Annotated in this window: 55 protein-coding genes (1 of these 55 cut by a window edge); 31 read left to right on the plus strand and 24 right to left on the minus strand. The window is 68.4% G+C overall.

All coding sequences use genetic code 11. The annotated features are described in order from the left end of the window. From AXZ95_RS13350 to AXZ95_RS13365, 4 genes are all read left to right on the plus strand, one after another. Positions 1-1,419, plus strand: a 1,419-nt coding sequence (locus tag AXZ95_RS13350) for a DEAD/DEAH box helicase (protein ID WP_243737918.1), incomplete at its 5' end; no start/stop codon positions are given. A gap of 180 nt (positions 1,420-1,599) precedes the next feature. Beyond that, positions 1,600-1,890, plus strand: a complete 291-nt coding sequence (locus tag AXZ95_RS13355; protein ID WP_026307305.1) for a WXG100 family type VII secretion target — start codon at positions 1,600-1,602, stop codon at positions 1,888-1,890. After that, on the plus strand, positions 1,868-2,428 hold the full coding sequence (locus tag AXZ95_RS13360) for a hypothetical protein (RefSeq protein WP_231374490.1): 561 nt from the start codon (positions 1,868-1,870) through the stop codon (positions 2,426-2,428). The genes AXZ95_RS13355 and AXZ95_RS13360 overlap by 23 nt, the downstream gene beginning before the upstream one ends. Then, a complete protein-coding gene (locus AXZ95_RS13365) occupies positions 2,409-2,681 on the plus strand; it encodes an EsaB/YukD family protein (RefSeq protein ID WP_018192307.1) in 273 nt (90 codons plus the stop codon). Before AXZ95_RS13360 ends, AXZ95_RS13365 begins: the two co-directional genes overlap by 20 nt. Positions 2,682-2,727: 46 nt before the next feature. Here the strand turns inward: AXZ95_RS13365 and AXZ95_RS13370 are convergent, their stop codons facing one another. Then, positions 2,728-3,369 (minus strand): hypothetical protein, encoded by a 642-nt coding sequence (locus tag AXZ95_RS13370; RefSeq protein ID WP_231374489.1) that lies wholly within the window; start codon positions 3,367-3,369, stop codon positions 2,728-2,730. Positions 3,370-3,447: 78 nt separating this feature from the next. Then, positions 3,448-6,255, minus strand: a complete 2,808-nt coding sequence (gene esaA / locus AXZ95_RS13375) for a type VII secretion protein EsaA (protein WP_018192305.1) — start codon at positions 6,253-6,255, stop codon at positions 3,448-3,450. A 137-nt stretch (positions 6,256-6,392) separates the two neighbouring features. Here esaA and essB point away from each other — a divergent pair, with 137 nt between their 5' ends. The 10 genes from essB (at position 6,393) to AXZ95_RS13425 (ending at position 17,047) form a co-directional block, all read left to right on the plus strand. Next, a complete protein-coding gene (gene essB, locus AXZ95_RS13380; protein ID WP_026307304.1) occupies positions 6,393-7,526 on the plus strand; it encodes a type VII secretion protein EssB in 1,134 nt (377 codons plus the stop codon). Next, positions 7,523-11,998 (plus strand): type VII secretion protein EssC, encoded by a 4,476-nt coding sequence (gene essC, locus AXZ95_RS13385; RefSeq protein ID WP_018192303.1) that lies wholly within the window; start codon positions 7,523-7,525, stop codon positions 11,996-11,998. Before essB ends, essC begins: the two co-directional genes overlap by 4 nt. Before the next feature lie 2 nt (positions 11,999-12,000). After that, the gene (locus AXZ95_RS13390) at positions 12,001-12,459 is read left to right on the plus strand and encodes a DUF4176 domain-containing protein (RefSeq protein WP_231374488.1); all 459 of its coding nucleotides are present in this window, start codon (positions 12,001-12,003) and stop codon (positions 12,457-12,459) included. Beyond that, a complete protein-coding gene (locus AXZ95_RS13395; protein ID WP_018192301.1) occupies positions 12,456-12,725 on the plus strand; it encodes a hypothetical protein in 270 nt (89 codons plus the stop codon). Before AXZ95_RS13390 ends, AXZ95_RS13395 begins: the two co-directional genes overlap by 4 nt. After that, positions 12,722-13,075, plus strand: coding sequence for a hypothetical protein (locus AXZ95_RS13400; protein WP_051087323.1), 354 nt, complete (start codon positions 12,722-12,724; stop codon positions 13,073-13,075). Before AXZ95_RS13395 ends, AXZ95_RS13400 begins: the two co-directional genes overlap by 4 nt. Then, the gene (locus tag AXZ95_RS13405; RefSeq protein WP_018192299.1) at positions 13,066-14,304 is read left to right on the plus strand and encodes a hypothetical protein; all 1,239 of its coding nucleotides are present in this window, start codon (positions 13,066-13,068) and stop codon (positions 14,302-14,304) included. The genes AXZ95_RS13400 and AXZ95_RS13405 overlap by 10 nt, the downstream gene beginning before the upstream one ends. A gap of 4 nt (positions 14,305-14,308) precedes the next feature. Further along, entirely contained in the window at positions 14,309-15,151 is an 843-nt protein-coding gene (locus AXZ95_RS13410) for a hypothetical protein (protein WP_018192298.1), read from the plus strand. A 62-nt stretch (positions 15,152-15,213) separates the two neighbouring features. After that, positions 15,214-16,059, plus strand: a complete 846-nt coding sequence (locus tag AXZ95_RS13415; protein WP_043742509.1) for a hypothetical protein — start codon at positions 15,214-15,216, stop codon at positions 16,057-16,059. Positions 16,060-16,130: 71 nt separating this feature from the next. Next, complete coding sequence (locus AXZ95_RS13420) at positions 16,131-16,574, plus strand: hypothetical protein (protein WP_018192296.1); 444 nt, start codon at positions 16,131-16,133, stop codon at positions 16,572-16,574. Then, a complete protein-coding gene (locus AXZ95_RS13425) occupies positions 16,574-17,047 on the plus strand; it encodes a DUF5085 family protein (protein ID WP_018192295.1) in 474 nt (157 codons plus the stop codon). The genes AXZ95_RS13420 and AXZ95_RS13425 overlap by 1 nt, the downstream gene beginning before the upstream one ends. Positions 17,048-17,134: 87 nt before the next feature. On the opposite strand, the gene AXZ95_RS13430 is transcribed toward AXZ95_RS13425, so the two are convergent. From AXZ95_RS13430 to AXZ95_RS13440, 3 genes are all read right to left on the minus strand, one after another. Beyond that, positions 17,135-18,964 carry a thiamine pyrophosphate-requiring protein gene (locus AXZ95_RS13430; protein WP_018192294.1) on the minus strand — a complete coding sequence of 610 codons (1,830 nt, stop codon included), beginning with the start codon at positions 18,962-18,964 and terminating at the stop codon, positions 17,135-17,137. Positions 18,965-19,057: 93 nt separating this feature from the next. Then, positions 19,058-20,389 carry an FAD-dependent oxidoreductase gene (locus tag AXZ95_RS13435; protein ID WP_018192293.1) on the minus strand — a complete coding sequence of 444 codons (1,332 nt, stop codon included), beginning with the start codon at positions 20,387-20,389 and terminating at the stop codon, positions 19,058-19,060. Positions 20,390-20,433: 44 nt separating this feature from the next. Beyond that, positions 20,434-21,201, minus strand: coding sequence for a glucose 1-dehydrogenase (locus AXZ95_RS13440; RefSeq protein ID WP_026307302.1), 768 nt, complete (start codon positions 21,199-21,201; stop codon positions 20,434-20,436). A gap of 237 nt (positions 21,202-21,438) precedes the next feature. Between AXZ95_RS13440 and AXZ95_RS13445 the strand changes: the two genes are divergently transcribed. Continuing rightward, positions 21,439-22,812 (plus strand): NAD-dependent succinate-semialdehyde dehydrogenase, encoded by a 1,374-nt coding sequence (locus AXZ95_RS13445; RefSeq protein ID WP_018192291.1) that lies wholly within the window; start codon positions 21,439-21,441, stop codon positions 22,810-22,812. Positions 22,813-22,868: 56 nt separating this feature from the next. On the opposite strand, the gene AXZ95_RS13450 is transcribed toward AXZ95_RS13445, so the two are convergent. Then, entirely contained in the window at positions 22,869-24,134 is a 1,266-nt protein-coding gene (locus AXZ95_RS13450) for a hypothetical protein (RefSeq protein ID WP_018192290.1), read from the minus strand. 438 nt (positions 24,135-24,572) lie between these two features. Between AXZ95_RS13450 and AXZ95_RS13455 the strand changes: the two genes are divergently transcribed. From AXZ95_RS13455 to AXZ95_RS13470, 4 genes are all read left to right on the plus strand, one after another. Beyond that, positions 24,573-24,779, plus strand: coding sequence for a cold-shock protein (locus AXZ95_RS13455; protein ID WP_018192289.1), 207 nt, complete (start codon positions 24,573-24,575; stop codon positions 24,777-24,779). A 164-nt stretch (positions 24,780-24,943) separates the two neighbouring features. After that, positions 24,944-26,035: an acyl-CoA desaturase gene (locus AXZ95_RS13460; protein WP_018192288.1), complete on the plus strand. Its 1,092-nt coding sequence runs from the start codon at positions 24,944-24,946 to the stop codon at positions 26,033-26,035. A gap of 81 nt (positions 26,036-26,116) precedes the next feature. Beyond that, entirely contained in the window at positions 26,117-26,449 is a 333-nt protein-coding gene (locus AXZ95_RS13465) for a hypothetical protein (RefSeq protein ID WP_018192287.1), read from the plus strand. A 99-nt stretch (positions 26,450-26,548) separates the two neighbouring features. Beyond that, positions 26,549-27,328, plus strand: coding sequence for a TRIC cation channel family protein (locus tag AXZ95_RS13470; RefSeq protein WP_018192286.1), 780 nt, complete (start codon positions 26,549-26,551; stop codon positions 27,326-27,328). A gap of 28 nt (positions 27,329-27,356) precedes the next feature. Here AXZ95_RS13470 and AXZ95_RS13475 read toward each other — a convergent pair whose 3' ends face one another. After that, positions 27,357-28,232: an aminoglycoside phosphotransferase family protein gene (locus AXZ95_RS13475; protein ID WP_018192285.1), complete on the minus strand. Its 876-nt coding sequence runs from the start codon at positions 28,230-28,232 to the stop codon at positions 27,357-27,359. Positions 28,233-28,373: 141 nt separating this feature from the next. On the opposite strand from AXZ95_RS13475, the gene AXZ95_RS13480 reads away from it, so the two are divergent. Further along, positions 28,374-29,753: a pyridoxal-dependent decarboxylase gene (locus tag AXZ95_RS13480; RefSeq protein ID WP_026307301.1), complete on the plus strand. Its 1,380-nt coding sequence runs from the start codon at positions 28,374-28,376 to the stop codon at positions 29,751-29,753. Between the two features lie 72 nt (positions 29,754-29,825). Here the strand turns inward: AXZ95_RS13480 and AXZ95_RS13485 are convergent, their stop codons facing one another. The 3 genes from AXZ95_RS13485 to AXZ95_RS13490 all read right to left on the minus strand — a co-directional run bounded on the left by AXZ95_RS13485 (position 29,826) and on the right by AXZ95_RS13490 (position 30,825). Further along, complete coding sequence (locus tag AXZ95_RS13485) at positions 29,826-30,080, minus strand: DUF6458 family protein (RefSeq protein WP_018192283.1); 255 nt, start codon at positions 30,078-30,080, stop codon at positions 29,826-29,828. A 16-nt stretch (positions 30,081-30,096) separates the two neighbouring features. Next, positions 30,097-30,261 carry a hypothetical protein gene (locus AXZ95_RS19635; RefSeq protein WP_018192282.1) on the minus strand — a complete coding sequence of 55 codons (165 nt, stop codon included), beginning with the start codon at positions 30,259-30,261 and terminating at the stop codon, positions 30,097-30,099. Between the two features lie 69 nt (positions 30,262-30,330). Continuing rightward, positions 30,331-30,825, minus strand: a complete 495-nt coding sequence (locus AXZ95_RS13490; protein ID WP_018192281.1) for a MarR family transcriptional regulator — start codon at positions 30,823-30,825, stop codon at positions 30,331-30,333. 97 nt (positions 30,826-30,922) lie between these two features. On the opposite strand from AXZ95_RS13490, the gene AXZ95_RS13495 reads away from it, so the two are divergent. Continuing rightward, the gene (locus tag AXZ95_RS13495) at positions 30,923-32,263 is read left to right on the plus strand and encodes a serine/threonine-protein kinase (protein WP_026307300.1); all 1,341 of its coding nucleotides are present in this window, start codon (positions 30,923-30,925) and stop codon (positions 32,261-32,263) included. Between the two features lie 81 nt (positions 32,264-32,344). Next, positions 32,345-33,301 (plus strand): diacylglycerol kinase family protein, encoded by a 957-nt coding sequence (locus AXZ95_RS13500; protein ID WP_018192279.1) that lies wholly within the window; start codon positions 32,345-32,347, stop codon positions 33,299-33,301. Positions 33,302-33,360: 59 nt separating this feature from the next. Here AXZ95_RS13500 and gap read toward each other — a convergent pair whose 3' ends face one another. The 5 genes from gap to AXZ95_RS13525 form a co-directional block, all read right to left on the minus strand. Then, positions 33,361-34,356, minus strand: a complete 996-nt coding sequence (gap, locus tag AXZ95_RS13505) for a type I glyceraldehyde-3-phosphate dehydrogenase (protein WP_018192278.1) — start codon at positions 34,354-34,356, stop codon at positions 33,361-33,363. Between the two features lie 147 nt (positions 34,357-34,503). After that, on the minus strand, positions 34,504-35,448 hold the full coding sequence (locus AXZ95_RS13510) for a helix-turn-helix domain-containing protein (protein ID WP_018192277.1): 945 nt from the start codon (positions 35,446-35,448) through the stop codon (positions 34,504-34,506). Beyond that, entirely contained in the window at positions 35,445-35,876 is a 432-nt protein-coding gene (locus AXZ95_RS13515; protein WP_018192276.1) for a MarR family transcriptional regulator, read from the minus strand. The genes AXZ95_RS13510 and AXZ95_RS13515 overlap by 4 nt, the downstream gene beginning before the upstream one ends. A gap of 71 nt (positions 35,877-35,947) precedes the next feature. Continuing rightward, the gene (argG, locus tag AXZ95_RS13520) at positions 35,948-37,381 is read right to left on the minus strand and encodes an argininosuccinate synthase (RefSeq protein ID WP_018192275.1); all 1,434 of its coding nucleotides are present in this window, start codon (positions 37,379-37,381) and stop codon (positions 35,948-35,950) included. Between the two features lie 111 nt (positions 37,382-37,492). Next, a complete protein-coding gene (locus AXZ95_RS13525) occupies positions 37,493-37,987 on the minus strand; it encodes a MarR family transcriptional regulator (RefSeq protein WP_018192274.1) in 495 nt (164 codons plus the stop codon). Between the two features lie 59 nt (positions 37,988-38,046). Between AXZ95_RS13525 and AXZ95_RS13530 the strand changes: the two genes are divergently transcribed. Further along, a complete protein-coding gene (locus AXZ95_RS13530; protein ID WP_018192273.1) occupies positions 38,047-38,664 on the plus strand; it encodes an NAD(P)H-binding protein in 618 nt (205 codons plus the stop codon). A gap of 29 nt (positions 38,665-38,693) precedes the next feature. Here the strand turns inward: AXZ95_RS13530 and AXZ95_RS13535 are convergent, their stop codons facing one another. The 3 genes from AXZ95_RS13535 to AXZ95_RS13545 all read right to left on the minus strand — a co-directional run bounded on the left by AXZ95_RS13535 (position 38,694) and on the right by AXZ95_RS13545 (position 42,152). Next, positions 38,694-39,293: a M15 family metallopeptidase gene (locus AXZ95_RS13535; protein WP_018192272.1), complete on the minus strand. Its 600-nt coding sequence runs from the start codon at positions 39,291-39,293 to the stop codon at positions 38,694-38,696. A 94-nt stretch (positions 39,294-39,387) separates the two neighbouring features. Next, the gene (locus AXZ95_RS13540) at positions 39,388-41,103 is read right to left on the minus strand and encodes an amidase (RefSeq protein ID WP_018192271.1); all 1,716 of its coding nucleotides are present in this window, start codon (positions 41,101-41,103) and stop codon (positions 39,388-39,390) included. After that, positions 41,100-42,152 carry an agmatine deiminase family protein gene (locus AXZ95_RS13545; protein WP_018192270.1) on the minus strand — a complete coding sequence of 351 codons (1,053 nt, stop codon included), beginning with the start codon at positions 42,150-42,152 and terminating at the stop codon, positions 41,100-41,102. Before AXZ95_RS13545 ends, AXZ95_RS13540 begins: the two co-directional genes overlap by 4 nt. 78 nt (positions 42,153-42,230) lie before the next feature. On the opposite strand from AXZ95_RS13545, the gene AXZ95_RS13550 reads away from it, so the two are divergent. Further along, positions 42,231-42,869, plus strand: a complete 639-nt coding sequence (locus AXZ95_RS13550; RefSeq protein ID WP_018192269.1) for a TetR family transcriptional regulator C-terminal domain-containing protein — start codon at positions 42,231-42,233, stop codon at positions 42,867-42,869. 4 nt (positions 42,870-42,873) lie between these two features. Here AXZ95_RS13550 and AXZ95_RS13555 read toward each other — a convergent pair whose 3' ends face one another. From AXZ95_RS13555 to AXZ95_RS13580, 6 genes are all read right to left on the minus strand, one after another. Further along, the gene (locus AXZ95_RS13555) at positions 42,874-43,926 is read right to left on the minus strand and encodes an alpha/beta fold hydrolase (protein ID WP_018192268.1); all 1,053 of its coding nucleotides are present in this window, start codon (positions 43,924-43,926) and stop codon (positions 42,874-42,876) included. After that, positions 43,923-44,813 (minus strand): alpha/beta fold hydrolase, encoded by an 891-nt coding sequence (locus tag AXZ95_RS13560; protein ID WP_231374487.1) that lies wholly within the window; start codon positions 44,811-44,813, stop codon positions 43,923-43,925. The genes AXZ95_RS13555 and AXZ95_RS13560 overlap by 4 nt, the downstream gene beginning before the upstream one ends. Further along, positions 44,810-45,568, minus strand: a complete 759-nt coding sequence (locus tag AXZ95_RS13565) for a 3-hydroxybutyrate dehydrogenase (RefSeq protein WP_018192266.1) — start codon at positions 45,566-45,568, stop codon at positions 44,810-44,812. Before AXZ95_RS13565 ends, AXZ95_RS13560 begins: the two co-directional genes overlap by 4 nt. Before the next feature lie 120 nt (positions 45,569-45,688). Continuing rightward, positions 45,689-46,669 carry a Gfo/Idh/MocA family oxidoreductase gene (locus tag AXZ95_RS13570; RefSeq protein WP_018192265.1) on the minus strand — a complete coding sequence of 327 codons (981 nt, stop codon included), beginning with the start codon at positions 46,667-46,669 and terminating at the stop codon, positions 45,689-45,691. A gap of 319 nt (positions 46,670-46,988) precedes the next feature. Continuing rightward, on the minus strand, positions 46,989-48,056 hold the full coding sequence (locus tag AXZ95_RS13575; protein WP_018192264.1) for an oligopeptide/dipeptide ABC transporter ATP-binding protein: 1,068 nt from the start codon (positions 48,054-48,056) through the stop codon (positions 46,989-46,991). Next, positions 48,040-49,047, minus strand: a complete 1,008-nt coding sequence (locus tag AXZ95_RS13580) for an ABC transporter ATP-binding protein (RefSeq protein ID WP_018192263.1) — start codon at positions 49,045-49,047, stop codon at positions 48,040-48,042. Before AXZ95_RS13580 ends, AXZ95_RS13575 begins: the two co-directional genes overlap by 17 nt. Before the next feature lie 165 nt (positions 49,048-49,212). Here AXZ95_RS13580 and AXZ95_RS13585 point away from each other — a divergent pair, with 165 nt between their 5' ends. The 7 genes in view from AXZ95_RS13585 to AXZ95_RS13615 are tightly spaced (at most 52 nt apart) and all read left to right on the plus strand, a layout consistent with a single transcriptional unit that may run on beyond the window. Continuing rightward, a complete protein-coding gene (locus tag AXZ95_RS13585) occupies positions 49,213-50,421 on the plus strand; it encodes a membrane dipeptidase (protein ID WP_018192262.1) in 1,209 nt (402 codons plus the stop codon). Then, entirely contained in the window at positions 50,421-52,037 is a 1,617-nt protein-coding gene (locus AXZ95_RS13590; protein WP_018192261.1) for an ABC transporter substrate-binding protein, read from the plus strand. Before AXZ95_RS13585 ends, AXZ95_RS13590 begins: the two co-directional genes overlap by 1 nt. A gap of 21 nt (positions 52,038-52,058) precedes the next feature. Next, a complete protein-coding gene (locus AXZ95_RS13595; protein ID WP_018192260.1) occupies positions 52,059-53,021 on the plus strand; it encodes an ABC transporter permease in 963 nt (320 codons plus the stop codon). Next, positions 53,018-53,914 carry an ABC transporter permease gene (locus AXZ95_RS13600; RefSeq protein ID WP_018192259.1) on the plus strand — a complete coding sequence of 299 codons (897 nt, stop codon included), beginning with the start codon at positions 53,018-53,020 and terminating at the stop codon, positions 53,912-53,914. Before AXZ95_RS13595 ends, AXZ95_RS13600 begins: the two co-directional genes overlap by 4 nt. 14 nt (positions 53,915-53,928) lie before the next feature. After that, entirely contained in the window at positions 53,929-55,101 is a 1,173-nt protein-coding gene (locus AXZ95_RS13605; RefSeq protein WP_018192258.1) for a Xaa-Pro peptidase family protein, read from the plus strand. Positions 55,102-55,153: 52 nt separating this feature from the next. Continuing rightward, positions 55,154-56,062: an alpha/beta hydrolase gene (locus tag AXZ95_RS13610; RefSeq protein WP_018192257.1), complete on the plus strand. Its 909-nt coding sequence runs from the start codon at positions 55,154-55,156 to the stop codon at positions 56,060-56,062. Continuing rightward, a protein-coding gene (locus tag AXZ95_RS13615) for an Lrp/AsnC family transcriptional regulator (protein WP_231371233.1) crosses the window boundary here: on the plus strand, positions 55,993-56,975 show its 5' portion. Its footprint extends 130 nt past the window's final position; the window shows 983 of its 1,113 coding nt (coding positions 1-983); it begins with the start codon at positions 55,993-55,995; the stop codon falls past the right edge of the window. Before AXZ95_RS13610 ends, AXZ95_RS13615 begins: the two co-directional genes overlap by 70 nt.

Below are 56,975 nucleotides of genomic sequence, written 5' to 3' on the forward strand. Positions count from 1 at the left end.
CGTCCGCGTCGCGATTTCGGTGACCGTGCCGAGCGTCCGCGTCGCGAGTACGACGACCGTCCGCGTCGGGACTTCAGCGACCGCAACGAGCGTCCGCGTCGTCAGTTCGACGACCGCACCGAGCGCCCGCGCCGCGACTCGGACTTCTACCCGTCGCGCGACGAGAAGCCGGCCTTCACACCGACCGACGACGTCGTGCTCGAGCGTCTCGAGGCGGAGGCCATCCAGGCCGAGGACGTCGACGGCGTGACCTTCGCCGACCTGGGCCTCGGCGGCAACATCGTCCGCGCCCTCGCCGAGCTGGGAGCCGACAAGCCGTTCCCCATCCAGGCTGCGACCCTGCCCGACGTCCTCGCCGGCAAGGACGTGCTGGGCCGAGGCCGCACCGGCTCCGGCAAGACCATCGCCTTCGGCGCACCGCTCGCCGAGCGCCTCATGCAGCTGTGGGCCGACTCCGGCAAGGCCGGCGGCAAGCGTCAGCTCGGCCGCGCCCCGCGCGCCCTCATCCTGGCGCCTACGCGTGAGCTGGCGCTGCAGATCGACCGCACCGTGCAGCCCATCGCGCGCAGCGTCGGCCTCTTCACCACCCAGATCTACGGCGGCGTGCCGCAGGGTCGTCAGGTGGGCGCGCTCCAGCGCGGTGTCGACATCGTCATCGGCACACCGGGCCGCATCGAGGACCTTGTCGAGCAGGGCCGTCTGGACCTCAGCGAGGTGCAGATCACCGTCCTCGACGAGGCCGACCACATGTGCGACCTCGGCTTCCTCGAGCCGGTCCAGCGCATCCTGCGTCACACGGCCGAGGGCGGCCAGAAGCTGCTCTTCTCCGCAACGCTCGACTCGGGTGTGGCGCAGCTCGTGGACGAGTTCCTCGTGAACCCGGCCGTGCACGAGGTGGCGGGCGAGGACCAGGCGTCCTCGACCATCGATCACCGCGTGCTCGTGATCGAGCACCGCGACAAGGGCGCCATCATCGAGCAGCTCGCGGACCGCGACGGCAAGACCCTCGTCTTCGCCCGGACACGTGCGTTCGCCGAGATGCTGGCCGAGCAGCTGGAGGACGCCGGCATCCCCGCCGTCAGCCTCCACGGCGACCTGAACCAGTCCCGCCGCACCCGCAACCTCGCGCAGCTCACCAGCGGCCGCGTGAACGTGCTGGTGGCGACGGATGTGGCCGCCCGCGGCATCCACGTCGACGACATCGACCTGGTCATCCAGGCCGACGCTCCGGACGAGTACAAGACGTACCTGCACCGTTCGGGCCGCACCGGCCGCGCCGGCAAGCAGGGCACGGTCGTCACCCTCATCCCGAAGCACCGCCAGCGCCGCATGAACGACCTCCTCGGCCGCGCCGAGATCGAGGCCGACTTCGTGCCTGCCGCCCCCGGCGACGACGTGCTCCTCACCCTCGCGCAGTAACCCGCGCGGGCCTTCCTCCGCCCACCGCTGGCTTCACGGATTCGTGGAGCCGGCGGTGGGCGGAGTCCGTTAACGACCCGGACGGCCATTGCGGACAGGCGCGGGCATCGATCCGGGCTACCTTCATCCCGCGTGTGATATGTTGCGTTGGAACGTGTATTTCAATGAAAGGTGGTCCTCGTGGCCGTTATCAGTGTCACCCCCGAAGAGCTCAAGACTCAGGCGCAGGTCTACTTGACCGCGAAGAGCGAGATCGAGGCTGCGGTTCAGAAGGTCAACAGCATGAACGGCACCATCGCCGAAGAGTGGAAGGGTGCTGCGTTCGAGGCGTACCTGAACCAGTACGACCAGCTCGCCAAGAGCGTGCAGCAGTTCGAGCTGCTCCTCGAGGACATCAACAAGCAGCTGGTCAAGTACGCGGACACCGTTGCCGAGCGCGATGCTCAGGATGCGCAGAGCTTCGGCTTCTGACGCCGGGGGCGCCCGTCGCGCCGGGCTGGCCGGGCTGGCCCTCGTGATGGGTCTCAGCCTGGCTTCCCCTGCGGGCGCGGCGGCCTGGGCCGACACGGGATCCGACCCCGGCGTCGGCCCGGGTGGCGACGGCAGCCTGCAGTTGCTTCCCGAGGTCATCACCAACGACGGCGTGAGTGCCGGGGGATCGATCGACTTCCCGGTGCGCGCTGAGCTCTTCCTGGCGCCGATGAACGAGCGCGCCGCCTCCCGAGAACTCACAGAGGCGTCCATCCCGCACGTGATCGAGTCGACGGACTTCGCCCCGCACGCGAACCCGCTCTTCCTGCGGGACTACTCGGGCGCTCGGGCGCAGCTGTTCGAGAGCTACGCCCCACACGACCTCCCCGCGACGACGATCGACGGTTCCTCTCAGAGCGCCGACCTCTGGTACACGCTGATGATCGTCGCGGCCCTTCCCCTGACCCTGCTGGTGGCGTTCATCGGCTGGAAGACCGCGTCGAGACGACGGAGGACTCATGGCCGATCGGCACATTGACGTCAGCATCGACTTCAATTCTCAACAGCTCGACCTCCGGGTGCCTGCCGCCGTCACGTTGGCGCGACTGACGCAGCTGATCAGCACCGTGCTCGACGAGCACGGCATCGTCATGCCGAGCGATTGGCATCTCGCGGTGAAGGACAAACCGCTGCGCCTCGGCCCCTACGACGTCGTCGGCGACTTCCCGATCGGCGACGGGGACGTTCTGGCGGTGGTCACGCGTTCGCCGGCGACCTCCCCGAACTCGTAGCGCGAATCCCGGTAGCGGAGCACGCGGACATCGTCAGGGCTCACCCTCAGCAGAAGATCCGCAGCGCCTCTGTGTAGCGCTCGGGATCGGCACGAGTTCCGACGGTCACGAGGATCGCGTGCGGGCCGATGCGCCGGGTGAACGCGCCCCGACAGGGAATCTGCACCACCGTGGTCAAGCCGCACTTCCAGGCTTCGATCAGCGCCTCGAGCGAGAGGCGTTCCGGCTGTGCCTCCAGCCCCGCCGACGACGGACGTACTCGCTGCTCGAACTGAGCCTGCATCCACTGCTCCGCTCCCTCCGTGAACGCGTCGTCGCCGATCTCCTCGCGCCACGAGGGGCCGACGAGTTCGCGCAACAGGCGCGCTCGATCGGGCGAGCCGTTCGGAGCCGCTTGCAGACGCTCGAAGATGTCGGGGCTGGGAGTGGTCCCCGCGTGCTGCAGCGCCTCCTCCCAGACGTGCGTCCAGGCAGCCTCCCATTCCGAGGTCGGTGCAGACCTCCTCACGGCGGGAGCCACGGCGATGGGTGTGTCGATGAGCGCGGGCGGGAGATCGTCACCGAGCGGATGAAGCTGCCACGCCTCGCGTAGCCACAGCAGTTCCAGCAGTGACTGCAGATCGTCATCGACCCTGATCATCATGTCGTGCGGCCACGGATTGCCAGGAATCGGCTCAATGGAGAACAACGGACTCCCCTCGACTCGTTGCTCCCATCCTGCCTTCGGGCACGAGAACCGACAATCGGTGGGAGTGCAGGCCGACGATCAGCCGCGCGCTCGCTTGCGGCGCCACGAATTCAGCACCGTCAGCAGGCCCCCGATCAACGAGCCCGCGAGGAAGACGGGGATCCACGTGTAATCGAATGCCGGGGCGGATGTCGCCGCCTTGGGGGTGCTGTTCGTGGTTGTGATGGGATTCGCGAACGAGTCGTAGATCTTCGCGGGATCGGCGCCGTTTGCGCGCGTGTTGGCGAGCACGGTCGAGAACCGCTCGCTGTAGTCGCTGCTCGTCGCCAGGGTGGAGCTACCGGTGGAGATGGTTCCGCTCATCGCATCGAGGACCGCCTGAGTCTCGGTCTGCGTTTTCTGAACGCTGGAGACGAGCTCATCGAAATCCGCGGAGTTGTCTGTGATGATCCGCGCGCTGGCCGCGACGTTCTTGGCGTTCGCACTCGTCGTGGCCACCAGTTGCGAGAGGGTCTCGTAGAGCGCCGGCCCCATGTTCTCGTCGAGATACAGCTCGGAGAGGCCCGGATCCTGGTCGTTCCAGGCGGTCGTCTTCAGCTGGATCACGGTGTTGGACTTCGCTTCCCACAGAGCCGGAGCAGCGTTGACGCTGGTGATCGCTGCGGCGAACCACTGCTCGAGCGCCTGCACAGATCCTGAGAAGTAGCCCTCGGGCACGCTGAGATCGTCCAGAACTGCATAGTTCGCGGAGATGGACGCCAGCTCCGTCGTGACTGCTTCGATCTGCTTGATGATCGCAGCGATGTTGTCCTGGCCGAGTGCCTGGAAGTTGTCCACGTCCACGTCGCTGAGGTACTTCTCGATGTCGACGGCGTCGATGGTGCCGTACCGCTTGGAGACGGATTCCTCGCTGTGAGCGGCAACGACTCCGGTGGCTCCCACCGCGCTCGTGAAGCTCTCGAGGGTGTCGTCAGGGGCACCGTAGAGGAACTGGAGGAGGTTCGCCGCGGTCCGGATGTTGCCCAGGTAGTCGGTGATGGCGACGAAATCGTCGCCCGCGATCCGGGTCCCGGCGGCATCGGCGGGGACGAGGACGTAGACATCCGTCCCGAGGCTGATGGGCGGCACGGGCTCTGCTGCCGTGGTGTCCTGCGCCGTGTACGACAGGGTGGCGCTGCCGACGACATCCTCCAGGTCGATCATGTAGGTCAGACTCGCGGTGAGCGGGGCAGTTCCCTCGCTGTTGTCGAGGGTCGCCGTGCCGGTGGCCTGATTGACCGTCACGCAGTTCGGCGTCGCGTCCGCGCAGGCGGGGGCGACGGTTCCGAGGCCGACCGTCATGCGGGAGGCCTCGAGCGGCTCGGGGAGGTCGACCATCACCGCGTAACGCGATCCGGCGGGAACCGTGACGGGCAGCGTCTTGGTGACCGACTGCTCCGCGGGCTCCGTCGACGTGGAGACCACATTCAGCTGCGGCGCGGCCGTACCGGTCGGATTCTCCCTCGCGTAATGCTGGATGAGGCCCAGCTGGCTGATGTACGGCTGGGGCTCGAACTCGTTGTGTGCGGCCTTGAGTGCGCTGAACAGCTCGGTGTACTGGGCGGGATCCGTCGGAATGAGTGCGACGAGCTGGTCGATCTTCTCCTTGTAGCGTTCCACGGTCGCTGCAGCGGCGCCACTTCCGCTGAACGTGTTGGACAGCTTCCGCGCGAGCGCACTTCTCGCCATCTCAGACGTCAAGGTCTCGGGGCTGACGTCGTAGTTGCTGTCTGTGATCGGCATCGTGATGCCGAAGTACTCGGAAAGGAGGCGGGTCTCCAAGCTCATGAGGTCGGCGCGGGACCTGGCGAGTGCGTCCTCCTGATGCTTGAGCGACTCTTTGACTACTTCTACGCGCCCGTTGACAGAGTTGGCCATCCCGTCGTACTCCTGCACCTTCGCCCTGAGCGACGCAAGCACGCCCGTGTTGTTACCCGACGCGTCCGTCGACGAGAAGCCGTCCAGTCCGCTCCAGCCGTCCGCGCCGGAGAGCAACCCGTCGATGTGGTCCGCGAACGCCTGGTCGTAGTAGCTCTTGTCGGATGCGCTCTGATCGCTGAGGGCGGTGTTGCCGTTCGCCACGTTCGTCGTCGCGATCTGTTCCTGCTGGCGGAAGTATGCGGAGAGCGACGGCTGCTGCCGACCCAGGGAGTCGCTGACGGACGTCAGCGTGTTCGTCGTGTTCGTGGTGAAGCCGTTCTGCGCCGACACCCACGCGCTGTTGAGTCCGCGCAGCACCGTCGCCATGTCGATGCTGCCGTCGTAGCTCTTCGCGGCCTTCTCGAGGTCGGGGCGCAGCGTGTTGGAGACACTGTCCAGGAGCGCAGTCTGGCTGGAGACGACCGACTCCATGTTGACCTGGGCCCCGGAGATGTTCGAGGCGACGCTCGCGAAGTACATCTGCACGATCCGGGAGTTGAAGTCGCGGATGATGGTGAACATCCGGCTTTCGAGCCGCTCCCGGGAGAGCTCGTCGTCGCCGACGACGCGGTAGTCGATGGTCGCCTTGACCGGATTCAGGTCCTGCAGGGTCAGCAGATCATGCGAGAAGGTCCTCGGAAGCACGACGACAGCGCTCACCGTCTCATCGGTGAATGCTCTCTCCGCGACGCTTCGTGAGACGACCTGCCAGTTGTTCTGATCGGCGTTCGAGACGAGGCTGACGAACTCTTTGCCGAACAGGTAAGTGGCGCCGTTGAAGGTCGCGGGTTCGTCCTCGTTCACCAGGGCGATCGTTTGCCTGTCCGCGGGGGCGGCCGCCGTGGCTGCGCTGAGCACGTTCGTCGACGCGGCGAGGAGGAGCGCCAAGGCCACGGTGCCGATGCTGATCAGAACCTTCTTGAGCATGTCGATCCCCCATGAATTCGGTCTCGAAGACGAGCAGGATGTGACCTTATCAGGTTATGACCTGTTATATGTCTGTACTGTTACTTCTGAGCGTACGGCAGATCAGGTGCACAAGCACCGCGACGAAGTGGGTAGGTATGAGGGTTTTCGATGGGCGCGAGACGTTGGAGTTCGAACGCACCGGAGAGACGGTCCGGGTACTGCTGGCCGGTGCGCAGATACGCATGGATTCCATCGACATCGTTCGTCACCATGTCACGCTCGCGGAGGACGTTCCCGAACAGTTCCAAGCCGTCTTGACCTATCGCGTTCCGGCGGCCGCGCGCACAATCCGCCAAGCGGCTTCGGGGGCTCGCACCCGGCTCGAGAAGCTGCAGACCGCTCAGAAGCTGGCCGCTTTGCGGCCACTGGCCGGCAAGTTCCGAATTCCCTTCCTCCACCCGGAGAACATCGTGATCACGGGGGCAGGCGTCTCCGTGACGCACAGCGGCCTCGTCGGGATCCTCGCGCCGATGGCCTTCGACGACGCGCTGTTCCTGAAGGGATACAAGGCGCTCGTGCTGAGCATCCTGCATCCGCGTCTGCCGTTCGAGAAGCTCATCGATGGCACGGCGACTCTGAAGGACGACTTCAGCAAGCGGATCGCCTCCTTCCCGACCGTGGACGACATCGCTGCGTTCGTTGACCGGGAAGTGGCGGAGGAGGCCTCGAGAGCGGCGCGCGAGACCGTGTCGGTTCGGAAGCTCCGCTACCGGCTCACGACGGTGCTCGCAGCAGTCGCCGTCGTGGCCGCCTCGGTGTCGGGATGGTGGGCGTACCAATCCGTCGTGGTGGCTCAGCCGCGGCAGGAAGCGATCATCACGGCCCAGTCCGACTTCCTGACCAGCGACTATGCGCAGACGCTGAAGGACCTTCAGGAGTACGGCCCGAGCGATCTGCCGAAGTCGGCGCGCTACGTCCTGGCCGTGAGCTCGATCAAGCTGACGAAACTGACGGCCGTTCAGAAGCAGACCGTGCTCAACAACATCTCCACGAAGACGGACGACAACACGCTCGACTACTGGATCCACCTCGCACGGGGAGACTTGGATACGGCGCTCAACCTCGCCCAGAACCTCGGTGACGACCAGCTGACCCTGCTCGCGTACACCGACCTCTACGAGGCGACCAAGCTCGACACGTCGATGGAGGGTGCGCGCAAGCAGAAGCTGCTCGACGAGTACGCCAAGAAGATCGAAGAGCTGACCGCACGGCTCGGAGCGAGCCGATGAGCGCGGGTCCCGGCACCGACTTCTTCGCGGTCTCGGCGACTGGACCCTCCGGCGGAGGGCTCCGCGACGACCGGTTGATCGCCGGATCCGTGTTGTTCTCCGTGTATGTGCTCGACGCGGAACTCGTGACGATCCCCCTCACCGAGGAGCGACCGTCCGCCGTCTTCGACGATCTCACCCTCGGGGTCGTCAACGATCGCCTGTTCATCAATGGCGCCGCCGTGCCCGCGGGCCTCACTGAGTGCAACGACCACGTGCTCCTCGTCGTGGATGCTCGTCGAGCGGAATCGACACACCTGGTGTTCGATCCCGACGACCATTTCCTCATCGGCGGCTCCGACAGCGCGAGCATCAGGACCCCGGGTGACGCCCTGGTCGCCATCCACGGCGATACCGTCATCGCTCGCACGGGCGGTGACTTCCTCTACGTGAACGAGCGGCGGGCGGACGAGCGTGAGATCATCCACGCGGCCGCCGTGGGCGACCGCGTCCTGACTGCGGACTACCTCGTCGAGAGGCGTGCGGCGCAGTGGAGGGTGACCACCTTCGCCGACGGCACGGAGCTGGACCGGAGCACGTTCCTCGAACAGGAGCAGCACGACGAGTTCCCGCCCGACTTCCCCGACTATCGTCGGAGCCCCAGGATCACCTTGGAGGTCCCGAGCGACAAAGTGCAGGTGCACAAGATCGCGCCGGCTCAGAAGCCCGACAAGAACAGCATCCTGAAGGCCCTTCTCCCGCCGCTGGGAATGGTCGCCGTCGGCGTGGCCACCACCGTGCTCTCCGGGCGCAATCCGCTGATGATGCTCGGCATGGCCATTCTGAGCCTGCTGACCGCCGCGTTCACCGTCTCCCAGTTCGTGGCAGATCGGCGTGAGCGCCGGAAGGAGGACGACGCACGCCGGGACGACTACGAGCGTTACCTCGTCAACGTCACGGCGTCGCTGACGCGTCTCTGCGAGCAGGAGAAGAGCGTCCGTGACTACAACGCGCCCGGTCCCGAGGCGCTGGTGCGCATGGTGACCGCCTACGGCCCGCGGATCTATGAACGGCTTCCCAACAACAAGGACTTCCTGGACGTCTCGCTGGGGACAGGAGACGCTCCGTCGTCCTTGACGGTCACCTCGGACGCCAACGAGAGAGATGACGACACGGACACTCGACGGGTGGCCGAGCTGGTCGACCGGTTCTCGACGCAGCAGAACGTCCCGATCACGCTGAGCCTCCGAACGCAGACGCTCGGGCTGGTCGGCACGGATGACGCCGTGCGTACCGCCGCGGCGAACCTTCTGCTCCAGCTCGCCGTCTTCCAGTCCTATCGCGACGTCAACTTCATCGCCCTGGTTCCGGGCAAGTCGTATCGCGAGAACTGGCACCCGTGGCGCTTTCTTCCGCACTTCACGATGCAGGGCCTCAATGTCCGCGGGCTCGTCCACAACGCGAAGACACGGGACATGATCCTGAACAGCTTCACGCAGATCCTCAGCAAGCGACGGCAGGCGCTGACACAGGCGGGCCGGGAGAAGCCGGTCTTCTCCCCGCATTACGTGCTGTCGATCCTCGACGACTCCTACCTCGCCGGGCATGGCATCAACGAGTTCCTCGCCGAGGACATGACGGAGCTGGGCGTCACGGTCATCTGGTGCCGGGAGGACCGCAAGCAGCTTCCCGAGACGGTGTCCGCGCTCGTCGAGTACCGCAACCGGAGCGCCGGCGTACTCGTGAACGACGACCGCGTCTACGTCGCCCGCGATTTCGTGCCGTATCCGACTCCGCCCGACCGCGACCTGGCGCTGCGCAGGCTCGCGAACCTCACTCACGTGGAGGTCGAGAAGAACGCCATCCCGAAGGCCGTCACCTTCTTGGAGATGTACGACGTCAAGCACGTAGACGACCTGGGCGTCGCCCAGCGGTGGGCCGGTGCGGACACCTCCAAGACGCTCGCCGTCCCGCTCGGTCTGCGCGGGAAGGACGACCTCGTTGAACTGAATCTCCACGAGCGCGCGCACGGACCGCATGGACTCGTGGCGGGTACGACCGGCTCCGGCAAGTCCGAGATCGTGCAGTCGTACATCCTGTCTCTCGCCGTGAACTTCGCACCGGAGGACGTCGGCTTCCTCCCCATCGACTTCAAGGGCGGCGGGATGGCCAACCTTTTCGCGCGGCTGCCCCACCTTCTCGGGTCGATCACCAACCTCGATGGCGCGGCCTCCGCTCGCGCGCTCGCCTCCATCCGCGCCGAGCTCCAGAAGCGTCAGCGCCTGTTCGCGCAGTACGACGTGAACCACATCAACGGCTACACCCGGCTCTACAAGCTCGGAAAGAACTCCGACGGCCGTGAGATCGGGGCGAAGTATCCGGCTCTGCCGATGCCGCATCTCTTCCTGATCTCCGATGAGTTCGCTGAGCTCAAGGCCAACCAGCCGGAGTTCATGGAAGAGTTGGTGTCGACGGCCCGTATCGGCCGATCCCTCGGCGTCCACCTGATTCTCGCGACTCAGAAGCCCAGCGGAGTTGTGAACGACCAGATCTGGTCGAACAGCCGCTTCAAGCTCGCGCTCAAGGTGGCCGACGTCTCCGACTCGCAGGAGATCATCAAGACCCCCGACGCGGCCGGCATCGTCGAGCCGGGACGCGCCTATCTCCAGGTCGGCAACAACGAGATCTACGAGCTGTTCCAGTCGGCCTGGTCGGGGGCCGACTACGACCCGGGCAAGACCGAGAAGAAGACGGTCGATGAGCGCATCTACCTGATCAACGACTTCGGGCAGTACGAGCTCTGGACCCGTGACCTGTCCGGCGACGAGGCGGCACAGGAGGCCCGGAAGGAGAAGGTGAGCGAGCTCGACGCGGTCGTCGAGCATCTGGCGGCGCTCGCCGCGGAGTCGGGGGCGGTCCTCCCGGAGAAGCCGTGGCTGCCGCCCCTGGGGAGCCGGATCCCGTCGCCTCCCGTCGACGCGGAGCCGGGCGTCCCGCTCGGTCTGCTCGACATCCCCAGCAAGCAGGCGCAGGAGGTGTACCGCTTCAGCCTCGCTGAGGCCGGCCACACGGCCGTCTTCGGCAGCCCGGGCTACGGCGCCTCGACGCTGCTCCAGACGCTCGTGATGAACCTGGCCCGGCAGAACACTCCCGAGCAGATGCAGTTCATGCTGCTGGACCTCGGAAACAACGGACTGCTCCCGTTGGCGCCCCTTCCGCATGTCGCAGACATCGTGACGTTGGAGGAAGACGAGAAGTTCCAGAAGGCCATGGAGCGCATCGCCGGCGTGCTGGCCGACCGGAAGAGCCTCCTCCGCAGCGTCGGCGTGGCAACCCTCGCTCAGTACACGGTCAAGACCGGCCAGTCGCTCCCGACCCTGCTGAACGTCCTCGACGGCTACGACGGCCTCGCACAGGACAAGCGGAAGGAGGCGATCGACGCCCAGCTCATCCAGGTCCTGCGAGAGGGTGCGGCACTCGGCGTGTACCTGGTGCTCACGGCGAACCGCGCGAACTCGATGCGCATGAATATGACCAGCAACATCCCGACCTCGATCGCCCTCTATCTGAACGATGAGGCGGACGTCGCGGCCCTCTTCGGCCGTGATCGGGTCATGCAGGCCGAGATCCTCGGCCGCGGCCAGCTCCAGCTCGAGTCTCCGACCGCGATCCAGATCTTCCTGCCCTGCGACGGAGCGGACGATGCGGCCGTTCTGGACACCCTGGAGAAGGAGGTCGCCGCCATCGGCGAAGCGTGGACGGGCGCGCGCCCGGAGCGGATCCCGATGGTGCCGCAGGAGCTGACGGTGGAGGCGTTCGGAAGCCGGGTATCCCGCGGGGCGTCCCAGAACAAGCTCTTCCTCGGGTTGAACAAGGGCAGTGCCCTGCCGGAGAGCTTCGACCTGTTTGTCGGTAAGGCGTTGGCCATTTTCCCTGCGACAGGGAAGCAAGCGGCGTCAACGTATCCGTTCGTGATCGAAGGTCTGCTGGATGCGATCGCCGGCGAACACCTTGTCGTCATCGACGCTCATGACACGCTCAGGCCGCTTCTCGGAGCTACCGAATGCCTCTACATCGGAAAGGCGGCGCTGAAGAGTCATGCCGAGGCGGTCAAAAAGGCGCTGACGGATCTGACCGAGTTCGGAACACAGACGCCGAGCTGCATCCTGATCAACGGCATGACCGATGTGTTGGAGAAGCTCATGCTGCCGACCGATCAGCTAGCCGAGCTTCTCGGCGCCAGCGGCGATCACGTCCAGGTGATCCTGTTCGACCACGTTTCCAAGGTGAACAGTAATTTCGGCTTGATCGCGACACTCAAAGAGAACGTGGACCAGCTCCTCTTCGGTGGCGACCTGGGAACGCAGCGGTTCGTCGACAACCTGCCCCTCGCGGCCCGGAGGCAGGCGGCCAGCAAGAACGTCCTCCATTCGCTAAAGGATGACGAACTCTCCGAGATCGTCATCCCCACCATCCAGCAGAACGAAGGATGACGATGACCCTCGAAATGACAGGCGACCTCCTGGGCTTGGGGTCCATCGTTCGGCTGGAGACCGAGAGCGCTTCCGGCTTGTTCGTCGTTCTTGCGAGAGGAGCGTTCCGACCGGATAACACGCGGAACGAGGTCATCGCGCGCTACCTGGTAGGTCCCCATCCCTATGGGGAGGCGCCGGATAGGGAGACGTTCCCTATTGTGGCCACTGAAATCCATACTGTTGTTCATCATGGCTACACTGATGTTGCTGATACGGAATTTCTCGCGGATCTTCTCGACCGGATGGAGAACGGGCGTCGCAAGACGACGCAGGCAAAGCAGTTCGCGGGTGCCCTCACGGACATCCCCGATGCCCTTTCCTCGGGGCAGGAGAGCGAGAAGGCGGCGCGGGTCCGCGTGGACCCGTTCTTTGAACTTCGGGGGTTGGTCCAGCAGCAAGACAGGAAGGGTGAGTCGTGAAGGTTGCATCAAACGTCGGTGCCGCACAGGACGCCGTCTCGGAGTTCGCGGAGCTTGACACGAGCGGGGGAGGCCAGCAGGTGACCCTGAGCGAGAGCAACGTTTCGAGCATGCAAGACGGATCAAGCGTCGCGAACAGACTTCTTGACTGCATCTCTGAACTCGCGTCCGGCGTGAAAGGTCAGGCGAGCAACGTAACCGCCCTTGCGGCCGAGATCCAGGATCGGGACAAGCAGGACGCGAGCGGCTGGTGCGAAGCGCGATGAAACATCTGAGTGCACAGCAGGTCGAGATCGAGCAGAGGATTCGGGCTCACGAGGACAACACGGCCGAACAGTTGGCGACGATTCGTGTACTTGAGGAGCAGTGGGACGACTACCGGCGAGTGATGCGGGAGAACACGGCCCTGTTCGAACAAGCCGGCATCGCCATGGGCGCGGATAACTACTTCGTGAAGAAGGGCCTAGTGGCGAGACGAGAGGTCGACAGTTACGTCGGCCAACTGGCGAATGAACAGGCCGAGCTCTTCGAGGAGACAGCGAGCAGCATCCGCTCGTCATCCGAAGAAGAGCTGGAACGCATGCGGCGAGAGAAAGCAGGCATGTCATGGGCTTGATTTACGACTCCGGCGACTCGGGAAACCTCAAAGCCGCACTGTCGGCGAACCTCACAGCCGCGTCCGCCGTGCTGACGAAGCTGAGTAGCGCGTCCGCCCGTCTGACCACCGCTCTGGGCACCGGGGAGCTGTCCGGGAAGGGCTATACGGCAGTCGATTCGTTGTTCGCGCAGATCATCGCGCCGTGCGTCAAAGAGGCGAAGGACGAGATCGACTCGATCTCTGGCGAGCTCGAAACCTACACGAGCGAAAACGCCAAGGTGAGCAAGTTCGGGGTGCTCAAAGAGGATGAGCTGAATACGCAACTCACGGCGACCAAGAAGCAGCGCGACGCGACCGAACACCAGATCGAAGTCCACGAACGTGCCGCGAACTCGTCGACAGCAGTGCCTGGGCTCAGTGAAGCGTTGCAGGCCAAGAACGCTCAATTGGAGTTGGTGCTGAACCAGCTCGAGAAGGACATCCACGAGCTGGAAGACAAGATCAAAGCGCTGCGCGACTTCGCTGCGGCAACCAAGGGTCTCTTCATGGGGCGGCTCGAGAACCTGGCAGCCGCCACAGGCGACGTCATCGCCCTGCTGAAGAGCCTGAGCGAGCCGGCCGTGATGCCCGGCGTGAAGCTTGACCTGCTCGGGGGTACGGGGGATGGATTAGGGGCCGCTGCGACGAGGGCGGACATCCTCGACTACCTCAAGGGCGGGAAGATCAAGGCGGACGACAAGGGCCGCCTGAAGGTCGGCGGGAAGTTCCTCTACAACCAGAGCGGACAGTTCCTTTATGGCGGGGGCAAGGGCTTCAACGAGGCCACCGGGCTCAAGATCGACCACTACAAGCAGCCTGTCAAAGCAGGCGCAATGGGGGCGCTCAAATCTCCGGTTGACGATTTTACTGGCTGGAAGGGTGCCTCGAAGCTTGCCAAATACGGCAAGGGCCTCGGCGCCGCGGGCAGCGTTCTCACGGTCGGCAGCAATATCGATAAATACTTCGGCGACGGCGAGGCCACCGGCCATGACTACGCAGATTTTGCAGTCGATACCACCGTCGATCTCGCTAGCGCGGCCGTATCGGCGGGCGCAGGCGCTGCAATCGGCTCACTGATTCTGCCACCTGCCGGCACGATCGTTGGCGCGATCGCCGGGTTTGTCATCGGCTTCGCCCTCGACAACAACTTGTTCGGTCCCTCAGCGACAGATCTGGCCAAAGAGGAAATCAAGAAAGCGTATCGCTGAGGTTATGACGAACACGAAGAAGCTAACCGCCGCCGAGGCGAACCGCGCATACTTCATAGCCCTAGCGAACAGTCGCGGATCCGTGAGTATGCTTTCCGCCCTAGCGCTGCCGACAATCCTGATCCTTTTCATCTCGAACGTCGGTCCTTTGAACCCCTCGTACCTCGGCGGCTACGAGATTTTCAGGTCGATTTCTGTCGCGAACCAGGCGCTCATCGGGGCGTGTTCGGCGGTCTACCTCATCTTGACCGTGTTGAAGAGGTTGACCTACAGGTTTCAGGTTCTGACGTCGTGGGTTATGGCGACCATGGCCGCGATCATGATTTACGGCCTGTGTTTGCTCACACTTCCCATGGCGGCATATGTGCGCGACAAGCACCTGTTTGTCACGCTGTTTGGCACCTTCGCTCTAGTCGCTGTATTGCTGCTTGCCAGTGCAACGGCGGTGCATGCAGTGCTGCTGCGGCGCAGGCTCAAGGTGGGGCACTCGGAAAAACGCACGGCAGGCAACTATTTGGCAGTGTCCGCGTCTAACAGATCGAAGATGTTCTGGATCATCTTCGGAGTCATCGCCGTAGTGCCGAACGTGGTGACACAAGGCCGATACGTCCCGAACCTCATCGGGATTTGTGGTCTGATCCTTTTCGGGTGTCTCACCACTAGCCTTCCGGTCGAGTTTGCTTATCTCGCCTATCTGAAGTCGAAAGATCGTGACTACTGGGAGCGTCCGCCCCGTCCGGTTGCGAAGGACGTGCGCCGGAGGCTTGCCAGGAAGATCATCCTCTGGGTGCTGGGGGTATCGGTGGCTCTCGCTGCGTTCTGGGTCCTGGCCAAGTACGTCTTGTGAATGGCGCTTCCACGACGGACGTGGCCAAAGATGCGATCAAGAAGACCTATCGGTGATTTGCGGTGAATAAGAACAAGACGCCAAGCGCTGCGGAGGCGAATCGTGCCTATTTCACAGCGTTAGCCAATACCCGAGCGTCGCTGGCGAGCCTTCCAGGTGTAACGATCCTGGTCATTTTGCTCCTCAGCCTCGATACGTTCGCCGGCATTCAAGCGCTCGTGTTCCATGAAGGCGCTGGTTTGTTCTTGCCACTCTTTACGGTTCACTTGATCGTTCTGGGCATGTGCGGCTTCGTGCTGATTCTTACAGTCTCCAAGCGCGCGGTCTTCCGGTTCCAGACACTCTTTTCGGTTGTGATGGCGAGCATGTCGGCGCTATTGGTGTACAGCATCAGCATTATGGCGGTCGTCATTTCATCATTCGACAGTGCCACCAGCCGTCTGTCTCCCGCGATGTTCTACGTAATCGGCGCGGCGGCGTTGGTTCTGACGGGCGGTGCATCCGGGTTCCACGCTTTGTTGTTGCGGCGCCGTCTGAGGCTCGGCCACTCGGAAAACCGCACCGTCGGAAATTACCTGGCTGTTTCACGGTCCAATACGTCGAAAATCTACTGGGCCACCTTCGGGCTGGTGATGATCATTCCCAGCGTATTGACACAAGGCCAATATCTCGTGAACTGCATAGGGATCATCATGCTGATCGTCTTCGCTTGCTTCACGACCAGTCTTCCGGTCGAGTTTGCGTACCTCGCCTATCTGAAGTCGAAGGATCGTGACTACTGGGAGCGTCCTCCTCGCCCCGTGGCGAAGGAAGTACGTCTAAGGCTTGCCAGGAAGATCGTCCTCTGGGTCGTGGGGGTGGCGGAGGCTCTCGCTCTGTTCTGGGTACTGGCCAAGTACGTCCTGTGACCGCGGTTGCCGGCTTATCCGCCGCACATCCTGAACGGTTCTGAACGAAACAACGAGAAAGAGGACTCACCGTGAAACTCCAACCGCGCACGCTGAGCATGAACAACGTCGTGAGCTACACACTCGACCTTCACGAGGGCGACGAGCTCCTGGGAATCGTCGACGGCACTGCCGACTACTTCCGCCAGGTGCTGGTGCACAACGGTTACTACACCACGGGCCCGATGGTCTTTCGGGGACTTCCTGGATCGGAGACCTTCACCCTCATGACCACTCTGGGTAATCGTGTGAATATGGTCGGTGATCGCCACTCCGGATTCGAATTCCATGAGCGCGTAGAGCTGGAGACTGACTACTTCTATCGTCACTGGGATGTCGAGGAGCCACTGCCGTACGACGCGATCGAGGAGGCGGTGGCAGAAGAAGGATTGAGTCTTCAGAGCGTCTATCACGTGATCCTCGACTTCTACGGCGAGTCCGTGCTCGACCTATACGCGCAGGTGGAGAAGCGGTGATGGCCACGCCGTTTCATGACGTGACGTTCGGTGAAAGACTCTCCTTTCAGAACGTGGTGAGCCACCGCACAAAGTGTCACTACACGGCGATGGCGGCGCAATTCGACGAGTTCGTGTCCCGGGTCGAGGCGACCGGCTGCGAACCCGTGGGGCCGCTCTTCTACAGTCTCAACAACGTGCCAATGGACGAGATGGTCGATATCGAGACGTTCCTCCCGATTCGGCAAGGCACCTTCCCGCGTCACGAGGATTTTCTGTTTCATTCGTACGTCGACGTCTCCCCTCTCCTGAGAGGGATCGTCAAGGGTGAATTCGAGGAGCAGACTGAAGCGGTTTACACGCAGCTTCTGGCGACGTTGGAAGCGAACGATCTGGAGATCAATTCGCCCTTCTACCACGTGTTCCAAAAGGATCCGTCGCCATTCGTCCTGGTCTACGTCGGGTACGTCGACCCGGACCAGAGCGCCCCATGATGAGCTTGCGCACCCAAGGCAGTACGGAACAAGCACACCCTCGTCCACACCCCGATGCAGTAGGTCGGGCTCGGGCGGGCGGCCGCTTCACCCCTCGTCGTCGCCGCGGTCCCGGTGCAGCACCCCCTTCACGCGCTCCACGCCCTCGGTGACCAGCGAGGTGGCCGAGTCCTTGATGGCGCCGAGCCCGTCCGGGTCGCCCTTCAGCAGCGCGAACGCCGTGTTCTTGGCGAACTCGGCCGTGATGTGCGGGGGGAGGGGCGGGACGTTCTTGCTGGTGTGCGCGTCGATCAGCGTGACGCCGCGGTGGGCGAATGCGGCATCCCACGCGGCGGCGACATCGTCGTCGTCGGTCACGGTGATGCCGTTGAAGCCGAGGAGGCGCGCCCACCCGGCGTAGTCGACGGACTCGACGGTCTGTGCGGTCTCCCAGACGGGGTTCGCGTCCTCGGTGCGCATCTCCCACGAGACCTGCGTGAGGTCGTCGTTGTGCAGCACCAGGACGATGAAGGTCGGGTCGGACCAGCGTGACAGGTACTTCTTGATGGTGATGAGCTCGTTCATCCCGAGCATCTGGAACGCGCCGTCGCCGATGGTGCAGACGACCGTCCGGTCGGGATACGCGAACTTCGCCGCCTCCGCGTAGGGCATCGCGGCGATCATCGTGGCGAGGCGGCCCGAGAGGTCGCCGAGCATCCCGTCGTGAAGCCGGATGTAGTGGCCGTACCAGTCGGCGGTGGTGCCCGCGTCGGCGGTGACGATCGCGCCGGCGGGCAGCCGCGTGTTCAACTCCGCGTACACCCGGCGCGGGTTCACTCCGTCGTCGTAGGTCTGATCGGCCTGGGCGGCGAGCTCGTCGTCCCACGTCCGCATGTCGTCGGCGACCTTCTCCTGCCAGGAGAGGTCCTCCTTCTGGGTGAGCAGGGGGAGGAGTCCGGCGAGGGCGGTCTTCACGTCCGCCCAGATGCTCACCTCGGTCGGGTACCGCAGGCCGAGCTGCTCGGGTCGCAGGTCGATCTGTACGGCCCGCGCCTGCCCGGTCGCCGGGAGGAACTGCCCGTACGGATAGTTCGTGCCGAGCAGCACGAGCGTGTCGCACTCCTTCATCTGGTGGTAGCTCGGCCGGGAGCCGAGGAGCCCCAGCTGCTGGGTGTGGAACGGCACGTCCGACGGCACGACCTGCTTCCCGCGGAGGGAGGTGATGACCCCGGCGCCGGCGAGCTTCGCCGCGTCAAGCACCTCCGCGGTCGCACCGTTCGCCCCGGCGCCCACCAGGAAGGTGACGCGCTCGCCGGCGTTGATCAGATCGGCGGCGGCCTGCAGTTGCTCCAGCGGGGGAGCGATGGCGGTGGATGGCGCCACAGCACTCGAACGCGACTGCCACATCTCGGGCCCCGGCTCCACCATCTTCTGCCCCTGCACGTCGTGCGGAAGGATGATCACGCACGGCTGCAGCCGGGTGATCGCGGTCCGGAACGCGGTGTCGACGACGGCCTGCGCCTGCGCGGGCGATACGATCGTCTGCACGTACGCGGCGACATCCGAGAAGGTCCGCTCGAGGTGGCTCTCCTGCTGGTTGAACGTCCCCAGCGAGTCGAGGCCCTGCTGGCCGACGATCGCGACGACGGGCTGGTTGTCCATCTTCGCGTCGTACAGGCCGTTGATCAGGTGGAACCCGCCCGGGCTCGACGTGGCGACGCACACGCCGACCTCGCCGGTGAACTTCGCGTGCGCCGTCGCCATCAACGCGGCGATCTCCTCGTGCGTCGGACGGATGTACTCCACGCCCTCCCCGGCCCGTTCCGCCTTGCCGAGGGCGCCGTCGAACTCCCCGATGCCGTCGCCGGGGAATCCGAACACGCGCCGCACGCCCCACTCCCGGATCCGCTCGATCACGAACTCGCTCACCGTCGTCATGCTGTCTCTCCTTTTCGCGCGTCCTGTCGTTCGCGCGCACATGGCCATCCAACGCCCCGAGACTCCCGGGTCAACGGGGTCGGACGGCGTCGATCAGTTCTTCTCCTGCGCGGCGGCCGCCTCACGGAACCGTTCCCGCGGCTCCTGCACCGTCCCGACCGGCGCCGCATCGCGTGGGGTGAGTCCATTGCCGACCCACCCGAGCACGAGGCGGAACCGACGCGAGAGGCTGGGCAGGGCGATCGCGTGGTAGACCTTGTCGACGGCCCACGCCGCGACGCCGCGCAGGGGGATGCCGCGCACCACGGCGGCCCCGCGCATGCCGCTGTAGCTGGCGAGCGTCCCCAGCGAACGGTGACGGTACTCGGTCAGGCTCTCGCCGGCGATCGACCGCCGCAGGTTGTCGGCGAGCACCCGTGCCTGCCGGATCGCGTTCTGCGCGTTCGGCGGGTAGTAGGCGGGCTGCTTCTCGGCCAGCAGATCGGGCACCTGGGCGTCGTCCCCGAGAGCCCACACGCCGTCGAGGGGCGTGCCGTCGTCGCGGACCGCCTGCAGGCTGGCGTTGCACTGCACGTGCCCCTTCGGGCCGCGCGGCACATCCGCTCGGTCGAGCACCGGGTTGGGAGTGACCCCGGCCACCCATACGAGCGTGTCGGTGGGATGCGTCTCACCGTTGCTGAGCACGACGTCGCCGTGCTCGCAGCTCTTCACCTCGGTGTGGAGGAACACCTGGATGCCGCGCTTGCGCAACAGCCTCAGGGTCCAGCCGGAGAGCTGCTCGGGGAGCTCGGCAGCGATCCGGCCGGCGACCTCGATCAGCAGCCAGCTCATCCGTTCGCCGTCGAGCTCCCTGTAGCGGTCGAGTTCGGCAGCCGCGACACGCTGCAGCTCCGCGATCGCCTCGACGCCGGTGTACCCGCCGCCGACGAACACGAACGTCAGCGCCCGCCTCCGCTCGGCGGCGTCGCCGGTGGCGGCGGCGAAGCGGATGCGCTCCAGCACGTGGTCGCGCAGATATGCCGCCTCTTCGACGCTGGAGAAGCCGATCGCGGTCTCGGCGAGCCCGGGGATGGGCAGCGTCTTGGTGACGGCGCCCAGGGCGAACACGACGTGGTCGTAGGCGATCGCCCGCTCGGTGCCGTCGAGGGTCCGCACGACGGCGACCCGGGCGCCGGTGTCCACCGACTGGAGCGCCCCGGCGACGATGTCGGCGTTCTTGAGCGGGCGGCGCAGGGGCACGACCGAGTCGCGCGGCTGGGTCTCGCCGCCCGCCACCTCCGGCAGCAGCGGCTTGTAGGTCAGGTACGGCTCGGGCTCCACGACGGTCATGCGCAGGCGGTGGGCCGCGGCGTCGCGACGCAAGTCCCGCGCGAGCGTGAACCCGGCGAACCCTGCGCCGAGGATGAGGATGTGCGGTTCGGTCATCGCTCTCGCTCCTTCCTTCTCCGGTGGCGTGCCCTCGCGCTCCGTCAGAGCCCCACGCTGCCGTGCATGATGCCGCCGTCGACGAAGACCGTCGTCGCGGTCATGTACTTCGCGGCATCCGAGACCACGAACGCGACGACATCCCCGATCTCGGAGGGTTCGGCGACCGTGCGGAGGGGGATGGAGTTCTCCAGCTTCTGGCGCAGCGCGTCATCCTTCATCGTGGCCGCGTTGATGGGCGTGTCGACCGCGCCGGGCGCGACGCTGACCACACGGACGCCCTGAGGTCCGAGCTCGACACCGGCGGTGCGCGTGAGCATCCGCATCCCGCCCTTCGACACGCAGTAGCTGAGGTTTCCGGGCATCGGCCAGTCCTCGTGGACCGAGGACACGTTCACGACCACCCCGCCGGTTCCCTGCTGGATGAAACGCTTCGCCGCGCGCTGCGTCCCGAACACCGCGCTCGTGAGGTTCACGGCCATCACCTTCGCGAAGGTCTCCTCGTCCACCTCGAGCAGGCTGTGCCGCAGCTCCATGCCCGCGTTGTTGACGAACGCGTCCAACCGCCCGAACTCGTCCACCGCCGTTCCGATCAGCTTGTCGATGCCCGCGGTCGTGGTGACGTCCGCCTCCACTCCGATGGCGCGACCGCCCGCCGCGACGATGTCCTTGACCAGGTCGGCGGCGTCCTCCGGCCGCGAGACGTAGTCGATGACGACCGCCGCTCCCGCGGCGGCCAGCGAACGGACGATCGCCGCCCCGATCCCGCTGTTTCCGCCGGTGACGACGACGCTCTTCCCGTGCAGGTCCACGAGCACCTCCCTCGATCAGCCACCATTGAACGCTCCGGTCGCCCGATTGCAACGGTTCCTGCGAGGGTCCGCAGGGGAGATGGCCGATGATGCCTACGCGCTGTACGTCATGTCGAGGCATGCCCGCACTCGTGGACGATGTGGCGGGTCACAGGTGCTTCGGAAGCCGTATTGTCATGATGGGCCACACCCGTTTCAGCGAAGAAGAGACCCGTTTCAGCGAAGAAGAGGAGCGCCATGAGCTACGCCGTGACCAATCCCGCCACCGGCGAGACGGTCAAGACCTTCGACACCATCAGCGATGCCGACCTGGAGGCGGCGATCGCGTCCGCAGACCACGCCTTCCGTACCTGGTCGCGGTCGACGACCACGCAGGAGCGGGCCGCACTGATCCGGCGTGTCGGCGAACTCCACGTGGAGCGCCGGCAGCAGCTCGCCGAGATCATCGTGCAGGAGATGGGCAAGCCCGTCGAGCAGGCGCTCGCCGAGGTCGACTTCGCCGGTGCGATCTACGAGTACTACGCCGACCACGCGGACGAGTTCCTGAAGGATGAGCCCATCCAGCTGCTCGACGGTGACGGGTCGGCCGTCGTCCGCCGATCGGCGCTCGGTGTGCTCCTCGGGATCATGCCGTGGAACTTCCCGTACTACCAGGTGGCCCGGTTCGCCGGACCGAACCTCGTGATCGGCAACACCATCCTGCTGAAGCACGCGGAGCAGTGCCCCGAGTCGGCCGCCGCCATCCAGCAGATCTTCCTCGACGCCGGCTTCCCCGAGGGCGCCTACGTCAACATCTACGCCAGCCACCCGCAGATCGAGACCGTCATCGCCGACCCGCGCGTCCAGGGCGTCTCGCTCACCGGCTCCGAGCGGGCCGGCGCGAAGGTCGCCGAGATCGCCGGCCGCAACCTGAAGAAGGTCGTGCTGGAGCTGGGCGGGTCCGACCCGTTCATCCTGCTCTCGACCGACGACCTGGATGCCGCTGTGCAGAACGCGGTGGATGCGCGCCTCGACAACAGCGGTCAGTCCTGTAACGCCGCCAAGCGGTTCGTCGTCATCGACGAGCTCTACGAGCCGTTCCTCGACAAGTTCACCGCGAAGCTCTCCGAGGTCGAGGCGAGCGACCCGACGAGCGAGGACTCGGCCCTCGGCCCGCTCTCGTCGCTGAAGGCGGCGGAGAACCTCGACGAGCAGGTCAAGCGCGCTGTCGACAACGGCGCGAAGCTGGTGCGCGGCGGAGGCCGCAACGGCGCCTTCTTCGAGACGACGGTGCTCACCGACGTGACGCCCGACAACCCCGCCTCCAAGGAGGAGTTCTTCGGCCCGGTCGCGCAGGTGTACCGCGCGAAGGACGAGGACGACGCCGTGCGCATCGCCAACGACACGCCGTTCGGGCTCGGCTCCTACCTGTACACGACGGACAAGGAGCAGGCGTCGCGCGTCGCCGACCGCATCGAGGCCGGAATGGTGTTCGTCAACGTGGTCCTGGCCGACGGCGCCGAGCTGCCCTTCGGCGGCGTCAAGCGTTCCGGTTCGGGTCGCGAGCTGGGCCGGTTCGGTGCGGACGAGTTCGTCAACAAGAAGCTGATCCGCGTGGGGAACGACTGGTAGTCACCAACAAGAAAGGGCCGGGCGTCTGAGACGCCCGGCCCTTCGTCGTTTCGCGGTCAGTTGAAGGTGACCACGACCTTGTCGTCGTCGATCTTGATGTCGGCACTGATGTAGCCGGCCTCGCCCGTGAGGTTCTCGCTCGCCGGGTTGCCGCTGAAGTCCGAGCCGGTCATCACGGCCGAGAACTTCCCCGGGCCGATCTTGAACTGGTAGTAGGAGTCGGAGTCGTCGCTGATCTCGACCTTCGGCGACTCGTCGACCTTCACGGCGACCGTCGACTTCGAGACGGCCATGTTGCTCGGGTAGCTGAGGTCGATGCCGCAGTCCTCCACGTCGTAGTACGACGTCTTGGTGGCGCACTCCGCGTAGTGGGCGTCGACCTGCTTCTGCACCTCGTCGAGGTAGGCCTGCGACGGGGTCAGCTTGAGGTCCTTCACCTGGTACGAGTCGGCGGCCACCGTCAGCTTCGGGGAGCCGGCCAGCTCGTAGTACTTGTTCGGCGCCTCGATGCTGTAGACGCCCGGGTAGGCGACGACCTCGGAGTCCTTCGACGTCAGCGAGTGGTCCGCGCCGGGCACCGAGTAACCCGGGATGCTCGACGACACGAACGGGAGCTGATAGGTCAGCCCACGGCTGACGTACCAGCCCTTGTCGTCCTTATCCAGCTCGATGGTCCCGCGGTAGGTCTTGCCCGCGAGCTTGTACGTGACGCTCACCTGGGTGAGGTCGGAACTCCGGCTGGTCAGTGTCCGGCTCACGACCGGCGCCGTGATGTGCTGCGCCTTGCCGAGGACGGCGTTGGTGAGCAGGAAGTTCTCGTCCTCCGAGGAGTCGACCCGCGCCAGCTTGTTGGCGGCCGAGGCGTTGCCCTTGGCGATGTCGTTCAGGTAGTCCTGCGCGACCGACTTGGCGCCGCTCCCGCCCAGCAGGTTCGCGATGAGAACGATCGCCACGATCACGACGGCGGCGAACGCGACGGCCCCGCCGATGACCCACCAGACCCACCGCGGGACGGCCGGCTTCTTCTTCTCGCCGACCGGCGGCGCGTACGGGTTCGGCTGGGCGCCCGGGTAGGGCTGCTGGCCGGGCGCGGTCGCGTAGGCGGCCTGCTGCTCGGGAGCGACCGGCTGGGTCGGCGGCGCCGGCTGCTCGGGTGCGGCGGGCTGCTCGGGTGCGGCGGGCTGCTCGGGTGCGGCCGGCTGTTCGGGTGCTGCGGGCTGCTCGGGTGCGGCCGGCTGCTCGGGCGTGGTCGGCTCGGATGCGGCCGGTGTGCCCTCCGGAGCCTTGTCGTGGTCGTCTGCGGGCACGGTCGGGTCGCTCAATATTCCCCCTTGATGATGTGATGACGATCGGATACCGCCCGAGACATGGGCGTCGATCAGAAACTTTTCAAGAATATCAGTCCTCGGTCCACAATCCAGTCCTCTGGAGGGTGAAAACGAGGGATTCGCGCGCTGGAGGCCGATGTCCTGTAGTCTTGCGGGAACCCGGTCAGCCGACGACGTCTCGCACCGGGTCGATTGAGCGCACCTTCCTCGTGACGTGTGCGCATGTGTACCCGCGGCCACGGCCGCGAAAAAGGAAAAGTATCTCACCCTCCGTCCGGCTCCATCAGCCGTTCAGCTCTCCGGCGAGGGCCACTCCCTCCCCGACGAATCGTCACGACCGCTCCATTCCGTCGTGGCGCTCAGCCGTCCGCGCTCTCTGCGCGGCGAACGGGACCGTCATGGTCCCCAACACCAAATAAGAAGGAAGAAACGATGGCCACAGGTACCGTCAAATGGTTCAGCACGGAGAAGGGCTACGGGTTCATCGCCCCGGATGACGGCACGGCCGACGTCTTCGCCCACTTCAGCGAGATCGCGTCGCAGGGCGAGTTCCGCAACCTGGCCGAGAATCAGAAGGTCGAGTACGAGGTGACCCGCGGCCCCAAGGGCCTCCAGGCATCCAACATCCGACCGGTCTGACCGGTCCTCGATGCGGGGCCGGTTCGCCGGTCCCGCATCGATCCCAAGCCCCTTCGGGCATATCTCGGTGCTGGCGCCCAGGAACGGCGCATATGCTTCGAGAATCTAGGGCGAAACGTCCAACACCTCGGCTGGGAAGTCGTCTGACACAGCGGAGGTCAAGAGTGACCGCTACCCTTCTCGGTCCGATCCGGACCACCAAGCCCCGCTCCGGCCGGCCGTCCGTCACGAGCACGTACAGCGAACTCCTCTCGGAGGTTCGCAGCGAGGGTCTCCTCGAGCGCCGCCGGGGCTTCTACATCACCACGTTCGCGGTCCTCATCCTCGCGCTCGTCGGCGCCTTCGCCGGGATCGTCCTCTTGGGCGACTCGTGGTTCGTCCTCCTGATCGCCGGAGCGCTCGGCATCATCTTCACCCAGCTCGCCTTCGTGGCGCACGAGGCCTCGCACCGCCAGGTGTTCGATTCCGGCCCCGCCAACGACCGCGCCGGGCGCTTCCTCGCCACCTGGATGGTCGGCATGAGCTACCACTGGTGGATGACGAAGCACACCCGTCACCACGCCAACCCGAACACCATCGGGAAAGACCCCGACATCGCCCGCGACACGATCTCGTTCACCGAGGCGGACGCCGCCCGGTCCACGGGTATCCTGCGCGCACTGACGCGCCGCCAGGGCTACCTCTTCTTCCCGCTGCTGCTGCTCGAGGGCGTCAACCTCCACTTCACGTCGCTGCGGACCCTCTTCGGCAAGGCGCCGGTCCCCGGCCGCGGCCGTGAGCTCTCCGCCATCTTCATCCGATTCGGCATCTACCTCAGCGCCGTCTTCCTGCTGATGCCGGTCGGGGTCGCCTTCGCGTTCCTCGGAGTGCAGCTCGCCGTGTTCGGCCTGTACATGGGGGCGTCCTTCGCCCCCAACCACAAGGGCATGCCGCAACTGCCCGAGGGCTCGCGCGTCAGCTTCCTGGACAAGCAGGTGCGCACCTCCCGCAACATCCGCGGCGGATGGTGGATGAACATCCTCATGGGCGGTCTCAACCACCAGGTCGAGCACCACCTTTTCCCGAGCATGCCGCGGCCGCACCTGGCACGCGCTCGTGAACTGACCATCGCGCACTGTGCGGCGAACGAGGTGCCGTACACCGAGACGTCGCTCGTCCGGTCGTACACCATCGTCATCCAGTACCTGAACCGCGTCGGCCTCGCGGCCCGCGACCCGTTCGACTGCCCGGCCGCCGGGGCCTACCGCCGGGCCTGACCTTCCCTCCGCACATCCCGCCGGACATCGTCGAGCCAACGAACGTGCGTCTTGGCGTACGGTGTTGGCTGGAGGTGCCCGATGGGATACATGGTCTACGACAGCAGCACGATGATCACGTTCGAGGATCGCGTCCTCGCGCACCTCGAAGTGGTGATCGTGTCGAAGCTGCGCCGCAAGGAGTCGTTCGCTCTGAGCTGGCGCGAGACCGCGGAGAACGGCGACGGTCGCTCGACCGTCTGGATCGACCCCTCCATCCCCCTGCGTTTCCGGTTCAGCGGCTCACGACCGCCGACACTCGACCGCGACTGGATCGAGCGCCTCGCGGCAGCGGCGGCCAGCTCCTCCGGCCTGATCGCCGTGGATGAGGACGGCCAGCCGGTCGTCGGGTCCACCCACGAGCGGGGTATCTAGGGCGCGGTCGGGATCGCGGACGGCGCTGTCTCTCGCTCGCCGCCCTGCCTCGTTAGCGTGGGTCTGCGGCGGCACTTCGTCGCGGGCAGGGGACTTTCGATGCATCCGACCGAGCTCACCTTCGGCACGTGGTCGCTCTCCGGTGGCGGCACCCTCATCGACCTGATCGCGGCGACGACGAACGCTCTGAACGGTGCGCTGCTCGCGCGGCGGCCGGACCACTACCGCAACTACACCTTCGTCGGCATCATCCTGATGGCCGTCATCGGCGGAATCGCTGGCGGGGTCATCCGGGACGTGATCTTGCAGGAGACACCGTCCGCCTTCGTCAACCCGGCCTACCTGGTCTTCAGCGTCGCGGCCGGTGTCGTCGGCTACCTCATCGCCTATGCGCACGGCCAGCTGTTCCGCGAGGGCCTCTTCCAGTTCATGACGTCGTTCTCGCTACCCTGGTACGCCATCATCGGAGCGCAGAGGGCGACGGAAGCCGGCTATCCCATCGTGGGCGCACTCGCGATCGCCGTGATCGCACCGACCGCGGGCCGCTATCTGATCGACGTAACCAGCGGTGTCACACCCAAGCAGTTCGTGCGCGGCGAGTGGTTCGTCGCGACGGCCGTCGGCACCGGATTCGTCTGGATCGTGCTCTCGGAGGCGGGCGTGCCGTACTGGCTGAGCGTCGGGGCCGCCTTCCTGCTCGGGTTCACCTTCCGCGTCCTTGCGCTGTACCGCGGATGGGAGGAGCCGCTCGCCCGCGGGCCGAAGGGCCTCAAGGTGCATGCCGACCGGCGCCCGCTGCTCGGTCGCAAGCTCTCCGGGCGCTCACAGGAGGAGTTGCGGATGCTGGGTCTCGCCGTCGACGAGGAGCCCGCCGCCTGAGCCGGCGTTGCTGGCCGGAACTCGGGCGTTACTCCGGGATCTGCGCGAGTGCGTGCCGGGCCAGCGCCGCCATCCGAGGGTTGTCGTCCGACGCCATGGCCAGGGCGGACGCCATCGTCACCGCCCAGCCGCGCGCTCGCGCCCACGTCGCCGCGTCGGGCGTGAGGGGAAGTGCACGGCGGAACCGCTCCCGCGCGTCCCGGTCGAAGGTGAGCCACGCGGTGGCGAGATCCGTGGCCGGGTCGCCGGATGTGACGTCGCCGAAGTCGACGACCCCCGTCAGATCGCCGTCCGGGCCGAGCAGCAGGTTGCCGGGATGCAGGTCGCCGTGGAGCAGCAGGGGAGGCCCGTCCCAGGCGGGAGCGTCGAGGGCCTCGCGCCAGGCCTGTTCGAGGTCGGCGACCTCCATGCGGCCGGACAGCGAGCGAAGCCGGGTGGCGACCGCATCTCGGCGTGCCGCGAGCGGGATCCCGCGGACCGGGTTGTGCGGCGCTTCGGGGGCGGGCACGGCGAGCTCGCCGAGGAAGAGCGCCAGCGGCTCGGCCAGACCGACACGGCCCGCGGCGCCGACGGATGCGCCGTCGATGCCGTCGAACCACTCCACGACACTCCACGGCCAGGGGAAGGTCGCAGACGGGACACCGACGCGAACGGGGACGGGCACGCGGACGCTCACGCGCTCCGCGATCCCGGGGAGCATGCGCTGCTCGTGCTCGATGAGGTGCGCGGCGGCCTCCCGGCGCGGGACGCGGACGGCGAGACGGTCGCCGAGCCGGTACAGCTGGTTGTCCCAGCCGTCGCTCACCAGCCGGAGTTCTCCGTCGAGGTCGGGATGCTGGTCCGCGAGCAGCCGGGCGACCAGCGCGGCGTCGGTGGTGATGTCGGCGGCGGGAGTGTCACTCACCCGCTCGACCGTAGCAGGCCGCCCGAGCGGCTGTTGCTGGGCGCTCGAAATATCCGAATGCTGCGGTGAACGAGCAAGAGAGTTGCGTTCAGCGCCAAACTCATGCGGGTTCTTTGTGAAAGCATGGCGATCGGAGGTTCCATGACTCAGCAGCCCGCTCAGCCGCACGACCGCATGCACGCGGTGACGCCGGAGACCCGTGAACTCGTCGACCTGGTGCTCGACTACTCGCGCCGGCGCATCCTCAGTGAGGACACCCCGCTTGACAAGCCGTTGCCGGAGTACGAGCTGCGCCGGCTGGCCGGACAGACCGTCTCCGAGAACGGCATCGGCGCCGAGCGCGCGCTCGCCCTCTTCGAGCACGTCCTCGCGCCCGCGTGCATCACCACCGACCACCCGAGCTACCTGTCGTTCATCCCGACGGCCCCGACGAAAGCGGCCACCGCGTTCGACCTCGTCGTCTCGGCCAGCGCCGTCTACGGCGGGTCGTGGCTGGAGGGGTCCGGCGCCGTGTACGCCGAGAACCAGGTGCTGGCGTGGCTGGCGGCCGAATTCGGGCTGCCCGCGACGGCCGGCGGCGTCTTCGTGCAGGGCGGGACGCTCGGCAACCTCTCCGCCCTGGTGGCGGCGCGGGATGCGGCCCGGACCGAGCGCGGCAACCCGGCCGGTCGCTGGGTGATCGTCTGCAGCTCCGAGGCGCATTCGTCGGTCTCGTCCGCCGCACGGGTGATGGATGTCGACGTCGTCGCCGTCTCACCGGGGGAGAGCGGTGTGCTGAGCGGAGATGCGGTTCGTCCGGCGCTGGAGGAGTACGGCGACGCAGTGTTCGCGGTCGTCGCCACAGGCGGATCCACGAACTTCGGCATCGTCGACGACATCGCGTCGATCGCCGCCCTGAAGTCGGACTTCTCGTTCTGGCTGCACGTCGACGGCGCGTATGGACTCGCGGGGATGCTCTCGCCGCTGGCCCGCCACCGTTTCGCCGGGGTGGAGAGCGCGGACTCGGTGATCGTCGACCCGCACAAGTGGCTGTTCGCGCCGTTCGACGCCTGCGCCCTGATCTATCGAGACCCGGAGGCCGGGCGACGCGCGCACACCCAGCACGCCGAGTACCTCGACACGCTGACCGAGACGACGGAGTGGAGCCCCTCCGACTACGCGGCGCACCTCACCCGCCGGGCCCGCGGACTGCCGTTCTGGTTCTCGCTGGCTTCTCATGGAGCCGCGGCCTACCGCGATGCGGTGACCGCATCCATCCGGCTGGCCGAGCGAGTGGCCGAGGAGATCGAGCAGCGGGACGGCTTCCGCCTCGTGCGACGGCCCCAGCTCTCGGTCGTGGTCTTCGAGCGCGACGGCTGGACCAAGGAGGACTACGCCGTGTGGTCCGCCCGGCTGCTGGAGGAGCAGCGCGCGTTCGTCACGCCGAGTTCGCACGCGGGCCGGCCGAACACGCGTTTCGCCATCCTGAACCCGCTGACCACGTTCGACAACCTGGTGGGGATCCTCGACTCGATGGAGTGAGCGTCCACCGCGCAAGAAGAAGACCCCGTGCCGGGAGGCACGGGGTCTTCCACGTTTCCAGAAGGGAGGGTGTCAGACGATGTCGTCCGACTCGCCCGTCCGGCGCGTCACGCGCTCGCCCGTCGCAGGATCGACGGCCGTGCGGGTGGTGGCGACGGAGGTGCGACGCCGAGTGAGCAGCACGATCCCGATGATGATGCCGATGACGCCGGCGAACATCAGGATGTAGCCCACCAGGTGGAGATCGATCCAGGCCACCTGGACGTTGATGGCGAACGCGAGGATCGCGCCCACCACGACCAGGAAGATGCCAGCGCCGAGGCTCATCCGGTGACCTCCGGGCCTAGACCCGTCGGCTCCCGGTGAGCAGTCGCACCAGCCAGACGATCACGGCCAGGACGAGCAGGATGATTCCCACCCAGAGGAGGAAGTTCAGCGACTGCACGAACCCTCCGGTGAGCAGCAGGATGATCGCGATGATGGCGATGACGATGAGCAGGATGTTCATGGAGAAGTGTCCTTTCCTTGACGCGCTCCACACAACAACTGCTTCAATTGCCTAGCAATCCCCTTGACTTCAGGTTCGTTTCGGCCTAGCAGCGGCTCGTTCCGCGGCGATGCGGTCGACGGTCTGGCGCATCTTGGTGAGGAAACGCGTGACGGTCTCCGCTTCGTCCGGGCTGAGCTCGGCGGTCGCGGCGGCGATCTGCTCCTGCGCCGCGGCCAGCAGCGGGCCGGTGTCGCCCTGCGCGGCCAGCGTCGGGACGAGCTCGACGGAGCGCTTGTCGACGGTGCTCTGCCGTCGTTCGACGAATCCGTCGCGCACGAGCCGGTCGATGAGCAGGGTGGTGGATGCGCTCGAGACGCCGAGGTAGGCGCTGATGTCCTTGGCGAAGGTCGGTCGGCCGGCCGACGTGTTGTCGAGGATGAGCCGGAGGGCGAGCAGATCGTTCTCGCCGATCCCCATGGCCGCCCCCGTGCGGCGACGCATCGCCGCTTCGGCCGCACGGTAGACCTGCAACGCCTCGAGCACGGCCGTGTCCGGCCGCGGCGTCTCCGGTTCGTGCTTCACCTTCTCCAGTCATGCCCGCAACGCCGATCCGCGCAACGGGGGTGGACCCGACTGTCGGCGGATTCACGGCCACGGATCCTGCGCGTATGCTCGCGCAGTGGACGACAGAGTGCTTCTCGACCGCTACGAGCTGAAGGACCGACTGGGCCGTGGCGGCATGGCGACGGTCTTCCGCGCCCACGACAGGCGCCTGGATCGCGAGGTCGCCGTGAAGGTCTTCACCTCCGGCGCCGCCGTCGACGATGCGCGGCGGCGCACAGAGGCGACGATGCTCGCGCGGCTGAGTCACCCGCACCTGGTGGCGCTCCACGACGCGCACCTGGCAGCGGACGGGGATACGACGCCGAGCTTCTTGGTGATGGAGCTGGTCGACGGGGAGGACCTCCGCTCCCGGCTCGAACGGGGACCGCTTCCTCCGGAGGATGCGGTCGAGATCGCCGTCGGGATCGCGGAGGCGCTCGTGGTGGTCCACGAGGCGGGAATGGTCCACCGCGACCTCAAGCCCGGCAATATCCTGCTGGCCGACGCGAGCGTGCCCGGCGGCCGGCCGGTCGTGAAGCTCGCGGACTTCGGCATCGCGCACCTGATCGGCTCGGAGCGGATCACGACCGTCGGAACGGTCATCGGTACCGCGGGCTACCTGAGCCCGGAGCAGATCTTCGGCGGCGAGCCGGGGCCGTCTGCGGACATCTACTCGCTCGGCCTCGTCGTGCTGGAGGCGCTGACCGGCGTCCGGGAGTTCCCCGGCACGCCCGTGGAGGCGGTGGCCGCCCGCTCGGCGCGCGACCCGCGCATCCCGTCGTCGCTGCCGGAGGACTGGCGCGGCTTCCTCGGCGCCATGACGGCCCGCGAACCGTCGATCCGGCCGACCGCCTGGGAGGTGGCGGTGATGGCGCGCGAGCTGGCGCCGCAGCTGGCCGGGTGGCGGCCGGATGAGCCGGCGGATGCGGCGACCGTGGCGGCCGCGATCGGCGGCGGGGCTGCCGGGGGCGCGGCGGCGGCAGCGGTCGGCGAGTCGGCGGGAGACGACGCCGCGCCGACGCGCGTCCTCCCGACTTCGGCGCGCACGGATCCGGATCGCAGCGGCGAGACGCCGTCGCGTACTCGTCGCCGCGGGCTGCTGGTCGGCGGTGTGGCGGCGGCCGCTGTCCTCGTGACCGCATCCGCACTGGCGCTCGGTTCGATGATGGCTCCCGCCGCCCAGCCCGAAACGGTCACGACGCCGCGCCCGACTCCCAGTGTGACGGCCCCGCCCACCACGGTCGCTCCGGCTACGACGACGGAGACGACCCAGCCGGAGACCACGACACCCAGTGAGGATCCAGGGCCGGCGACGAGCCCCTCGGACGACAAGAAAGGTCCCGGGAAGGACAAGGGACCGGGCAAGGACGCCCCCGGCGGCGGCCCGGGCAAGAACGGCGGCAAGGGCAAAGGCTGAGGGCTCGGGCCGCTTCCGCCATCGACCATCCGCCGGTACTGTCGGGGAATGCCCGAGCAAACGAGGACCGCCGCGATCGTCGTGAACCCGGTGAAGGTGGATGCGCCCGCCCTGCGCGAGGCGCTCCGAGCCGCCGAAGAACGGCACGGCTGGGCGGAGACGCTCTGGATCGAGACCACCGAGGACGACCCGGGCTCCGGGCAGACCGAGCAGGCGCTCGAGCGCAACGTGGATGTCGTCATCGCTGCCGGCGGTGACGGCACCGTCCGCACTGTCGCCGAGAAGCTTCAGGGCACCGGTGTGCCGCTGGCGCTGCTGCCTTCCGGCACGGGCAACCTCCTCGCGCGGAACCTGAACCTCACGCTCGACGACGTGGGCCATGCCCTCGACTCGGCGTTCGACGGAGAGAACCGGTCCATCGATGTCGGCGTGATCGAGCTGCGCGACGGGAGCGGCCCGACGCGCAAGCACTCCTACCTGGTGATGGCCGGCGTCGGGATCGACGCCCAGATGATCGCCGCCACCGACGACGACCTCAAGGCCCGGCACGGCTGGCTCGCCTATGTGAAGGCGATCGGGAAGGTGCTGCGCGACAAGAACGAGCTCCGCCTGCGCTACCAGCTCGACGACAAGGGCGTGCGCTCCGTGCGGGCCCACACGGTGCTGATCGGCAACTGCGGGTCGCTGCCCGCGAACATCCTGCTGCTCCCCGAGGCGGCCGTGGACGACGGGGAGTTCGACATCGTCGTGCTGCGCCCGGAGGGGTTCGTCGGCTGGGTGCAGATCGCCGTCAAGATCTTCTGGGAGAACGGCGTCCTCCGGCGCACCACCGTCGGCCGACGGCTGATGGGTGCCGACAAGGAGGTGCGCGCGATGAACTACCTCAAGGGCCGCGAGTTCGTGATGCGGCTCAGCCGTCCCCAGGAGGTGGATCTCGACGGCGACCTGTTCGGCCGCGCGTCCGCTCTCCGCACCTGGGTCGACCCGTCGAGCCTGATGGTGAAGGTGCCGCGCGGTGGAGCTGAGGGCAGCGCGTAGCGATGCCGCGACCCCAGCGCCGAGGGAGCCTGCGACCGAGGTAACAGGCTCCCCGTGAACTAGCGGGCGAGCAGCTCCAGCGTGTCCACCACGCGGTTGGAGAAGCCCCACTCGTTGTCGTACCAGGCGACGACCTTGACGTGTCGTCCGTCGACGCGGGTCAGCGCCGCGTCGAAGATCGACGACGCCGGCTGGCCGGTGATGTCGCTGGAGACGAGGGGCTCGTCGGCGTAGTCGAGGATGCCGCGCAGCGGTCCGTCGGCAGCCGCACGGTAGGCGGCCAGCACCTCGTCGCGCGTGACGTCGCGCTCGACGGTCGTGTTCAGCTCGACGATGGAGCCGACGGGAACGGGGACGCGGATGGAGTCGCCCGACAGCTTGCCGTCGAGCTGCGGGAGCACCAGGCCGATCGCCTTCGCGGCGCCGGTCGTGGTCGGCACGATGTTGACCGCGGCGGCACGGGCGCGGCGGAGGTCGCGGTGCGGGCCGTCCTGCAGGTTCTGCTCCTGCGTGTACGCGTGGACGGTGGTCATGAAGCCGTGCTCGATTCCGGCGAGGTCGTCCAGGACGGCCGCGAGCGGGGCGAGCGCGTTCGTGGTGCAGGAGGCGTTGGACACGATGACATGCTGGGCGGGGTCGAAGGCGTCGGTGTTGACGCCGTAGGCCAGCGTCACGTCGGCGCCGTCGGACGGCGCGCTGACCAGCACGCGCTTCGCGCCGGCAGTGAGGTGTGCCCGGGCGGCCTCGGCGGAGGTGAAGCGTCCGGTGGACTCGAGCACGACATCCACGCCGAGCTCGCCCCACGGCAGGTCGGCGGGCTCGCGCTCGGCCAGCACGCGGATGCGGCGGCCGTCGACGACGAGCGCGTCCCCGTCGACCTCGACGGTGCGGCCCAGGCGGCCGAGGGAGCTGTCGTACTTCAGGAGGTGGGCGAGGGTGTCGGGCGCCGTCAGATCGTTGATGGCGACGACCTCGAGGTCGGAGTCGCGCTCGAGGAGCGCGCGGAGGGTGTTACGGCCGATGCGGCCGAAACCGTTGATGGCGATGCGGGTCATGCTGTTCCTTTCGTGGGACCGCATCCATGCTCCGGTGTCGGCGATCCCGTCGAAAGTGGCTGGGACGACAGTACGCGCAAGCATTCCGCCAGAGTGATCGCCATCATGCGCAAGGATCCCGCCACCCCGGGGGCGAGCGGCGCGAGCTCAGGCCGAGAACGTGCGGCGGTACTCCGTCGGCGAGGTCCCGAGGATGCGGTGGAAATGCATCCGGAGGTTCGCCGCCGTGCCGAGCCCGACCTGCGCGGCGATCTGGTCGACGCCCAGGTCGGAGCGCTCCAGCAACTCCCGCGCCAGGTCGACGCGGGCCCGGAGGACCCACTGCATCGGCGTGTAGCCGGTGTCTTCCACGAACCGCCGCGAGAAGGTGCGGGCTGAGACACGGGCGTTGCGCGCCAGGCTCTCGAGCGTCAGCGGCTCGGCGAGGTGCGCGAGCGCCCACTCCCGGGTCTCGGCGAACAGGTCGCCGAGCGGCTCGGGAACGCTGCGCGGGACGAACTGCGCCTGACCGCCGCTGCGGTACGGCGCGGCGACGAGGCGGCGGGCGACCCGGTTGGAGAGACCGACGCCATGGTCGCGCCGCACCAGATGGAGACACAGATCGATGCCGGAGGCCGCGCCGGCGGAGGTGAGGATGTCGCCCTCGTCCACGAAGAGCACGTTCTCATCCACCCGCACCAGCGGATACCGCTTCGCCAGCTGGCGGGTGTAGTGCCAGTGGGTCGTCGCGCGCTTGCCGTCGAGCAGGCCGGTGGCCGCGAGGGCGAAGGCGCCCGTGGAGATCGCCGCGAGGCGCGCGCCGCGCTGGTTGGCGGCGAGCAGCGCATCCACCACGGCGGCCGGCGGATCGGTCGTCGCCGGGGTCCGGTAGCCGGGCACGAACACGGTGTCGGCCTGCTCCAGCGCCTCGAGGCCCTCCGCCACGTGATACGAGAGTCCGTCGCCGCCGGTGATGAGGCCAGGGGACGGGCCGCACACGCGCACCTCGTACGGCATGCTGGGCCGGTTCGAGAACACCTGCGCCGGGATTCCGACGTCGAGCGGCTTCGCGCCCTCCAGCACGAGCACCGCGACGACATGGTTGCCGCTCACGGGCGGGCGGTGACGATCTGCAGCAGGGCCGCGCGGAACGCCGCCGGGTCGTCCACCGCCGGGAACACCTCGTCTTCGAGCCCGCGAACGCCCGCGAACGCCGATCGCCCGGCCTCGGTGATGGCGAGGACGTGGCGGCGCCGGTCGCCCGGGTCTGGGGCGCGGGTGACGAGGCCCTCGCGCTCCAGGCGGTCGACCGTGCGCGACATGGTCTGCGGCTCGACGTGCGCCATCCGGGCGAGATCCGACTGGGAGTCGAAGCCGAGCTCGAGCAGATGCAGCACGATCAGTCCCGCGTGGGTGAGGCCGCGCTCCTCCAGGGCATCGGCCCAGGCGCGCTCCACGGCTCGGGAGGCGGCGCCGAGCAGCCGGCCGAGCGGCCAGTTCTCGGGGCGGTGCTCCTCCGCTTCCGCCGCGTGCGCATCCATACCCTCATCGTACGGATGTCTCGGGCCGGTCAGGCAAGCGCGGCCCGGCCCGATGCGCGCGGGTGTTCGCCTCAGTCGGTGCCGGAGTCGAACGCCGCGCCCTCGGAGCTGAGGTCGATCTCGCGCGAGAGCTCCTCATCCACGGGCTCGACGCCCTCGAGGATCGAGCGCGCGCGGCCCTCCTCCAGCTCGCCGACCAGAGCGCCGGTCGGACCGCCGATGAGCCCGGCTGCGGCGTACTGCTCGAGCCGCGAACGGGAATCGGCGATGTCGAGGTTGCGCATGGTCAGCTGGCCGATGCGGTCGCCCGGGCCGAACGCCGAGTTGCCGACGCGCTCCATCGACAGCTTCTCCGGGTGGTAGCTGAGGTTGGGGCCGGTCGTGTCGAGGATCGTGTAGTCGTCGCCGCGACGCAGGCGCACGGTGACCTCGCCGGTGATGGCGGAGCCGACCCAGCGCTGCAGCGACTCGCGCAGCATCAGCGACTGCGGGTCGAGCCAGCGGCCCTCGTACATCAGGCGGCCGAGGCGGCGCCCCTCGTTATGGTAGTTCGCCACCGTGTCCTCGTTGTGGATGGCGTTGAGCAGCCGCTCGTAGGCGATGTGGAGCAGGGCCATGCCCGGCGCCTCGTAGATTCCGCGGCTCTTGGCCTCGATGATGCGGTTCTCGATCTGGTCGGATGCGCCGAGGCCGTGGCGGCCGCCGATCGCGTTCGCCTCGAGCACCAGGGCCACCGGGTCGTCGAACTCGACGCCGTTGATGGCGACAGGGCGACCGGCCTCGAAACGGACGGACACCGTCTCGGGGGTGACATCGACGTCGTCGCGCCAGGCGGCGACGCCCATGATCGGGTCGACGATGTCGAGCCCGGCATCCAGCTCCTCCAGGCGCTTCGCCTCGTGGGTGGCGCCCCAGATGTTCGCGTCGGTCGAGTAGGCCTTCTCGCTCGGGTCGCGGTACGGGAACCCGCGGGCGACGAGCCACTCGCTCATCTCGGTGCGGCCGCCGAGCTCCTCCACGAAGGCGGAGTCGAGCCACGGCTTGTAGATGCGCAGGCGCGGGTTGGCGATGAGGCCGTAGCGGTAGAACCGCTCGATGTCGTTGCCCTTGTAGGTGGAGCCGTCGCCCCAGATCTCGACCCCGTCGTCCATCATCGCGCGCACCAGCATGACGCCGGTCACCGCGCGACCGAGGGGGGTGGTGTTGAAGTAGGTCTTGCCCGCAGAGCGGATGTGGAAGGCGCCGCACTGGAGGGCGATCAGGCCCTCCTCGACGAGCGCACGCTTGGCGTCGACGAGCCGGGCGATCTCGGCGCCGTACTCCTTCGCGCGGCCGGGGACCGCGTCGATGTCGGGCTCGTCGTACTGGCCGATGTCGGCGGTGTACGTGCAGGGCACGGCGCCTTTCTCGCGCATCCAGGCGACCGCGCAGGAGGTGTCGAGACCTCCCGAGAACGCGATGCCGACTCGTTCACCGACGGGCAGACTGCTCAGAACCTTGGACACGCACCCAGCTTATCGGCCGCCTCACCCGGCCCCGGGACCGAGATTTGCGCCAAATCTCGGTAATGCGGCTCCTATAACCGCGATTTGGCGCAAATCGTGGGGCGGGGAACATCAGTGGCGGGCGTCGAGACCGGGGTGCACACCGGCCCGGTAGCCGGCTGCGGCGACGAGGCGGGTGAGAGTCGCGACGAGCGCAGCGCGTTCTCCCGCGTCGAGGGGCGCGAGCATCGCCTCCTCCTGCTCGTCGGCCAGGCGATCGCCGGCCTCGAGCACGGCGTGCGCCGCGGGAGTGAGGTGGATGGCGTAGGCGCGACGGTCGTCCGGGTGGCGGCGACGCTCGACCAGGCCGCGCTCCTCCAGGTCGTCGATCATCCCGACCATGGAATTGCGGTGCAGGCCGAGGGCCGTCGCGAGCTCCTGCTGCGTGCGGCCCTCCTGACGGGCGAGATGCACGAGCACCCCGAACCGGTTCGGGGTGATGCCGAGCGGGGCGAGAGCCGCCGTGAAGCGCTGGGCGCTCTGCAGGCCGAGTTGCGACACGAGGAAGCTGGCCCGGGTCTCGAGCGCGGGCACAGCCTCGGGCCGCGGGGTCTCGGAGGACGACATCCCTCGATCGTACCAACGGGTGATTGCACGGCAGTGTGATTATCATCTAGCATGCCTACATGAAGCTCACCGTCTTCGGCGCCAGCGGGCGCACCGGCAGCCAGCTCGTCCGGCAAGCGCTAGATCGAGGCGACGAGGTCGCGGTCGTCCTCCGCCGCCCGGCCGAGATCGACCCGCGAGTCACCCCGGTCATCGTCCCCGACCTCGCCGATACGGCCGCCGTCCGGGACGCGATCGCCGGGTCGGACGCCGTGCTCTCCGCGATCGGCCCGCGATCCCGCGCGGATGCACCCGTCGCAGCGCCCGCCACGCGGGCGATCCTCGCCGCCCACCCCGGCCGCATCGTCGTCATCAGCGCAGCGCCGGTCGCACCTCCGCCCGCGGACGACAGCTTCATCAGCCGACGCGTTGCCCTGCCCCTTATCGGTCGCGTGCTGCGGCCGGTGTACGACGACCTGCGCGAGATGGAGGCCGAGCTCGCTGCCTCGGACAGCGTGTGGACGGCATTCCGGCCGCCGATGCTCACGAACGGGCTCGCGACGGGTCGGTATCGAACGCGCATCGGCGGTTCCGTCCCTCGCGGCATGACGGTGTCCCGGGCGGATCTCGCGGCGGCGATGCTGGCGAGCCTGGGCCGGGCGGACACCGAGCGCGCCGCCGTCGGCATCGCCCGCTGAGGCACCGCGCTCAGCCGCGGCCGGGGCCCTCAGCCGCGACCGTCGGGCGACTGCGGCGGGCAGGTGCCGCCGGGCGCCGTGCGCAGCTCGAAGTGCCAGGCCTCGTTCGCGTAGACCTGGCAGAGCCCCCACTCGGCGCCGAAGCGGTTGAGGTAGTCCATCGCGCCGGCGTCGGCGATGTCGACCGCCTCGCCGCGGACGTGGGCGGAGTCGCTGCCGCGCTTCACCCACTTCTCGGCCTCCTCCTCGCTGCCGTACTGCTTCACCGCCTGCGCGAACAGGTGCTCCTGGTACCGCTCGGAACGCCAGCCGTCGGCGATGGTGATGGCGGACCCGCTGCCCTCGGCCTCCATCGCGGACTGCGCGTCCTCCAGTGCGGAGCGGAGGTCCGGGTCGAGCCGGGTGACCGCGGGGAGGTCGCTGTCGAGGGGGAGGGACGTGCCGTCCGCGATGTATCCGTCGTCATCGGTGAGGCCGCCGCTTTCGACCACTGACCCGCCCGCACTCGCCGGCTGCGCGAGGGAACCGGTGGGCGCGGAGGTGCAGCCGGCGAGGACGGCGCTGAGGGCGATGGATGCGGCGGCCACCGACAGGGCGGCGCCGAACAGTCGGGACTTCGAGGAATGCATGCCTTCAGCCTCGCCGGGCGGCGCGGGCGGCCGCGTCCCCCGCGAGGCCCATCCGCATCCACCGCGCGACGGACCCCGAGGAGGCTCGCGGGTGCTACCCGAGGCGCGGTGTGCGCGACGGCTCGGTGCGCCGCTCGCCGGTCGCCTCGAACGCCGCGGCGAGGGCGAGCAGCCGGGCATCGTCGTAGGCGCGGCCGGCTAAGGTGAGTCCGACCGGCATCCCGATGTCGTCCATCGTGCCCATCGGCACGGTCACGGTCGGGATGCCGAGGTGCCGCGGCACGAGGTTGCCGTTCGCGACCCAGACGCCGTTGCGCCAGCCGAGGTCGGCCGAGTCCGGGTTCACGTCCATGTCGGCCGGCCCCACGTCGGCGACGGCGGGGAAGACGACGGCGTCGAGACCGAGCCCGTCCATCCACTCCTCCAGGTCGACGCGCCGAGTCTCCTCGAGGCCGCGCAGGCCGTCGGCCAGCTCGGGGATGTCGGCGAGGGCCGTGCCGGGATGCGCGCGCACCCAGGCGGGGTAGTCGGCGATGTCGTCCTCGAAGCCGTCGTAGCGGTCCGGCAGGGCGCCCCCCGGGTGGGGGAAGATGCGCTCGCCGTCGACGTCGGCGAGCGTCCGCAGCGCCGGGTCGCCGTTGGCGGCGAGGAAGTCGTCCCACGCCCACGCCGACAGGTCGACGATCTCTCGCCGCAGGAACTCGGGGCTGACTAGGCCGCGCGTCGCGATGGAGGGTGCGCCGGCCCGGTCGCCCTCGTAGTTGCTGACCGCCGGGAAGTCGACCTCGACGACCGTCGCGCCGGCCGCCTCCAGGTCGCCCCGGGCGCGCTCCCAGAGCGCGATCACGGACGGCCGCGTCTCGATCCGCTGACCGGTCGCGCCCCCGATGCCACCGCGGCCGTTCGGTCCGCCGTCGCCCGTGCCCGCCTCCGGGTCGGCGTTGATGTACATCCGCGGCACGCCGAACCGCCGTCCGGCGAGCGAGGCGCTCCCGGCGAGGGCGGGATACGACGCGGGCCGCAGCTCCGACGCCCGCGGGATCGGCACCCACGGCTGCGCGCGCCAGAAGTCCCCGCGGGTCTCCGGGTCGTCGGCCACGATCACGTCGAGCACCTCGAGCAGGTCCGCCACAGTGCGGGTGTGCGGCACCACCACATCCATCGTCGGCACCAGGGGCCAGTTGCCGCGCACCGAGATGATGCCGCGCGACGGCGTGTAGGCGCACAGTGCGTTGTTGGATGCGGGGGCGCGGCCCGACGACCACGTCTCCTCGCCGAGGCCGAACGCCGCGAAGCTGGCTGCGGTGGCCGTGCCGGAGCCGTTCGACGAACCGGAACCGAACGCGGCGGTGAGGTAGTCGCCGTTGTAGGGGGACTCGGCGCGCCCGTAGACGCCGCGCTGCATCCCGCCGTTCGCCATCGGCGGCATGTTGGTGAGGCCGAGGAGGATGGCGCCCCCGGCACGCAGGCGCTCGATCGTGAACGCGTCGCGCTGGGCGATCAGGTGCTCGAACGCCGGGGAACCCGCCGCCGCGGTGAGCCCGCGCGCCAGGTAGCTGTCCTTCGCGGTGTATGGGATGCCGTCGAGCGGCCCGAGGGTCTGGCCGCGCGACCGCCGGGCGTCGGAGGCACGCGCCTCCGTGAGCGCGTCCGGGTTGCGGACCACGACCGCGTTGAGGCGCGGGCCGGCTGTGTCGTACGCGTCGATCCGGGCGAGGTAGGCGGTCACCAGCTCCTCGCTCGTGGTCTCGCCGGCCTCCAGCGCTCGCCGCAGCTCGGCGATGGGCGTCTCGACGACGTCGAAGGTCATCGGGCGTCCTGCGCTGCCGGGGCCACGGCGGGCTGCTGCTGGGTGATGCAGTGGATGCCGCCGCCGCGCTGGAAGATCGGGCGCGAGTCGACCATCGTCACCCGCCGGCCGGGGTACGCGGCCTCGAGGATCTCGGTGGCTTCCGCGTCCGCGCGCTCCTCGCCGAAACCGCACGCCACGATGCCGTCGTTGACGACGAGGTGGTTGACGTAGCTCCAGTCGACGAAGCCCTCCTCGTCCCGGAGGGTGGCGGGGGCGGGCAGGTCGATGATGTCCCAGCTGCGTCCGGCCGCGTCCGTCGTGCCGGAGAGGAGGGCGCGCAGCTCGCGTGAGACCAGGTGGTCGGGGTGCTCGGGGTCGCGCTGCGTGTGCAGAAGCAGTCGGCCCGGGGAGGGGATGGTGGCGACGATGTCGACGTGGCCGTTCGTCCCGAAGTCGTCGTAGTCGCGGGTGAGGCCGCGCGGAAGCCAGACGGCGTGCGTCGCGCCGATCGTGCGGGCGAGCTCGGCCTCCACCCGCTCCTTGTCGGCGTACCGATTGCGCCGCGGGTCGAGCTGGACGGTCTCGGTCAACAGCACGGTGCCTTCGCCGTCGACGTGGATGCCGCCGCCCTCGTTGACCAGGAGCGAGCTGATCAGCTCGGCGCCGGTGCGCTCGGCGACGAAGCGGGCGATCTCGGCCGACTTGTGCCACTCGGCCCACTCGGGGTCGCCCCAGCCGTTGAACGTCCAGTCGACGGCCCCGAGCACACCCGGCCGCTCGTCGTCGACCACGAAGGTGGGGCCGAAGTCGCGCATCCAGAACTCGTCGAGCGGGGCTTCGACCTGTTCGACGTGGCTGCCGAGCATGCGGCGGGCGCGGTCGCGCTCGGTGGGGTCGACGACCATCGTGATCGGCTCGTACTCGGCGACCGCGTGGGCGACGGCGGTCCACGACGCGTAGGCCTCCTCGGCTGATGCGGCGTCGTCGCCGAGGGTCAGGCCGGCGCGCGGGAACGCCATCCACGTGCGCTCGTGCGGTGCGGTCTCTGCGGGCATGCGCCAGGTCATCGGTGTCCTCCGCGGTCGGCGACGATTGTTGATCGAATGATCAATATCTGAGGCGAACGTACCTATACTGGGCGGACCATGTCAAGAGCACCCCGCCGCCCGCCCGCGGAACGTCGTGCCGAACTCTCGGCCGCCGCCCGCGACCTCGCGCTCACGGACGGGCTCACCGCGGTGACCATGCGCGGTGTCGCCGGTCGCGCCGGGGTCGCTCCCGCCCTGGTCGCGCACTACCACCCGGTGATGGATGAGCTGGTCGCCTCCGCCTTCACCGCGGTCGTCGCCGCCGAATTGGATGAGGTGCGTGCCCTCCTCGATCGGGAAGTCGACCCGACGGCGCGCCTCGCCGCGCTGCTGCGGACGCTGCTCGACGGCACCCGCGACGATGTCACGCTCGTCTGGGTTGAGGCCTGGGCGCTCGGCCGGCGGAACGAGGCGCTCGCCGCCGCCGTGCGCGACCAGATGGACGCCTGGCAGGCGCTCATCCTCGACGTCGTCGAGCGCGGTGTCGCAGCCGGGGTCTTCCGTGCCGACGACCCGGCGCAGGCCGCGTGGCAGCTGCTCGGCATGATCGACGGCCTCAACGCGCAGGCCCTGGTCCGCTGGGGCGCGGGCGGCGACCGCGGGCCCGTCCTCGCCCACGCGGTCGAGGGGCTCCTCGGACTCCGCCGTGGCACGCTCGACGCCGCGTCGGCCCCCGGTACCGCCGTCGAGCCGTGAGATCTCAGCCGATCCAGGCGAGCAGCTCGGCGCGGAACTCGTCCGGCTTCTCGATGTGCGCGGAGTGCCCGCAGTCCTCGAACACGACCTCGCGCGTGGTGCCTCCGGCCGCGGCGTAGCGGTCGAGCACGGCCCGCGTCTGGACCAGCATCGGCTGGGGTGGAGCGACCTGGTCGCCGGGCCACCCCGGGATGATGCCTGCGGCGCCCAGCTGGTTGAGGTCGAAGAAGGAGGCGTCGCCGACGATCGCGTCGACCGCGCCGTGGATCCACAGGATGGGCGGCTTGGCCGGCGCATCCACGATGCCCGAGGTGTCGAAGTACGTCGGAGCCAGGGTGTTGAGGATGCCGCGCGTGCCCGGCGCGAATCCCGGCCAGTGCTCCGACGCGCTCGCATCGCCGGGGTAGTTGTCGGGGCCGGTCGCCGTGGAGAGCATCGACTCCACCCAGAGGTCCTCGTACTCGGAGACGAACCCGGGTGCGACGTAGGAGGAGCGGTACACGGCGCGCGGCGACGTCGGCGATTCCTCGCCGGTGTCCCCGGCCGCCAAGCGCGCCACGAAGTCCGGGTTGGCGCCGCCGCCTCCCGTGCCCGACGCGTCCGGGTTGAGCAGGCTGCCGTCGGCGGCCGTCCCGCCGAAACCGTACGGCGAGACGGGGGAGACCAGGGTGAGGCTCGCGACGAGGTCCGGCCGATCGAGCAGCAGCTGCATGACCACGCCGCCGCCGAGGCTCCAGCCGACCACGTGCACCGCGCCGAGATCGAGCTCGTCCGCCACCGCCGCGACATCGTCGGAGAAGTCGCGGACGCCGCGGGTCGCATCCACCGGGAGGGTCTCGCTGTCGCCGAACCCGCGGAGGTCGACCGCGAGCGCGCGCACGCCCTCCGGCAGCGACAGCATGAGCGGCTGCCAGAACAGCGACGACGAGACGTTGCCGTGCACGAACAACACGGTACGGAGCGGGTCGCCCGCGGCCGGGCGCTCCAGCACGTTGGCGGTGTATCGGGAGGTGCGGACAGCGCGGGCGTCGATGCCGGGCAGCAGCGTTCCACTCATCGGGGTGTCTCCTTCGGGTCGAGGACGGGGAGGACCTGCCGCAGGCCGGCATCGGTCATGAGGATCGTGTAGTGGTTCACGTCGTCGGCCTCGTGGATGCGCATCCCGGGCAGGCGCTCCCGCCACTCGGCGATGACGGCGGGGTCGTAGAGGGGCGGTCCGTCGAGGAGGCCGCGCGGTGCGCGCACGAAGTCGATCGGGAGGCGAAGGGCGGCCAGGGCCTCGGCGTACCCGGCCGACCCGTCGAGCTCGAGCGCGTTCACGGACACGGCGTCGGGGTCGGCGCTCGACCGCAGCTCCGGCGCGTCGCCGACGAGGTCGTACGCGACGTAGTCGGCGATCGCGGCGTTCCACCACGGACCGATCGCGGGATGCCGCCGCCAGAACGCCTCGTACGCCTCCGGCGACGCGAACCGCATCCGCAGACGCTCGAGCGCCGGGCCGAGGATCACGGCCGGGAGGTCCTCGGGTGGAACGCCCTCGGGTGCGGGGACGGGCAGGCCGCTGTCGATCAGCACCAACCGCTCGACCCGGCCCGGGTGGCGTTCGGCGAAGCGGACCGCGACGAAGCCGCCCATGGAATGACCGGCGGCCACCACCCGGTCGACCGCGAGCGCATCCAGCGCCCTGGCCAGATCGTCGGCGTGCTGCGTGAGCCCGAACGGGGCCGGGAGCCCGGAGCTGCGGCCGCGCCCGCGCAGGTCCGGCGCGATCAACCGGTGGTGCGGCAGCGCGTCGGCGGCGAGCAGCCAGGCGCGGTGACTGGCCGTGATGCCGTGGATGGCGAGGATCGGCATCCCCTCGGCGTCCGGATGCCAGACACCGCCGGCGAGGTCGCCGCCGTCGACCGGGACCGCGAACGGCGTGTACTCCGTCGCGGTCGTCACCGGGCGCTCCACCCGCCGTCCATCGTGTAGCTCGCACCGGTGACCATGCCCGCGTCGTCACCGGCGAGCCAGAGCGCCAGACTCGCCACCTCGGTCGGCTCCACCAGGCGTTTGATCGACGCCTCGGTCAGCATCACCTTCTCGACCACCTCGTCCTCCGGGATGCCGTGCAGCCGCGCCTGGTCGGCGATCTGCTTCTCGACGAGCGGGGTGCGGACGTAGCCGGGATTGATGCAGTTGGAGGTGACGCCGTGCGCTCCACCCTCGAGCGCGGTCGTCTTCGAGAGCCCCTCCAGGGCGTGCTTGGCGGTGACGTACGCCGACTTGAACTCGGACGCCCGCAGGCCGTGGACGCTGGAGATGTTGACGATCCGGCCGAAGCCGCGTTCGTACATCCCGGGCAGCGCCGCGCGGATGAGGAGGAACGGAGCCTCCACCATGATCCGCAGCATCAGGGCGAACGTCTCCGGCTCGAACTCGGGGATCGGGCGGACGTGCTGGATGCCGGCGTTGTTCACGAGGATGTCGACGTCCGCTGACGCGTCGGCAGCCGCGTCGGCCAGCTCGCCGGTCTTCGACAGGTCCACCTCCCAGGCGTCGCCGCCGAGCCGCGCCGCGACCTCGCGCGCCGCGTCGCCGTTCAGGTCGGCGATCGTCACCCGTGCGCCCGCGGCCGCGAACGCCTCGGCGCAGGCGAGCCCGATGCCGCTGGCGCCGCCGGTGACCAGCGCGCGCCTCCCCGTGAGATCGGTCATCGATGACGCTCCTTCCCGCCGGGCCAGCGGCCCGTGGGCCGCGGATCGCCGTGCGCTCCACGCGCACTCTAACGCCGGGCGACGGGAACGGGGAAGAGCGGTGGGCGGCCGGGTCGCGCCTCAGCCGTAGACGAGGCCGATGCGCTCCCGGATGGTGTCGAGCGTGCCCATGATGGCGACCGACTGCGAGAGAGGCAGGCGAACATCCTCTCCGCCGCCTGCCGCGATCAGCCGCTCGATCGCGCGCGCCTGGTACTGCATCCCGCGCCCGTCGATGCGCGACTCGTACGTCTCGATGACGTGGCCCTTCGGGTCGACGACCCGGAAGGAGGTCGGCGCGTAGAAGGTCGCGGCGAGCTCGACCCGCGCGTCCGTCCCGATGACGGTGGCGCTGTTGTCGCCCGCGGCGTCCAGCTCGGTGGTGAGCGCCGCCTGAGCGCCGCTCTCGTAGCCGAGCAGGATGGAGGTCTGGCGGTCGACGCCGGTCGCGGTCGGTGTCGACAGGGCGAGCACCTGGTTCGGTGCGCCCAGCACATCCCACGCGAACGACACCGGGTAGATGCCGAGATCGAGCAGCGCGCCGCCGCCGAGCGCCGGGTTCAGCATCCGGGCGGCCGGGTCGGGGTTCGTGAGCTGGACGTGGTGGGCGACGACCGAGCGCAGCTCGCCGAGGGTGCCGTCGCTGATGATCTCCTGCAGGCGCTCCATGTGGGGCAGCCACCGCGTCCACATCGCCTCGAGCGCGACCAGTCCGCCCGCGCGGGCGGCATCGGCGATCTGCTGCGCCTCGGCCTCGTTCATCGTGAACGGCTTCTCGACGAGGACGTGCTTCCCGGCCGCGAGCGCGAGCAGGGCGTTGGGGGCGTGCTGCGGATGCGGCGTCGCGACGTAGACGATGTCGACATCCGGATCGGCGACGAGCTCCTCATAGCTGCCGTGCGACCGGGGCACGGCGTGCGCGGCGGCGAACTGCGCGGCCGCCTCCGGGGTGCGGGAGCCGACCGCGGCGACGGTGTGGCCGTCGAGCTGCAGGTCGCGCGTCATGGCGGCCGCGATGCCGCCCGTTCCGAGGATGCCCCACGCGGGGGAGGAGGTCGTCATGCGGTCATCGTACCGACGGCGGGCGGCTGGACGTTCGGCGGTCGGTCGTCCGGAACGGAGGTGAATCGGGCCGCCGGCGTCGAAACGTCCTCCGTTTCCGGTGATTCATCGGCGCGGCGGAGGGAACCTCCTCCCTTTCCGAGCAGCCGAGCGGGTGGGCGGAAAGGGAGGAGAAACGACGCGGCGCGCCGTGACGGAGGCGGAATCGGAGGAGTCTCTGGCCGCGGCGGGCGTGGGATCCTCCGTTTTGCGCGGGTTGGTGAGGGGCACGGGACGGACGCGGGAGGCGGGGACGGAGGCGGTGCGCCCGCGACCGCCGTCAGGCGACCGGGAGGCCGACGGCCTCCTCGGCGTGGTGGCAGGCCACCTCGCGCAGCGGAATGCCGGGTCCGTCGAGCGGGCGGAGCGGCGGGATTACCGTGCGGCACTCGTCGGTCACCATCCAGCAGCGCGGGTTGAAGCGGCAGCCCGACGGCGGGTCCACCGGCGACGGCGGCTCCCCGGCGAGGATGCGCCGCTGCGCCAGGCGGCCCCGGCCCTCGCGGGTGGCGGTCGGCGTCGCCGACAGCAGCGCCTGGGTGTAGGGATGCGACGGGCTCTCGTAGAGCACGTCGGTGTCGCCGAGCTCTGCGATCCGGCCCAGGTACATGACGGCCACGCGGTCGGCGATGTGCCGGACCACGGAGAGATCGTGAGCGATGAACACGATCGACACCCCGAGGCGGCGACGGATGTCGCCCAGCAGGTTGATCACCTGCGCCTGCACCGACACGTCGAGCGCGGAGACCGGTTCGTCGCAGACCAGGACGTCCGGGTCGAGCGCCAGAGCGCGGGCGATGCCGATTCGCTGTCGCTGCCCGCCGGAGAACTGGTGCGGGAAGCGCGTGAGCATGTCCTCGCCGAGTCCGACCAGCTCCAGCAGCTCGACGGCCCGTGCGCGCCGAGCGGAGCGGTTCATCGCGTGGGCCGCGGCGATCGGCTCGGTGACGATGTCGAGCACCGTCATGCGCGGGTCGAGGGAGGCGTACGGGTCCTGGAAGATCATCTGCACCCCCTCGCGGAGGTGCTTGCGGTCGCGCCGGCGGCCGCGGCCCACGTCGGTGCCGCGGTACGCGAGCGTGCCCTCATCGGGACGTTCGAGGCCGACGAGCATGCGCGCGAGAGTCGACTTGCCACATCCCGACTCCCCGACGATGCCGAGAATTTCGCCGGCGTGCAGGTCGAGCGAGATGCCGTCGACCGCCGACACGGTCGCCGATCGCAACGCGGAGCCGGTCGCGAAACGGCGGACGAGGCCGTGCGCGCTGAGGACGACCTCGGTTTCCGGGGCTGTCGGGTCGCCGGCGCGGGAGTCGACGACGGTGCGGGGGTCAGGGGACGAGTTCACCGATGAGCTCCTCGGATCGGATGCAGGCCGCCCGCCGACCGGGGGCGACCTCTTCGAGCGGGGGACGGATGCTGCGGCAGGCCTCAACGGCCAGGTGGCAGCGGGGATGGAACGAGCAGCCGGACGGGACGCGCGACGGACTCGGGGGCGACCCGGGGATGGTGAGCAGATCCGACCCGCGCTGCGCCGCCTGCGGAACCGACCGCAGGAGAGCCTCCGTGTACGGGTGGGCCGGGCGGGCGAACACCGTGTCGGCGTCCCCGGACTCCACGATCCGCCCGGCGTACATGACGGCCACCCGGTCGGCGACCTCCATGACCACGCCCAGGTCGTGTGTGATCAGGAGCACGCCCATCCCGAGCCGGTCGCGCAGCGAGCCCAGCAGGTCGAGGATCTGCGCCTGCACGGTGACGTCGAGCGCGGTCGTCGGCTCGTCCGCGATGAGGAGTTCCGGCTCCAGGGCGATGGCCATGGCGATCAGGATGCGCTGACGCATGCCACCGGAGAACTGGTGCGGGTAGTCGTCGACCCGGCGCTCCGGGGCGGGGATGCCGACGAGCGCGAGCAGTTCCGCGGCCCGGGCGCGCGCCTCCTTCCGGCCGGCGCCGCGGTGCACGCGGAAGAGCTCGCCGATCTGGTCGCCGATGGTCATCACCGGGTTGAGTGCCGAGAGGGCGTCCTGCAGGACGAGCGAGATGCGCTCGCCGCGGAGCCGCCTGCGCGCCTCCTCGCTCACCGACAGCAGGTCGACGTCGCCCAGGCGCAGCACGTCGGCCGTGACCCGGGTGTTCTCCTCGCCCAGGCCCATGATGGCCCGCGCGGTGACGGACTTGCCCGAGCCGGACTCGCCCAGGAGCGCCACGAACTCGCCCCGGCCGACGCGGAGGTCGACCTCGCGAACCGCGGGGATGTCCGGGCCGCCGCCGGTGAAGGCCACGGAGAGATTGCGTACCTGCAGCACGTCGGTGCTGTGCGCGTTCGATGTGTCCACGTCGACATCCTCGCATGTGAGTCGTTTCCGGAATGTTTCAATCAGGAAACATCCGTGCCGAATTTTCAAATCAATGTTGACACAGCCGCCGGATATCCGCGAGATTGGCTGCTGTTGCGCCTGATTGCGCAGCGGCCTCAACCTCACCAGGACGAAGGAGACAGCGTGCTCGACCCCGCCCCGCGCTACACGGGCTACACCGCATACGACTACCTGGAGGCCGGCAAGGACTACCGCGAGTTCCGCTACGCCAAGCAGATCAACCGGGTGCCCGAGTACGCCGGCCTCGACCTCAGCGACGACCAGGCGGAGCGCACGACGCGCCTCCTCTCCGAGTCGACGGTCATCTCCCTGCACGACCACGTGCAGGTCTTCCCCGAAGACATGACCCAGCTCCGCGACCACATCCGCCAGGGCCGCGAACCAACCGGCTACCAGGGCCTCTCGCGTTCCGGGATCACAGCGGTCTTCGACAACGGGATGGACGGCACCTGCTGCATCTCGAGCGACGCCGGCTGGAAGTACCAGGACGTGCTCTTCGACCTCGGCGTCCGCATGGCCGACCTGGCCCACCAGGACTTCGTCATCAAGGGCGAGACGATCAAGGACATCGAGTACGCCGCCGAGACCGGGCGCATCGCCCACATCTTCGCCCTCGAGGCGGCGACCCCGATCGAGAACGAGGTCGACCGGCTCGACGTGCTGTACGGCTTCGGCGTGCGCCAGATGGGCATCGCGTACTCGGAGGCGAACTACCTGGGCTCCGGGCTGAAGGAGCGCGGCGACGGCGGGCTGACGTACTTCGGCGAACGCGCCGTCGAGCGGATGAACAAGCTGGGCATCGCGATCGACGTCTCGCACTCGGGCGACCGGACGGCGGTGGATGCGATCAAGGCCTCCACCAAGCCGGTCTTCATCACCCACGCGGGAGCCCGCGGCCTGTGGCCGACGAACCGCATGAAGACGGACGAGACGATCATCGAGTGCGCCAAGCGCGGCGGTGTCATCGGCATCGAGGCCGCACCGCACACGACGCTGTCGCCCCAGCACCCGCGTCACTCGCTGGAATCGGTCATGGACCACTTCCAGTACTGCGTCGACCTGGTCGGCCTGGAGCACGTCAGCTTCGGACCGGACACCCTCTTCGGCGACCACGTCGGACTGCACGACGCGTTCGCGTCCAACCTGTCCCTCGGGCAGGCGCACGGGAAGGTCGACTACGAGAAGGTCGAGTACGTCGACGGCCTCGAGAACCCGGCCGAGGAGTTCTACAACATCATCGGCTGGCTGGTGAAGCACGACTACTCCGACGACGAGATCCGCGCCGTCGTGGGTGGAAACACTCTTCGGGTCCTGAAGGAGGTGTGGGTCTGATGCGCCCACGGAAGATCGCGGTCGCGGCGGCCACTCTCGCCGTCGCGGCCCTGGCGCTCAGCGCGTGCGCGCCGAGCGCACCGCCCGCGGCGAGCTCCGCCACGGCCGGCTCGGCGACGCTCACGATCGCCACGACGACCGATGTCGTCAACTACAACCCGCTCGTCGGCAACAGCCGCAGCGACTACTGGATCACCAACCTGATGTATCCGCACCTGCTGGAGATCGCGAACGACGGTTCGAAGAAGCCGCAGCTCGCCACCAAGTGGGGTTACGTGAACGACACCACCGGGTACTACGAGATCCGCGACGACATGAAGTGGAGCGACGGCCAGCCGCTCACCGCGGAGGACGTCGCGTGGACGATGAACGCGGTGAAGAAGGACAAGCCCTCCGGCACCTTCTACGGCCAGCTCGCCAACCTCGACACGGCGAAGGCGGTGTCGAAGACGCGGGTCGAGTTCACCCTGACCAAGCCGGATTCGTCGATCGTCGACGAGATCGGCTTCTGGGGCAACATCGTCCCGAAGCACGTGTTCGAGAAGGCCGACTCGGTCGCCACGTTCCCGAACGACGGCAAGGACGGCGGCTGGGTCAGCGCCGGACCGTACAAGCTGTCGGCGGTGCAGGTGGGGCAGAGCTACACGCTCGACCGCGTCGACGACTACCCGCTGGTCGAGGGCGGCACGCCGCTCTCCGCCAAGGTCGTGTACCGGGTCTTCCCGGACGTCAACACGGAGATCCTCGCGCTGCAGAGCGGTGAAGTGGATGCGATCGCCAACGCGCTGCCCCCGGCGCAGGTCGCGAAGCTGAAGTCGACGAGCGGCATCACGGTCACCGAGGCGGTCGGGCTGGGCTACGCCCACATGACCTACAACATGAAGAACCCGGTTCTCGCGAAGCTCGAGGTGCGTCAGGCGCTCGCCCACGCGGTCGACTACGACGCGATCCGCAAGGTCGTGCTGCAGGGTCAGGCCGTGTCGACCGGGTCGAGCCCGCTGATGCCGGTGCTGAAGGACTACTACGACAAGTCCATCAAGGAGTACTCGTTCGACACGGACGAGGCGCGGTCGCTGATGGAGGAGGCGGGATACACGGCCGGCTCCGACGGGATGTTCCCGGTCAAGTTCCGGCTGATCTACTCGCTCCAGGACAGCGTCACCTCGCAGTGGGCGACCCTCGTCAAGGACAGCGCGGCGAAGGCGGGCATCCCGATCGAGCTCCAGGGCACCGAGCGGAACACCTACCTCGCGATGACCAACAAGGGCGACTTCGACATCTACGCCGGCAACTTCGCCATCATGGACGACCCGGTGACGAACATGACGCTCGCCTACCTCCCCGGAGGCGCCATCAACTACAGCTACGTCGACGACGCGAAGCTCAACGACCTGATCGCCCAGGGCGCCGCGACCACCGACAAGAAGGAGAAGGTGAAGCTGATGCGGGAGGCCGCGAAGATCGTGCGGGACAACGTGTACGACAACATCATGTACACGCAGAACCTGTACTTCGCGTCCAGCTCGAAGTGGACCGGGTTCGTCTCGAAGCCCAGCGAGCTGCTGTCCATCGTCAACCCGATCTCGGTCGCCAGCGCGCACCCGACCGGCAAGTAACCGAAAGCGAGGCCGACCCGCGTGTCCCGGTTCCTGTTCCTGCTCCCGAGGCTCGGGAGGGGTGTGCTCACGATCTGGTTCGCCGTGACCGTGACGTTCCTCCTGCTGCGCCTGCTGCCCGGAGACCCGGCGCTGGCGGTCGCCAGCCCGAACATGACCGAGGACACGCGGGCGGCCCTGCTCCAGCAGTACGGGCTCGATCAGCCGCTGATCGTGCAGTACGGCATCTATCTGTGGCAGCTCGTCCAGGGAAACCTGGGGGTCTCGTTCACGCAGTCGATTCCTGTGCTCGACGTGCTGATGCAGCGACTCCCGTGGACACTGCTGCTCACCGGCACCGCTCTGGTGCTCACGGTGGCCGTCGGCATCCCGCTCGGGGTGCTGGCGGCCTCCCACCGCGGCCGCTTCCTCGACAAGGTCGTGCAGATCGTCGGCGTCACCGGCCAGTCCATCTTCGTCCCGAGCATCGGCGTGCTGCTGCTGTTCGTGTTCGGGCTGATGCTGCACTGGCTGCCGATCGGCGGAGCGTACGACCAGGACGCCTACGGCATGGCCTGGTACGGCTCGGTGGCCAGCCATCTCATCCTGCCGGCGGTGTCGCTCATGCTGGTGCAGCTCGGCTCGTACGTGCTCACCATGCGCTCGACGTTGATCGACGCGCTGGGGGAGGACTACACGACCCTGGCCCGGGCCAACGGCCTCCCGTACCGCCGTGTGCTGTGGAAGCACGCCCTGCGGAACGCGCTGCTCCCGACCACGACGCTGATCGGGCTTCAGCTGGGCTTCCTCGTCGGCGGCGCCGTCCTCACCGAGACCGTGTTCGCCTACCCGGGCATCGGCCGCGGGATCTACGAGGCGGTCACGCAGCTCGACTTCCCGGTGCTGCAGGGCGCGTTCCTGATGCTCGCCATCACGGTCGTGGTGGCGAACATGATCACCGACACCGTCTACGGATTCCTCGACCCGAGAGTGAAGAAGGCATGACCCAGGCAGCAGTCACCGAGGCCGCGGTCGGCATCGAGCCGGTCGCCCTGGAGAACGGCCGCGCGGCCGCGCAGACCTGGCGGGCGTTCCGCCGGGAGCCGCTCGGGATGCTGGCGCTCGCCGTCCTCATCCTGCTCACCATCGTCGCGATCGCGGCCCCGCTGATCGCGCCCTATCCGCCGAGCTACGGCGACCCCGTCCTCGCGCCGCCGAGCGGCGCCCATTGGTTCGGCACCGACAGCCTCGGCCGGGATGTGTTCGGCGAGGTGGTCTGGGGGTCGCAGCAGAGCATCCTGGTCGCGGTGGCGGCCTCCGCCATCGCCATCGTCGTCGGGACCATCGTCGCCGTCGCCGGCGCGTACTTCCGCCGGCTCGACGGCTTCATCAGCGTCGTCGTCGACCTGACCCTGTCGCTCCCGGTGCTGCCGCTGATGATCCTCATCGCCGCGCTGGTCGGACCGAGCACCACCACGATCATCCTCGTCGTCGCCGCCTTCTCCTGGCCGGAGGTCACGCGTCTGGTGCGGTCGCAGGCGCTGACCGTCGTGCGCCTCCCGTACGTCGACGCCGCCCGGCTGATGACCTCCTCCCCGCTGTGGATCATCGTGCGGCACGTGGTCCCGGCGGTCACTCCCGTGATCGTCGTCTCGGTCGTCGTCACCGCCTCGCGCGCCGTGCTCTCCGCCGCCGGCCTGGCCTTCCTCGGGCTGGGCGATCCGAATGTCTGGTCGTGGGGGCGCATCCTCTACGAGGCGCAGCAGTCGGGCGCGATGTCGAGCGCCTGGTGGCTGACCCTGTTCCCGTCCATCGCGATCCTGCTGCTCGTGCTCTCGGCGACACTGCTGTCCATCGCCTACAACGACGCGCGCAACCCCAAGTCGCGTCGCCGCTGATCCGAAGGAGACCCGTGTTCCGCACCCGGCTGACCGCCGACGCGCTCGACCGCATCCAGAACCGCGTCCGCTCCCGGCTCGCCACCGAGGGGCTCGACGCCCTGCTGACCGACGCGCCGGAGGACGTCGCCTACCTGACCGGCTTCTTCCATCATCCGAGCGAACGGCCGGTGGCGGTGTGGATGGATGCGGACGGCCGAACGGTCCTCCTCGTCCCCGAGCTCGAGCGGGAGAACGCGGAACGCCAGTCCGCCCGGGCAGAGCTGGTGTCCTATCCCGAGTTCCCCGGGGTCCTCCCGCCGTTCCGCGCGCTCGCAGACCGGGTGGGGCGGGCCGGCCGCGTGGGGTTCTCGACCGGGATGACGTGGGAGCGGCAGGCGGCTGCATTCGCGGAACTCGAGGCAGGCGAGGCCGTTGCGACGCCGCTGGTCACCGTGGCGCGCTACGTGAAGCTGCCCGAGGAGGTCGCCCTGCACGCCGAGGCGGCGCGCATCACCGACCTGATGCTCGAATCCGGCGTCGCCCTGATCCGCGAGCGCGTGTCGGCCGGCGGCGAGCTGCCGAGCGAGGCGGAGCTCGCCTCGCACGTCGGCGGCGTCGGCGTCTCGACGATGTACGCCGAGCACGACGATGTCGTCGTCGTGTCGCCGCTCGCGGGCGGTCTCGTTTACGCGGGCGCGAACTCCGCCTACCCGCACGGGCTGCCGTCCGGGTACCGACTGCGGCCCGGCGACACCTTCATGCTCTCGCTCGGCTGCGCCGTCGGCGGCCGCTTCGTCGAGGGGGAGCGCACCTTCGTGCTCGGCACGCCGACCGCCGACCAGCGGCGCTACCACGACGCCGTCCGGCTCGCGCAGGCCACAGGCGCCTCCGCCATCCGGCCCGGCCGCGAGTGCCGCCAGGCGAACGCCGACTGCCTCGACGTCATCCGGGAGGCGGGCCTCGGCGAGTACCTCCGCCATCGGCAGGGGCACGGCATCGGGCTCGGGATGCACGAGCCGCCGTGGCTGGAGGACGGCGACCCGACTCTGCTCGAAGCGGGGATGATCGTCTCCAACGAGCCGGGCGTCTACATTCCCGGGCATGCCGGTTACCGCATCTCCGACTCCATGCTGGTCACGGAGGACGGCGCGAAGCCGCTGACCGCGTGCCCCCGCGACCTGGAACACTGCACCATCGACCTCTGAACCACCGAACTCCGAACCACCGCACCACAGCACCGCCATCGAAAGGAACACCGTGACAACAGACGTCTCCCCCGAGTTCGCCGCCGCGACCACCACCGCGCAGTTCGTCGAGATCAACGGCAATCGCCTCGCCGTCGAGGTGCTCGGACCGGAGGGGGCGCCGGTGATCATCACCCACCACGGCGCACCCGGTCTTGGTTCGCGTGCCGAGCCGCGCGCCAGCTTCGGGCGCCTGGCGGACGAGTACCGCGTCGTCGTGTTCGATGCGCGCGGCTCGGGCGAGAGCGAGGGCAACGGCGAGTTCAGCCACGAGCAGTGGGCGGCCGACATCGACGCGTTGCGGGAGTGGATCGGCGCCGAGCGGATCGTCATGGCCGGCGGCTCGTACGGCGGCTTCATGTCGCTGGAGTACGCGACGCGGTACCCGGACCGGGTGCTCGCCCTGGTGCTGCGCGACACGGCCGCCGACAACTCCCACTCGGAGCTGTCCCGGAAGAACGCGCTCGCCTCCGACCGGGTGACCGTCGACATGGACAAGTTCGACCGCATCGACGAGGGCCGCGTGCGCGACAACGACGACCTGCGTGACTGCTGGCGCGAGATCCTCCCGCTGTACGACTACGTCTACGACCCGGAGACGGTCGAACGGAAGGTCGAGGCCACCCCGTACCGCTACGAAGCGCACAACTACGCCTTCTCGAAGAACCTTCCGACCTATGATCTGAAGGGGGCGCTCCCGGGGATCACCGCACCCACGCTGGTGACCGTCGGGCGGACCGACTGGATCACGCCGGTCTCGTGCTCGGAGACGATCGTGTCGCTCATCCCGGATGCGCGGCTGGCGATCTTCGAGAAATCGGGTCACTCCCCCCAGATCGAGGAGGCGGAGGCATGGACGGACACGGTGCGGGGATTCCTGCACGAAGTGGTGCCGCCGGTGCGGAGCGCGGCGTCCGAGTGAAGGCGCTCGACACCCTCGACGACCTCGACCGCCGCATCATCGTCGCGCTCCAGCACGACGGACGAGCGAGCTGGACCGCGATCGCGGACATGGTCGGCAGCTCCTCCGCCACCGTCGCCCGCCGCGGCCAGCAGCTGGTGCAGGACGGCGTCGTGCGGATCGCCGTCGTGCCGGCGCTCGGCAGCTCCGGGCAGGTCGACACCTTCCTGGTGCGGCTGAACTGCCGTCCGGGCACACAGCTCGAGGTCGCGGCAGCGCTCGTGGAGCACGCCGACGTCCGCTTCCTCACGCTGGTGACCGGGCAGTACGACATCATGGCGGAGGTCGTGGTGACGGGAGGAGCGGCGCACTACCCGCAACTCATCCAGCAGCTGCAGTCCATCGCCGGCATCAAGCGCTGGCGCAGCGACCTCATCATGCACGTGCACAAGGTGCGGCACGACTGGAGCCGACAGCTGTTCGCCGAGACGATGAAGCTCCCGCAGGAGGACGAGAAGGCGTCGCTGGTCGACGCCGAGATGTGCGAACCGGACCACCTCGACGAGGCCGACCGCCGCATCCTCGCCGCCCTCCGCGACGACGGCCGCGTCACCTTCCAGGCCATCGGCGACCGGACGGGCATGAACGAGTCCAGCGTGCGGCGCCGCTTCGACCGGATGCGCGCGAACCACTGCCTCGACATCCTCACGCTCGTCCCCGCGGCGGCGCTCGGGATGGGTGCGGAGACGCTGCTGCTGGTCAAGGTCGCGCCGTCCCGGCTGGAGGCGGTCGCGCAGGAGCTCTCCGGGTATCCGGCTGTGCGCTACCTCGCTTCGCTGCTGGATGACAATTCCCTGTTCTGCGAGCTGATCACGCCGTCCGTGGGGGAACTGAACCAGTTCATCTCGCACACCCTCTCGGTGCTCGAGGGCGT

The organism is Leifsonia sp. 115AMFTsu3.1 (genome assembly GCF_004362795.1).
GTDB lineage: Bacteria > Actinomycetota > Actinomycetes > Actinomycetales > Microbacteriaceae > Leifsonia.

Excerpts from the sequence above, each read along its gene's own strand:
- AXZ95_RS13360 (WP_231374490.1), top strand. The coding sequence starts at position 1,868 with ATGCGCAGAGCTTCGGCTTCTGACGCCGGGGGCGCCCGTCGCGCCGGG.
- AXZ95_RS13365 (WP_018192307.1), top strand. The coding sequence starts at position 2,409 with ATGGCCGATCGGCACATTGACGTCAGCATCGACTTCAATTCTCAACAG.
- esaA (WP_018192305.1), bottom strand. The coding sequence starts at position 6,255 with ATGCTCAAGAAGGTTCTGATCAGCATCGGCACCGTGGCCTTGGCGCTC.
- essB (WP_026307304.1), top strand. The coding sequence starts at position 6,393 with ATGAGGGTTTTCGATGGGCGCGAGACGTTGGAGTTCGAACGCACCGGA.
- essC (WP_018192303.1), top strand. The coding sequence starts at position 7,523 with ATGAGCGCGGGTCCCGGCACCGACTTCTTCGCGGTCTCGGCGACTGGA.
- AXZ95_RS13390 (WP_231374488.1), top strand. The coding sequence starts at position 12,001 with ATGACCCTCGAAATGACAGGCGACCTCCTGGGCTTGGGGTCCATCGTT.
- AXZ95_RS13400 (WP_051087323.1), top strand. The coding sequence starts at position 12,722 with ATGAAACATCTGAGTGCACAGCAGGTCGAGATCGAGCAGAGGATTCGG.
- AXZ95_RS13405 (WP_018192299.1), top strand. The coding sequence starts at position 13,066 with ATGGGCTTGATTTACGACTCCGGCGACTCGGGAAACCTCAAAGCCGCA.
- AXZ95_RS13410 (WP_018192298.1), top strand. The coding sequence starts at position 14,309 with ATGACGAACACGAAGAAGCTAACCGCCGCCGAGGCGAACCGCGCATAC.
- AXZ95_RS13425 (WP_018192295.1), top strand. The coding sequence starts at position 16,574 with ATGGCCACGCCGTTTCATGACGTGACGTTCGGTGAAAGACTCTCCTTT.
- AXZ95_RS13430 (WP_018192294.1), bottom strand. The coding sequence starts at position 18,964 with ATGACGACGGTGAGCGAGTTCGTGATCGAGCGGATCCGGGAGTGGGGC.
- AXZ95_RS13435 (WP_018192293.1), bottom strand. The coding sequence starts at position 20,389 with ATGACCGAACCGCACATCCTCATCCTCGGCGCAGGGTTCGCCGGGTTC.
- AXZ95_RS13445 (WP_018192291.1), top strand. The coding sequence starts at position 21,439 with ATGAGCTACGCCGTGACCAATCCCGCCACCGGCGAGACGGTCAAGACC.
- AXZ95_RS13455 (WP_018192289.1), top strand. The coding sequence starts at position 24,573 with ATGGCCACAGGTACCGTCAAATGGTTCAGCACGGAGAAGGGCTACGGG.
- AXZ95_RS13465 (WP_018192287.1), top strand. The coding sequence starts at position 26,117 with ATGGGATACATGGTCTACGACAGCAGCACGATGATCACGTTCGAGGAT.
- AXZ95_RS13470 (WP_018192286.1), top strand. The coding sequence starts at position 26,549 with ATGCATCCGACCGAGCTCACCTTCGGCACGTGGTCGCTCTCCGGTGGC.
- AXZ95_RS13480 (WP_026307301.1), top strand. The coding sequence starts at position 28,374 with ATGACTCAGCAGCCCGCTCAGCCGCACGACCGCATGCACGCGGTGACG.
- AXZ95_RS13485 (WP_018192283.1), bottom strand. The coding sequence starts at position 30,080 with ATGAGCCTCGGCGCTGGCATCTTCCTGGTCGTGGTGGGCGCGATCCTC.
- AXZ95_RS19635 (WP_018192282.1), bottom strand. The coding sequence starts at position 30,261 with ATGAACATCCTGCTCATCGTCATCGCCATCATCGCGATCATCCTGCTG.
- gap (WP_018192278.1), bottom strand. The coding sequence starts at position 34,356 with ATGACCCGCATCGCCATCAACGGTTTCGGCCGCATCGGCCGTAACACC.
- AXZ95_RS13515 (WP_018192276.1), bottom strand. The coding sequence starts at position 35,876 with ATGGATGCGCACGCGGCGGAAGCGGAGGAGCACCGCCCCGAGAACTGG.
- AXZ95_RS13525 (WP_018192274.1), bottom strand. The coding sequence starts at position 37,987 with ATGTCGTCCTCCGAGACCCCGCGGCCCGAGGCTGTGCCCGCGCTCGAG.
- AXZ95_RS13530 (WP_018192273.1), top strand. The coding sequence starts at position 38,047 with ATGAAGCTCACCGTCTTCGGCGCCAGCGGGCGCACCGGCAGCCAGCTC.
- AXZ95_RS13535 (WP_018192272.1), bottom strand. The coding sequence starts at position 39,293 with ATGCATTCCTCGAAGTCCCGACTGTTCGGCGCCGCCCTGTCGGTGGCC.
- AXZ95_RS13540 (WP_018192271.1), bottom strand. The coding sequence starts at position 41,103 with ATGACCTTCGACGTCGTCGAGACGCCCATCGCCGAGCTGCGGCGAGCG.
- AXZ95_RS13545 (WP_018192270.1), bottom strand. The coding sequence starts at position 42,152 with ATGACCTGGCGCATGCCCGCAGAGACCGCACCGCACGAGCGCACGTGG.
- AXZ95_RS13550 (WP_018192269.1), top strand. The coding sequence starts at position 42,231 with ATGTCAAGAGCACCCCGCCGCCCGCCCGCGGAACGTCGTGCCGAACTC.
- AXZ95_RS13555 (WP_018192268.1), bottom strand. The coding sequence starts at position 43,926 with ATGAGTGGAACGCTGCTGCCCGGCATCGACGCCCGCGCTGTCCGCACC.
- AXZ95_RS13565 (WP_018192266.1), bottom strand. The coding sequence starts at position 45,568 with ATGACCGATCTCACGGGGAGGCGCGCGCTGGTCACCGGCGGCGCCAGC.
- AXZ95_RS13570 (WP_018192265.1), bottom strand. The coding sequence starts at position 46,669 with ATGACGACCTCCTCCCCCGCGTGGGGCATCCTCGGAACGGGCGGCATC.
- AXZ95_RS13590 (WP_018192261.1), top strand. The coding sequence starts at position 50,421 with ATGCGCCCACGGAAGATCGCGGTCGCGGCGGCCACTCTCGCCGTCGCG.
- AXZ95_RS13600 (WP_018192259.1), top strand. The coding sequence starts at position 53,018 with ATGACCCAGGCAGCAGTCACCGAGGCCGCGGTCGGCATCGAGCCGGTC.